The 56,276-nt window shown below is 68.4% G+C and carries 56 protein-coding genes and 1 pseudogene (2 of these 57 only partly in view); 33 read left to right on the forward strand and 24 right to left on the reverse strand.

All coding sequences use genetic code 11. The annotated features are described in order from the left end of the window. Both DYE23_RS03505 and DYE23_RS03510 read right to left on the reverse strand, forming a co-directional pair. Positions 1-491: the 5' end (the start) of a sensor histidine kinase gene (locus tag DYE23_RS03505; protein WP_115326503.1), read on the reverse strand. 709 nt of this gene lie to the left of the window's left edge; 491 of the gene's 1,200 nt are visible here — the first part of the coding sequence; its start codon is at positions 489-491; its stop codon lies beyond the left edge, outside the window. Beyond that, positions 488-1,228, reverse strand: coding sequence for a response regulator transcription factor (locus DYE23_RS03510; RefSeq protein ID WP_115326504.1), 741 nt, complete (start codon positions 1,226-1,228; stop codon positions 488-490). The genes DYE23_RS03505 and DYE23_RS03510 overlap by 4 nt, the downstream gene beginning before the upstream one ends. Before the next feature lie 388 nt (positions 1,229-1,616). On the opposite strand from DYE23_RS03510, the gene DYE23_RS03515 reads away from it, so the two are divergent. Continuing rightward, complete coding sequence (locus tag DYE23_RS03515; protein WP_115326505.1) at positions 1,617-2,726, forward strand: PLP-dependent cysteine synthase family protein; 1,110 nt, start codon at positions 1,617-1,619, stop codon at positions 2,724-2,726. Positions 2,727-3,489: 763 nt separating this feature from the next. Here DYE23_RS03515 and DYE23_RS03520 read toward each other — a convergent pair. Both DYE23_RS03520 and DYE23_RS03525 read right to left on the reverse strand, forming a co-directional pair. Continuing rightward, positions 3,490-4,725 carry an IS256 family transposase gene (locus DYE23_RS03520; RefSeq protein ID WP_115326326.1) on the reverse strand — a complete coding sequence of 412 codons (1,236 nt, stop codon included), beginning with the start codon at positions 4,723-4,725 and terminating at the stop codon, positions 3,490-3,492. Positions 4,726-5,493: 768 nt separating this feature from the next. After that, positions 5,494-5,796 carry a hypothetical protein gene (locus tag DYE23_RS03525; protein ID WP_115326506.1) on the reverse strand — a complete coding sequence of 101 codons (303 nt, stop codon included), beginning with the start codon at positions 5,794-5,796 and terminating at the stop codon, positions 5,494-5,496. 209 nt (positions 5,797-6,005) lie between these two features. Between DYE23_RS03525 and istA the strand changes: the two genes are divergently transcribed. Together istA and istB are read left to right on the forward strand one after the other, a co-directional pair. After that, entirely contained in the window at positions 6,006-7,628 is a 1,623-nt protein-coding gene (istA, locus tag DYE23_RS03530; protein WP_115326215.1) for an IS21 family transposase, read from the forward strand. Between the two features lies 1 nt (position 7,629). Then, the gene (gene istB, locus DYE23_RS03535; protein WP_067388237.1) at positions 7,630-8,427 is read left to right on the forward strand and encodes an IS21-like element helper ATPase IstB; all 798 of its coding nucleotides are present in this window, start codon (positions 7,630-7,632) and stop codon (positions 8,425-8,427) included. 424 nt (positions 8,428-8,851) lie between these two features. On the opposite strand, the pseudogene DYE23_RS03540 reads toward istB, so the two are convergent. From DYE23_RS03540 to DYE23_RS03560, 5 genes and pseudogenes are all read right to left on the reverse strand, one after another. Next, a pseudogene (locus tag DYE23_RS03540) lies at positions 8,852-9,145 on the reverse strand (AAA family ATPase); the annotation flags it as partial. A 1-nt stretch (position 9,146) separates the two neighbouring features. Beyond that, positions 9,147-10,013 (reverse strand): CDP-diacylglycerol--serine O-phosphatidyltransferase, encoded by an 867-nt coding sequence (pssA, locus tag DYE23_RS03545; RefSeq protein WP_115326507.1) that lies wholly within the window; start codon positions 10,011-10,013, stop codon positions 9,147-9,149. After that, positions 10,013-10,711 (reverse strand): phosphatidylserine decarboxylase, encoded by a 699-nt coding sequence (locus DYE23_RS03550; RefSeq protein ID WP_099962403.1) that lies wholly within the window; start codon positions 10,709-10,711, stop codon positions 10,013-10,015. The genes pssA and DYE23_RS03550 overlap by 1 nt, the downstream gene beginning before the upstream one ends. A 12-nt stretch (positions 10,712-10,723) precedes the next feature. Further along, complete coding sequence (moeA, locus tag DYE23_RS03555) at positions 10,724-11,926, reverse strand: molybdopterin molybdotransferase MoeA (protein WP_115326508.1); 1,203 nt, start codon at positions 11,924-11,926, stop codon at positions 10,724-10,726. 20 nt (positions 11,927-11,946) lie between these two features. Continuing rightward, complete coding sequence (locus tag DYE23_RS03560; protein ID WP_115326509.1) at positions 11,947-12,864, reverse strand: SDR family NAD(P)-dependent oxidoreductase; 918 nt, start codon at positions 12,862-12,864, stop codon at positions 11,947-11,949. 66 nt (positions 12,865-12,930) lie between these two features. Here DYE23_RS03560 and DYE23_RS03565 point away from each other — a divergent pair, with 66 nt between their 5' ends. Both DYE23_RS03565 and DYE23_RS03570 read left to right on the forward strand, forming a co-directional pair. Continuing rightward, a complete protein-coding gene (locus tag DYE23_RS03565) occupies positions 12,931-13,413 on the forward strand; it encodes a PH domain-containing protein (RefSeq protein ID WP_013470575.1) in 483 nt (160 codons plus the stop codon). Then, complete coding sequence (locus tag DYE23_RS03570; RefSeq protein WP_099962406.1) at positions 13,410-14,861, forward strand: PH domain-containing protein; 1,452 nt, start codon at positions 13,410-13,412, stop codon at positions 14,859-14,861. The genes DYE23_RS03565 and DYE23_RS03570 overlap by 4 nt, the downstream gene beginning before the upstream one ends. Here the strand turns inward: DYE23_RS03570 and DYE23_RS03575 are convergent. After that, entirely contained in the window at positions 14,858-15,613 is a 756-nt protein-coding gene (locus tag DYE23_RS03575) for a MerR family transcriptional regulator (RefSeq protein ID WP_013470576.1), read from the reverse strand. The two genes, DYE23_RS03570 and DYE23_RS03575, sit on opposite strands and share 4 nt — an antisense overlap. A gap of 107 nt (positions 15,614-15,720) precedes the next feature. Between DYE23_RS03575 and DYE23_RS03580 the strand changes: the two genes are divergently transcribed. Next, positions 15,721-16,536 carry an HAD-IIA family hydrolase gene (locus DYE23_RS03580; protein ID WP_115326510.1) on the forward strand — a complete coding sequence of 272 codons (816 nt, stop codon included), beginning with the start codon at positions 15,721-15,723 and terminating at the stop codon, positions 16,534-16,536. 37 nt (positions 16,537-16,573) lie between these two features. Beyond that, a complete protein-coding gene (locus DYE23_RS03585; RefSeq protein ID WP_235660321.1) occupies positions 16,574-17,044 on the forward strand; it encodes an SRPBCC family protein in 471 nt (156 codons plus the stop codon). A gap of 28 nt (positions 17,045-17,072) precedes the next feature. Here the strand turns inward: DYE23_RS03585 and DYE23_RS03590 are convergent, their stop codons facing one another. The 3 genes from DYE23_RS03590 to DYE23_RS03600 form a co-directional block, all read right to left on the reverse strand. Beyond that, complete coding sequence (locus DYE23_RS03590; protein ID WP_013470578.1) at positions 17,073-18,797, reverse strand: DEAD/DEAH box helicase; 1,725 nt, start codon at positions 18,795-18,797, stop codon at positions 17,073-17,075. Positions 18,798-18,913: 116 nt separating this feature from the next. After that, entirely contained in the window at positions 18,914-19,411 is a 498-nt protein-coding gene (locus tag DYE23_RS03595; RefSeq protein ID WP_115326511.1) for a cupin domain-containing protein, read from the reverse strand. Positions 19,412-19,429: 18 nt separating this feature from the next. Continuing rightward, positions 19,430-20,341: an SDR family NAD(P)-dependent oxidoreductase gene (locus DYE23_RS03600; RefSeq protein WP_115326512.1), complete on the reverse strand. Its 912-nt coding sequence runs from the start codon at positions 20,339-20,341 to the stop codon at positions 19,430-19,432. Positions 20,342-20,441: 100 nt separating this feature from the next. Between DYE23_RS03600 and DYE23_RS03605 the strand changes: the two genes are divergently transcribed. Then, a complete protein-coding gene (locus DYE23_RS03605) occupies positions 20,442-20,996 on the forward strand; it encodes a TetR/AcrR family transcriptional regulator (RefSeq protein ID WP_011891144.1) in 555 nt (184 codons plus the stop codon). Positions 20,997-21,181: 185 nt separating this feature from the next. Beyond that, positions 21,182-22,807: a chaperonin GroEL gene (gene groL / locus DYE23_RS03610; protein WP_011891143.1), complete on the forward strand. Its 1,626-nt coding sequence runs from the start codon at positions 21,182-21,184 to the stop codon at positions 22,805-22,807. A 128-nt stretch (positions 22,808-22,935) separates the two neighbouring features. On the opposite strand, the gene DYE23_RS03615 is transcribed toward groL, so the two are convergent. Together DYE23_RS03615 and DYE23_RS03620 are read right to left on the reverse strand one after the other, a co-directional pair. Further along, positions 22,936-24,255: an MFS transporter gene (locus DYE23_RS03615; RefSeq protein WP_011891142.1), complete on the reverse strand. Its 1,320-nt coding sequence runs from the start codon at positions 24,253-24,255 to the stop codon at positions 22,936-22,938. An 82-nt stretch (positions 24,256-24,337) separates the two neighbouring features. Continuing rightward, positions 24,338-24,703 (reverse strand): pyridoxamine 5'-phosphate oxidase family protein, encoded by a 366-nt coding sequence (locus tag DYE23_RS03620; RefSeq protein ID WP_011891141.1) that lies wholly within the window; start codon positions 24,701-24,703, stop codon positions 24,338-24,340. Between the two features lie 29 nt (positions 24,704-24,732). On the opposite strand from DYE23_RS03620, the gene DYE23_RS03625 reads away from it, so the two are divergent. Further along, on the forward strand, positions 24,733-25,554 hold the full coding sequence (locus DYE23_RS03625) for an SDR family NAD(P)-dependent oxidoreductase (RefSeq protein ID WP_115326513.1): 822 nt from the start codon (positions 24,733-24,735) through the stop codon (positions 25,552-25,554). Here DYE23_RS03625 and DYE23_RS03630 read toward each other — a convergent pair. After that, positions 25,543-26,100, reverse strand: a complete 558-nt coding sequence (locus DYE23_RS03630) for a carboxymuconolactone decarboxylase family protein (RefSeq protein WP_011891139.1) — start codon at positions 26,098-26,100, stop codon at positions 25,543-25,545. The two genes, DYE23_RS03625 and DYE23_RS03630, sit on opposite strands and share 12 nt — an antisense overlap. Next, entirely contained in the window at positions 26,097-27,821 is a 1,725-nt protein-coding gene (locus DYE23_RS03635) for an N-acyl-D-amino-acid deacylase family protein (protein WP_013470582.1), read from the reverse strand. Before DYE23_RS03635 ends, DYE23_RS03630 begins: the two co-directional genes overlap by 4 nt. A 22-nt stretch (positions 27,822-27,843) precedes the next feature. Here DYE23_RS03635 and DYE23_RS03640 point away from each other — a divergent pair, with 22 nt between their 5' ends. The 6 genes from DYE23_RS03640 to DYE23_RS03665 are packed head-to-tail and all read left to right on the forward strand — an operon-like array spanning position 27,844 to position 32,413. Then, complete coding sequence (locus tag DYE23_RS03640) at positions 27,844-28,233, forward strand: VOC family protein (protein WP_041788353.1); 390 nt, start codon at positions 27,844-27,846, stop codon at positions 28,231-28,233. A gap of 5 nt (positions 28,234-28,238) precedes the next feature. After that, positions 28,239-28,751 (forward strand): mycothiol transferase, encoded by a 513-nt coding sequence (locus DYE23_RS03645; protein WP_115326514.1) that lies wholly within the window; start codon positions 28,239-28,241, stop codon positions 28,749-28,751. An 8-nt stretch (positions 28,752-28,759) separates the two neighbouring features. Next, positions 28,760-29,323: a phosphatase PAP2 family protein gene (locus DYE23_RS03650; RefSeq protein ID WP_115326515.1), complete on the forward strand. Its 564-nt coding sequence runs from the start codon at positions 28,760-28,762 to the stop codon at positions 29,321-29,323. A 9-nt stretch (positions 29,324-29,332) separates the two neighbouring features. Then, on the forward strand, positions 29,333-30,862 hold the full coding sequence (locus DYE23_RS03655) for an aldehyde dehydrogenase family protein (RefSeq protein ID WP_115326516.1): 1,530 nt from the start codon (positions 29,333-29,335) through the stop codon (positions 30,860-30,862). Between the two features lie 14 nt (positions 30,863-30,876). Beyond that, positions 30,877-31,740 carry a hypothetical protein gene (locus tag DYE23_RS03660; RefSeq protein ID WP_115326517.1) on the forward strand — a complete coding sequence of 288 codons (864 nt, stop codon included), beginning with the start codon at positions 30,877-30,879 and terminating at the stop codon, positions 31,738-31,740. A 25-nt stretch (positions 31,741-31,765) separates the two neighbouring features. Further along, positions 31,766-32,413 (forward strand): DedA family protein, encoded by a 648-nt coding sequence (locus tag DYE23_RS03665; protein ID WP_115326518.1) that lies wholly within the window; start codon positions 31,766-31,768, stop codon positions 32,411-32,413. A gap of 10 nt (positions 32,414-32,423) precedes the next feature. Here DYE23_RS03665 and DYE23_RS03670 read toward each other — a convergent pair whose 3' ends face one another. From DYE23_RS03670 to DYE23_RS03685, 4 genes are all read right to left on the reverse strand, one after another. Continuing rightward, the gene (locus DYE23_RS03670) at positions 32,424-32,744 is read right to left on the reverse strand and encodes a hypothetical protein (protein ID WP_115326519.1); all 321 of its coding nucleotides are present in this window, start codon (positions 32,742-32,744) and stop codon (positions 32,424-32,426) included. Continuing rightward, entirely contained in the window at positions 32,741-33,397 is a 657-nt protein-coding gene (locus tag DYE23_RS03675) for an LpqN/LpqT family lipoprotein (RefSeq protein ID WP_115326520.1), read from the reverse strand. Before DYE23_RS03675 ends, DYE23_RS03670 begins: the two co-directional genes overlap by 4 nt. A gap of 19 nt (positions 33,398-33,416) precedes the next feature. Continuing rightward, positions 33,417-35,462, reverse strand: coding sequence for a prolyl oligopeptidase family serine peptidase (locus DYE23_RS03680; protein WP_115326521.1), 2,046 nt, complete (start codon positions 35,460-35,462; stop codon positions 33,417-33,419). An 80-nt stretch (positions 35,463-35,542) separates the two neighbouring features. Beyond that, positions 35,543-37,387 carry an NAD(P)-binding domain-containing protein gene (locus DYE23_RS03685; protein WP_013470586.1) on the reverse strand — a complete coding sequence of 615 codons (1,845 nt, stop codon included), beginning with the start codon at positions 37,385-37,387 and terminating at the stop codon, positions 35,543-35,545. Positions 37,388-37,516: 129 nt separating this feature from the next. On the opposite strand from DYE23_RS03685, the gene DYE23_RS03690 reads away from it, so the two are divergent. The 14 genes from DYE23_RS03690 (at position 37,517) to DYE23_RS03755 (ending at position 49,802) form a co-directional block, all read left to right on the forward strand. After that, positions 37,517-38,569, forward strand: a complete 1,053-nt coding sequence (locus DYE23_RS03690) for a 2,3-butanediol dehydrogenase (protein ID WP_013470587.1) — start codon at positions 37,517-37,519, stop codon at positions 38,567-38,569. A 2-nt stretch (positions 38,570-38,571) separates the two neighbouring features. Continuing rightward, the gene (locus DYE23_RS03695) at positions 38,572-39,366 is read left to right on the forward strand and encodes an acetoin reductase (RefSeq protein ID WP_013470588.1); all 795 of its coding nucleotides are present in this window, start codon (positions 38,572-38,574) and stop codon (positions 39,364-39,366) included. 23 nt (positions 39,367-39,389) lie between these two features. After that, the gene (locus DYE23_RS03700; protein WP_011891125.1) at positions 39,390-40,697 is read left to right on the forward strand and encodes a GAF domain-containing protein; all 1,308 of its coding nucleotides are present in this window, start codon (positions 39,390-39,392) and stop codon (positions 40,695-40,697) included. A gap of 1 nt (position 40,698) precedes the next feature. Continuing rightward, positions 40,699-41,175 carry a DUF779 domain-containing protein gene (locus DYE23_RS03705; protein WP_115328854.1) on the forward strand — a complete coding sequence of 159 codons (477 nt, stop codon included), beginning with the start codon at positions 40,699-40,701 and terminating at the stop codon, positions 41,173-41,175. A 311-nt stretch (positions 41,176-41,486) separates the two neighbouring features. After that, a complete protein-coding gene (locus tag DYE23_RS03710; RefSeq protein ID WP_013470589.1) occupies positions 41,487-41,765 on the forward strand; it encodes a putative holin in 279 nt (92 codons plus the stop codon). Beyond that, entirely contained in the window at positions 41,758-42,144 is a 387-nt protein-coding gene (locus DYE23_RS03715) for a hypothetical protein (RefSeq protein WP_011891122.1), read from the forward strand. Before DYE23_RS03710 ends, DYE23_RS03715 begins: the two co-directional genes overlap by 8 nt. Before the next feature lie 57 nt (positions 42,145-42,201). Continuing rightward, positions 42,202-43,809, forward strand: coding sequence for an ABC transporter substrate-binding protein (locus DYE23_RS03720; RefSeq protein WP_235660322.1), 1,608 nt, complete (start codon positions 42,202-42,204; stop codon positions 43,807-43,809). Beyond that, positions 43,797-44,786, forward strand: coding sequence for an ABC transporter permease (locus DYE23_RS03725; RefSeq protein ID WP_099962824.1), 990 nt, complete (start codon positions 43,797-43,799; stop codon positions 44,784-44,786). Before DYE23_RS03720 ends, DYE23_RS03725 begins: the two co-directional genes overlap by 13 nt. Continuing rightward, positions 44,783-45,628, forward strand: coding sequence for an ABC transporter permease (locus DYE23_RS03730; protein ID WP_013470592.1), 846 nt, complete (start codon positions 44,783-44,785; stop codon positions 45,626-45,628). The genes DYE23_RS03725 and DYE23_RS03730 overlap by 4 nt, the downstream gene beginning before the upstream one ends. Next, the gene (locus tag DYE23_RS03735) at positions 45,622-46,389 is read left to right on the forward strand and encodes an ATP-binding cassette domain-containing protein (RefSeq protein ID WP_011891118.1); all 768 of its coding nucleotides are present in this window, start codon (positions 45,622-45,624) and stop codon (positions 46,387-46,389) included. The genes DYE23_RS03730 and DYE23_RS03735 overlap by 7 nt, the downstream gene beginning before the upstream one ends. Then, positions 46,386-47,012, forward strand: coding sequence for an ABC transporter ATP-binding protein (locus DYE23_RS03740; protein WP_011891117.1), 627 nt, complete (start codon positions 46,386-46,388; stop codon positions 47,010-47,012). Before DYE23_RS03735 ends, DYE23_RS03740 begins: the two co-directional genes overlap by 4 nt. A 6-nt stretch (positions 47,013-47,018) precedes the next feature. After that, entirely contained in the window at positions 47,019-48,422 is a 1,404-nt protein-coding gene (gene lpdA / locus DYE23_RS03745; RefSeq protein ID WP_011891116.1) for a dihydrolipoyl dehydrogenase, read from the forward strand. Further along, entirely contained in the window at positions 48,423-48,701 is a 279-nt protein-coding gene (locus DYE23_RS03750) for a hypothetical protein (RefSeq protein ID WP_172527701.1), read from the forward strand. A 15-nt stretch (positions 48,702-48,716) separates the two neighbouring features. Beyond that, on the forward strand, positions 48,717-49,802 hold the full coding sequence (locus DYE23_RS03755; protein WP_115326523.1) for a GGDEF domain-containing protein: 1,086 nt from the start codon (positions 48,717-48,719) through the stop codon (positions 49,800-49,802). Between the two features lie 6 nt (positions 49,803-49,808). On the opposite strand, the gene DYE23_RS03760 is transcribed toward DYE23_RS03755, so the two are convergent. Genes DYE23_RS03760 through ramB form a run of 3 tightly spaced genes read right to left on the reverse strand, consistent with a single transcriptional unit; the run spans position 49,809 to position 52,814 of the window. After that, the gene (locus DYE23_RS03760; RefSeq protein ID WP_013470595.1) at positions 49,809-50,774 is read right to left on the reverse strand and encodes an alpha/beta fold hydrolase; all 966 of its coding nucleotides are present in this window, start codon (positions 50,772-50,774) and stop codon (positions 49,809-49,811) included. A 55-nt stretch (positions 50,775-50,829) separates the two neighbouring features. Further along, positions 50,830-51,369 carry a carboxymuconolactone decarboxylase family protein gene (locus DYE23_RS03765; RefSeq protein ID WP_115326524.1) on the reverse strand — a complete coding sequence of 180 codons (540 nt, stop codon included), beginning with the start codon at positions 51,367-51,369 and terminating at the stop codon, positions 50,830-50,832. Then, positions 51,366-52,814 carry an acetate metabolism transcriptional regulator RamB gene (gene ramB / locus DYE23_RS03770; protein WP_115326525.1) on the reverse strand — a complete coding sequence of 483 codons (1,449 nt, stop codon included), beginning with the start codon at positions 52,812-52,814 and terminating at the stop codon, positions 51,366-51,368. Before ramB ends, DYE23_RS03765 begins: the two co-directional genes overlap by 4 nt. Positions 52,815-52,946: 132 nt before the next feature. Between ramB and DYE23_RS03775 the strand changes: the two genes are divergently transcribed. The 3 genes from DYE23_RS03775 to DYE23_RS03790 all read left to right on the forward strand — a co-directional run. Further along, positions 52,947-53,720: an acyl-[acyl-carrier-protein] thioesterase gene (locus tag DYE23_RS03775; protein ID WP_235660545.1), complete on the forward strand. Its 774-nt coding sequence runs from the start codon at positions 52,947-52,949 to the stop codon at positions 53,718-53,720. A 280-nt stretch (positions 53,721-54,000) separates the two neighbouring features. Next, positions 54,001-55,287 (forward strand): isocitrate lyase, encoded by a 1,287-nt coding sequence (gene aceA / locus DYE23_RS03785; RefSeq protein WP_011891109.1) that lies wholly within the window; start codon positions 54,001-54,003, stop codon positions 55,285-55,287. A 147-nt stretch (positions 55,288-55,434) separates the two neighbouring features. Beyond that, positions 55,435-56,276 carry the 5' portion of a 3-hydroxybutyryl-CoA dehydrogenase gene (locus tag DYE23_RS03790; RefSeq protein WP_011891108.1) on the forward strand. The gene runs 13 nt beyond the window's last position, so the window shows 842 of its 855 coding nt (coding positions 1-842); it begins with the start codon at positions 55,435-55,437; the stop codon falls past the right edge of the window.

Here is a 56,276-nt window from a genome sequence, read left to right on the forward strand (position 1 = left end):
AGGTCAGCGAAGAGGTGGCGGCGGGTGGCGTCCACGGCCTGCAGGCGACCGGCCATCTGATTGAACGCAGCCGCCAGCGCGTCGAAGTCCTGCCCGAGGTGCGGTGGAGCTACCCGCACGGTGTAGCGGCCGTCGGCGACCGCGGTCGCTGCTGAGGCTACTTCTGTGACGGAGCGCTGCAGGCGCCGGCTGATGTACCAGCTGACCGCGAAGGCCGCCAGTGCCGAGACCGCCAATGCGCCGCCCACCGCGGCGACCATGGCGTACTGGTAGGCCTCCTCGGCATGATGTTGCTCGGCCGAATGTGGCGCGACGCCGGCCTGGCGCAGGTGGTCACGAAACAATGGTGGCCCTACGATGGCGGCGACGATCCAGGTGGTCAGCGCACCGGCCAGTAACACCATGGTTTGAGCGACCAGTAGTCGCATGCCGATCCCCGGGCGCCACCAGGCGCGCACCGGCGCTCGTTGGGCGTTCGCAGGCGTGCTCATTGTCCGCCTCCCATCCGGTATCCCACGCCGCGCACGGTCAGCACGTAGCGCGGGGTGCTCGCGTTCTCGCCCAGCTTGCGTCTCAAATGACCGATGTGCACGTCGACGACGTGCTCGTCGCCGACCCACGGTCCGTTCCGCACCGTTTCGAGTAGCTGGCGGCGGGTCAAGACCACGCCCGGGCGTGCAGACAACGCGCTCAGCAAGTCGAACTCGGTGCGCGTCAACCGGATCGGCTCACCATCGAGGTGCACCTCTCGGGCGGCGATGTCGACTTGCAGCTTCCCGAAGCGCCGCGGCGGCGCGGCCTGGTCGCCGCCGGTCACCGTGCGTGGCCGGCGCAGCAGAGCGCGGATACGGGCCACCAACTCGCGTGGACTGAACGGCTTGGTGATGTAGTCGTCGGCGCCGACGGTCAGCCCCACGATGGTGTCCATTTCCGTGTCACGGGCGGTGAGCATCACCACGTATGCATCAGAGAAGCTGCGCAGCTGCCGGCACACCTCCAGCCCGTCGGCACCGGGCAACCCCAGGTCGAGCACCACCACGTCGGGATCAAACTCACGCGCCAGAGCCACCGCTTCCGAACCGTCAACGGCGGTGCGGGTTTCGAACTGTTCGCGCTGCAGATAACTGGCCACCACTTCGGCGAGTGCCGCCTCGTCGTCGACGATCAATGCCCGGTAGCCCGGCGCGCCCAGACCTCCCTGAGCTGACGTGCCATCCATGCCGTCCATAGTGCCCGTGAACAGGCACCAACTACACCGATACTCCGCTCGCGGCGGCACACTGGCGCCAGCCGATCGGGTCTTGAGCAAATCTTCACAAAACCTCCACTGAATCAGCGGACGTGGGCGGGCACCTTGGAGATCGAAAGGAAGGCCGGGTCGATACATGGTGCCGTACTGGGGCTGGGAAAGCTGGCTGGTGGCTAGCGGCACGTTGGCCGCATCCTGGACGGCTGTGGTCGCGACGGCGGTCGCATGGTTTGGCGCCTTTTCCAGCGACCGGAATACCCGCAACTTGGGTGTGGCGACGCGCGACATGTCGATTGACTCGGTCGATAAGACCCGAGCGGACGGGCCCCCGAGGCTCGTCCCCGATCGATGGAGAAGCGACGATCACATGAGTCATCCCTTGTCTATCCATGCGCCCGAACTACATGCGGCGCAGTACCGCGGATTGGGCCGCTACGAACGACCGGACAACCTAGTCGGCCGCACACCGGTACTGCGGGTTTCTGAGCCGTTCAGCAGCGCGGACCGCGGATTCTGGGCCAAGCTCGAAGGCATCAATCCCGGTGGCTTGAAAGACCGCCCCGCAATGCACATGGTGGAGTGCGCCCGAGCACGCGGGAACCTGCGTCCGGGGGCGCGCATCGTCGAATCCACAAGTGGCACACTGGGCTTAGGGTTGGCGTTGGCCGGCATCGTGTATCACCATCCGGTGACCGTGGTGACCGATCCGGGTATGGAGCCCATCATCGTGTCGATGCTGCGGGCCTACGGCGCCGACGTCGACATGGTCACCGAGCCGCACCCGACGGGCGGATGGCAGCAGGCGCGCAAAGACCGCGTCGCTGAACTGCTGGCCGAAGACCTCGAGGCCTGGTGTCCCGACCAGTACAACAACCCCGACAACGTCGACGCATACCGGCCGCTGGCCCTGGAGCTCCAAGCTCAGCTGGGCACGGTCGACGTGCTGGTGTGCTCGGTCGGAACCGGAGGCCATTCCGCTGGCATCGCGCGGGTACTGCGTCAGTTCAATCCGCACTTACACCTGATCGGCGTGGACACCATCGGCTCAACGATTTTCGGTCAACCCGCCGCGAACCGGCTGATGCGAGGGCTGGGCTCGAGTATCTATCCACGCAACGTGGACTACGCCGCATTCGACGAGGTGCACTGGGTGGCGCCGGCGGAGGCGGTGTGGGCCTGCCGTACCTTGGCGGGCACCCATTACGCAACGGGCGGTTGGAGTGTAGGCGCGGTCGCGCTGGTCGCGGGTTGGGCGGCACGCACCTTCTCAAGTGACACGACGATCGCCGCGGTTTTCCCCGATGGGCCACAACGCTATTTCGACACTGTCTACAACGACGACTACTGCCGTCGCCATGACTTGCTGCTAACACAGCCGCCCGAGCAGCCGAACGTGATCGACGATCCCACCCAGGAGGTCGTCACGTCATGGACCCGCTGCGCCACGGTGATCGATCCGATGCCGACACGGGACTAATCGGCATGGTGGGAGACTACGCGAGGTTCGGTCGCGACTCTGACGCGCTGGTGTCGCGGCATCGTTGACGCTGATGACGCGGCACCTTTCTGCGAACCCCTGCTCCGCTTGATGCGCATTTCCCTTCTTGAGTAGGTGCCTTGCGAAAAGATCCCTGGACCCGCAGCCGGGCGCGGCTGCTGTCAGGTATGGCAACGCCGTGATGACGAGGCGAGTGAGTGGGCGGCCTATTACGGCAGTGTCCAAGCGGGTGAGGTTTCGCCGTTGAGACGATTGCGGAGTCGAACTGACCGACCGGCCGGCTCACCAACCCGAGAGCGCATGAAAGCCGCGGTCTTCATGGTCTCGTTGAACTCAGACATATTGGTACCTCCGGCAGCATTGGGGCGGTTAGCAGCCCTGTCGACAGCATTGACCAGCCATCGCGTCGCGTAGGGACTTTCGGCCCTAATTCGTCAGCCAGTGGGGCTACTGTCGATTCTGCTGGAGCGGCGACGATTCGTCGCTGGCCGCCGTCGTGCGACGAAGAACAAGTAGTTGAGTCGAGGCAGCATCGGAATTCCTTCCGCTCTTCGGAGTGCTAGTCCTTACGGCAGCGGTCACGCTCCGCCGGCTTTGGCTTCCCACGCACCAGTGCACTTCGCCCGAACATGCACACAGATTCACCTTCCCCCTCGTGCGCCAGGCGGCCCTAATGTTCAAACCGGGTCAAGTCCAGGGACGTGGTGTACGACGTCGTCGTGTGATTCTTCGAGGTGATGGTTCAGGCGGTCAGTGTCGCCGGGGTGGCCTCCTGTTCGGTCGGGGTGTCGTTGACTGTGCGTGATTTGCTCAGGACGTCGAGGCCGAGGTAGCGCCGGGATTCGGCCCATTCGTCGTGTTGTTCGGCCAGGACGGCTCCGACGAGGCGGATGAGGGCGTTGCGGTCGGGGAAGATACCGACGACGTCGGTGCGCCGGCGGATTTCCTTGTTGAGCCGTTCCTGGGGATTGTTGGACCAGATCTGGCGCCAGATCTGTTTGGGAAACGCCGTGAACGCCAGCAGATCCGGCCGTGCCGCTTCGAGGTGATCGGCGACCGTAGGTAGCTTGTCGTCCAGGGCGTCGATGATCCGGTCATATTGTGCAGCAACGGATTCAGCATCAGGCTGGTCGAACACAGAGTGCAGCAGGGTGCGCACCCAGGGCCACGACGACTTCGGGGTCACCGCCATCAGGTTGGTCGTGTAGTGGGTTCTGCAGCGCTGCCACGTCGCACCGGGCAGCGTGGCGCCGATCGCGGCGACAAGCCCGGCATGGGCGTCGCTGGTGACCAGTTTGACCCCCGACAGGCCGCGGGCGGTCAGAGCCCGCCAGAACGTTAGCCAGCCGGCGCCGTCCTCGGCGGTGGTGACATCGATGCCGAGGATTTCGCGGTAGCCCTCGGCGTTGACCCCGACCGCGATCAGCGCGTGCACGTTGACGACCCGGCCGCCCTCGCGGACCTTGAGCACCAGGGCGTCGGCAGCGACGAACGTATACGGGCCGGCATCGAGCGGTCGGGTGCGGAAGGCCTCGACGGCGGCGTCGAGCTCTTTGGCCATCACCGACACCTGCGACTTCGACAGGCTGGTGATGCCGAGGGTTTCGACGAGCTTGTCCATCCGCCGCGTCGAGACACCGAGTAGGTAGCAGGTGGCGACCACGGTGGTCAGGGCCCGCTCGGCGCGTTTGCGGCGTTCCAGCAGCCAGTCCGGGAAGTAGGAGCCCTGGCGCAGCTTCGGGATCGCGAGATCTAATGTGCCTGCGCGGGTGTCGAATTGGCGGTGCCGGTAGCCGTTGCGGGAGTTGGTCCGCTCGGTGCTGCGTTCGCCGTAGCTGGCGCCGCACAGGGCGTCGGCTTCGGCACCCATCAGGGTGTGGATGAACGTGGCGAGCAGCTCGCGCAGCACGTCGGGATGTGTGGTGGTGAGTCGTTCGGCCAGCACGGTGGGCAGGTCGATATTCTGGGCAACGGTCATCGCGTGGTTCCTTTGCTCGAGTGACTTTGACGGGTCCCTCGAAGAATCACGCGATGACCCTCAATCAGTCGGCTACGACACGCCGGTACCGCTAATCAGGTCCGACTCATACACCACTCTGCTGGACGCAACCTCAAACCGGTCCTGGGGGCGGGCCACCACATCTTCCCTGAATCGGCCAGTCGAGGGTTCGGCCCCCGAATCGCCACTGGTCGTAGTCCTCGCATGGATGGGCCGAAAAGTCGGGCATGCCAATGACATCATGAAGCGAGCTGCGCGCTGGTTGAGTGGCTGGCCGGCCTGCCTTCTCAGGGAGATTGCCGCGCCGGCCAGTGCGTCGGCGGGGCGCAGCTTGCGCCTGTGTCCTGCGCGGATTGCCGCTTCGCCCGCCGCAAGTCTGGGTCGTCCATTCCGGCGTGGCTTGGTGCCAAGGATTTTGAAGCAGGTGGACCTCATTCAATGTGAAGTGTCAGCGCGCGTCTGGTGATGCTGTTCGCCAACGTGGTCACCCGGGATACTGATGTCGCCGCGCCTCGGGACCGTGTATTAATTATCCGCCTGGCATCCGACGAGGGGAAACCATTCAGGGTGCTCTTTTTCTGCCTGCTTGCACCACTGCTGACCTTTGGCGGTACGTCTCCATTCCTGGACTTCCTGCTCTCTCTTGGCTTCCCGGCCCTCAGGGCTTGCCGCCGAGTTTCCCGGGGTGTTCGCGGTAGCAACGGCGGCATTGCAGTTCAAGCTGAGCCGGTATTCGTTGGTAACCATTCAGTAGCGGACTCCTTGACGTGCGTACCGCCCATCACGGCCAGGGACAGCCTGGACGAACGGAGGTCTCACGAATGTCGATTGAGAAACGCCAGTGACGATGCACTTGCTGAGGGGAAGCTTGGCGCCGACCCGTGACGCGATGATTGCCGTGCCACCCTGCTGCGCGATGGCGTTCGTGGCCTCGGCGTAGGTTTGGCCCACCAGGTCAGGCGCAGCCGATGCAATACCCGGCAACGAGAACAGGGCAATTGCCGCAACGGTAGCGGCGATGGCGCCTGCCGTGACGATGATCTTGGTCATGGTGGGCGGATCCTGTCGATGATCGTTGGCTAGCGTTCCAGCCATCTGGTGTCGCCTGCCATGAGGATGGGACCAGTGTGACCTGATTTTTGCCAGGGTGATGGGACCACCTGGATTGCCAGTTATGGGACCACCGGCGCGTCGCGTCGGTGGTCTTTTCATTTGTTCGTTCGATCGCCGTGACAGCTCAAGTCACGGAGGTCGCCGGCATGGCTTTTCGGGAGGTCAGTGTGAACGAGATCAGGGAAGTTCTGCGGGTGTGGCTGGGCGTGGCGGGGTTACCGGCGCCGGGGTACCGGACGATCGCCGCGCATTGCGGTGTGGATCGCAAAACGGTGCGCCGTTACGTCGAGGCCGCCCACGCGGCCGGTCTGCGCCGCGGCGACGACGCCGGCGCGATCGACGACGGTCTGATCGGGATGGTCGCCGAAGCGGTGCGCCCGGTTCGCCCCGATGGTCACGGCGCGGCGTGGGAGCAGTTATTGGGGTTCGAGGATCAGATCACCAAGTGGGTGGCCGGCTCTGGTGAGCAGCGGCCGTTGACAGTGACCAAGATCCACACTCTGCTGGGAAGGCAGGGCTGTGTGGTGCCGTATCGGACGTTGCACCGATTCGCCAGCCAGCGTTGCGGTTTCGGCCGCAAAGATCTCACGGTGCGGGTCGCTGATGGTGATCCCGGGGTGGAGTGCCAGGTCGACTTCGGCTATCTGGGGATGCTCACTGACGTCGATGATGGGCGCCGCCGCAAGGTGCATGCGCTGATCTTCACCGCGGTGTACTCCCGGCACATGTTTGTGTGGCTGTCCTACTCGCAGACTCTGGCCGCGGTGATCGCCGGCTGCGAGGCGGCCTGGGAGTTCTTCGGCGGCGTGTTCGCCGTGCTGATCCCCGACAACCTCAAACCGGTGATCGCCGCCGCCGATGCGGTCAACCCGCAGTTCAGCCAGGGCTGGCTGGACTACGCCGGGCATGTCGGGTTCCTGACCGACCCGGCGCGGGTGGCCTCGCCGAAGGACAAGCCGCGAGTGGAACGCGCCGTGCAGTACGTGCGCCGAAACTTCTGGGACGGTGAAACATTCACCAGCCTGGCCCATGCGCAGCAGGCGGCGACGGTGTGGTGTCGTGACACCGCGGGCACCCGCACACACGGCACCATCTGCGCTCGTCCGCTGGAGGTGTTCACCGCCGAGGAACAGTCCCGGCTGTTGCCGGTGCCAGGGGTTTATGACGTGCCGGTGTTCAAGACGGTCAAGGTGCACCGCGATTTCCACGCCGAGGTCGCCAAGGCGCTGTATTCGCTGCCCGAGTGCTGGATCGGTCAGTACCTGGACGTGCGGGCCGACACCGAGTTGGTGAAGTTCTATCGCCGCGGCGTGCTGGTCAAGGTCCATCCTCGCCAGCCGGCCGGTGGGCGCAGCACCGACCCCGCTGATCTGCCCGAACACAAGACCGGCTACGCGCTGCGCGATGTGACGACATTGATCGCCACCTGCGCCGCGCACGGCCCCAACGTCGGGATCTACGCCGAACGCATCCTCGATGACCGGCTGCCCTGGACGAAGATGCGCACCGTCTACCGGCTGCTGGGCCTGGTGCGCCGCTACGGCGCCGACCGGGTCGAACAGGCCTGCGCACTGTCGCTGGATCTTGATGTCGTCTCGGTGAACAAGATCGCCTCCATGCTCGAGCGTGCCACCGAGACCAGCACACCCGCGCTGCCGAAGGCCGTCCGCCACACCGCCACCCGCTTCGCCCGCGATCCATCCGAATTCAGCTCCACCCCAACACCATTGACCATCATCACGACCACCGTTGCCGAGGAGAACCGCTGACATGACCACCACCGCCCGTGGCGCCACCGACCCGATCGGCGCTGACCTGCTCCGACTGCTCAAGACCCTCAAACTCGGCGCGATGGCCGACACCCTGCCCGAACGCGCCGCTCTGGCCCGCCAACACAAACTCAGTCACATCGGGTTCCTGGAAACGCTGCTGGCCGACGAGGTCTCCCGACGCGAATCCCGCTCCGCCGCGTTGCGGGCGACCAAAGCCGGACTCGACCCCACCATGCGGTTTGATACCTGGACCGCACACGAGGACCTGCGCTATGACCGCACCCTGCTGGGGGATCTGACCTCACTGCGGTTCCTCGACGCCGGCCAGTCCGCGATCGTCCTCGGGCCCGTTGGTGTTGGCAAGACGCATCTGGCAACAGCATTGGGACACATGGCCATTCGACGCAGACACACCGTAGTCTTCGGCCGGGCCGACAAACTGTTCACCCGACTGCGCGCCGCAAGGCTCGACCACACCGTCGACGCCGAGATCCGCCGCCTGGCCGCCGTCGACGTCCTCATCATCGACGACTTCGCGCTACGCCCGCTCGACGCCACCGAAACCAGCGACTTCTACGAAATCGTCGTCGAGCGCCACCGCGCCAAGACCACCATCGTGACGTCGAACCGCGAGCCCGCTGAATGGCTGACCATGACCGCCGACACCCTGCTGGCTCAATCAGCCATCGACCGGCTGACCTCCGCCGCGCACACCCTGGTCATCGAAGGACCGTCCTACCGCCAACGGACCCGGCCCCAGCTTGACCCAGACCCCGCCGACGAGCATCCTCAGTAACGCGCCACGGTGGTCCCATCCCCCTGGCAATCAGGTGGTCCCATCACCCTGGCAAGCGACACATCTGGTGCAAGCGAGCCCCTTCCAGTACCCCCTCGATGTCGGGTTCGATTTCCTCTACCCGACTTCAACCGTGCGCCGCGATATGCACCGAATCGATTGAGATCCTGCGAAGATTGGTTGAAGACCTGATCGGTGGTGCAGGCTCAATCAGATAGTGGAGGTCGAGCGCCTCTGCGCCGGAGCCCGATATGTGCTTGGCGCGCAGCCGATCATCAACGGCTGGGTAGGCCGTGCCAGCGGCCTGGTGCGGGTGGTCGGGTGGGGCGTTCGACTCGGTGGTCGCCGGCAGCCTCCCAACGCTGCTACGAGTGTTCCCGACATTTTAGGATGCCGGTGAGTTGTGCACAGTGGCCTGCACGCTCGTCAGCGTCACCGACCGCGCGCCGTAGACCGTGACGTCGGAGACCAGCACCGAGGTGTCCTCGCGCAGCCCGGCGTTGGACAGCGTCACATCGTCGAGCAGCGCGGTGCCCGTGGGTGTCCCCGCGGGGGCGATCCCGACGACCGCGGCGGTGGTGCGCGCGCCGGTCAGCGAGACGGCGTCCCACTCCCGGATGCCGAGCGCGGCAATCGCTTCGGGGTGCAGGCGGACCACGCCACGGCGGGAGTCCAGCGCCGAGGTGTTGAGCCGCGCCGTGAGCGTGAGTTGCGCCATGTCAGCCTCGCGGCGGTCTGCGCAGTCCCAGGCGCAGCGTGGAACGCCGCGGCTGCGCGCGCTGGGTCCGGTGGGTGCGGCGGATCGCCCGTCGCGCTGCGCGCTGCTGACGCGGTTTGTCGTCCCACACTTCCGGGTGCGCGGCGAGGAATCGCTTGGTGCGCAGCGCGAACGGGATGTGCAGGAAGTACGCGACGATGATCACCAGGATCACGATGTAGCCGTACAGGATCGAGGTCGCCACGCCGATCGCGAGCAGCGCCAGCAACGGGGCCACCATGTTGGGCGGCACCGAGAACGTGTGGATCTTGCGCATCGGCAGCGTGCTGACCACCAGCAGTGAGACGGCGATCATCCAGATCACGACCGCGGGCTCCGAGGTCCACCAGCCGTCGCCGAACTGCATCTTGGCCGCCAGCGGACCGATGGCGCCGATCGCACCGGCCGGTGCGGGCATGCCGGTGAAGTACTTCTTCTCGTAGGCGGGCTGGTCGACGGCCAGCATCGCGTTGAAGCGGGCCAGGCGCAACACGATGCACACCGCGTAGAGCAGCACCACGATCCAGCCGATCCGCGACGTCGACAACAGGGTGCCGTAGACGATGAACGCCGGTGCCACACCGAAGTTGACCGCGTCGGCCAGCGAGTCGATCTCCTCGCCCATCTTCGACGTCGCGTTCAGCGCCCGGGCGAGACGGCCGTCGAGCGCGTCGAGGATCGCCGCGATCGCCAGGAACGCCATCGCCTCGGTGGGGCGCCCGTCGAGCGCGAACTTCACCGCGCTCAGACCCAGGCAGATGGCCGCGACGGTCATCGCGCTCGGCAGGATGCGGACGCTGACGACCGGGGTCTTGATGCGTGGTCTCATCAGGGCAGCTCGGCCAGCACGGTCTCGCCGGCGACCGCACGTTGCCCGACCTCGACGAGGACGTCGGAGCCCGCGGGCAGGTAGGTGTCGAGCCGGGAGCCGTAGCGGATCAGGCCGTAGGTGTCGCCGAGCCCCACCTTGTCGCCGGGTTTGACGTTGCACACGATGCGGCGGGCGAGCAGACCCGCGATCTGGACGGCGATCACCTCGGCGCCCTCGGGGCTGCGGATCACCACGCTGTTGCGCTCGTTGTCGGCGCTGGCCGCGGCGAGTTCGGCGGAGCCGAACAGCCCGGGCCTGTGCTCGACCGCCACCACCTCACCGGCCAGCGGGGCGCGCTGTACGTGGGCGTCGAACAGCGACAGGAAGATGCTGATGCGCGGCAGCGGTACGGCGGGCAGCCCCAGTTCGGCGGGCGGGAGCTCGTCCTCGATCAGGCAGATCAGCCCGTCGGCCGGCGCGACGACGACGCCCGGCCGCGTCGGCGGCGTCCGGGGCGGATGCCGGAAGAACGCGGCGTTCGCGGCCGCCGAGGCGACCCCGGCGTTTCGCAGCCACCGGGACTTACGCCCGGCCAGCGCCACCGCGAGGCTGGCGCCGACGAACGGCAGACCGGCCGGGTGCATCGGGGGGACGGTGGTGCGAACCAGGGCCGCCAGGCGCTCTGGTCCTGTCTTGAGGTCGGGGCGTCTGGCCATCGTCCCGCCAGGCTATCTCAGGTCCCAGACCTGTACACGTGACCCCGCGGCCACCTCGGCGGTGTCCTCGTCGAGTTCCAGCAGGCAGTTGGCCGATGCGAGCCATCTCAGATGATGTGATGCCGGCGGCCCGTACCCGGTGACGGTGTCGGTGACGGGATCGAACACACCGCGCCGGAACTGCCGCTTGCCGCGCGGCGAGGTCAGGTCCTCGGTGAGCATCGCGGTGCGCCGCGGCCGCTGGGTGTCGGACAGCCCCATCGCGGCGCGCAGCGCCGGCCGCAGGAACACCTCGAACGACACCAGCGCGGAGACGGGATTGCCGGGCAGCGTGACGATGGGCGTGCCGCCGTCGATGGTTCCGCAGCCCTGGGGCGTGCCGGGCTGCATCGCGACCTTGACGAACTCGACCCGTTCGCCGGGTCCGAGCGCATCCTTGACCACCTCGTAAGCCCCGGCGCTGACGCCGCCGGTGGTGACGATCAGATCGGCGTCGCCCGCGTGGGCGCGCAGCGTCGCGGTGAACGCCTCGACGTCGTCGCCGGTCATCGGGGACGCCACCACCTCACCGCCCGCATCGCGGACCGCGGCGGCCAGCATCGCGCCGTTGGACTCGTAGATCTGGCCCGGCTGCAGCGGTGTGCCCGCGGTGACGAGCTCGGTACCCGTGGACACGACGAGGACCCGCTGACGTGGGATCACGGACAACTCACCCAGGCCGAGCGCCGCCGCGAGCCCGAGCGCGGCCGGGGTGACGACCTGGCCGGCGTGCAGCACGGTCGTGCCCTCGGTGACGTCCTCACCGGCGCGGCGGATGTGGCGGCCGACGGGCTTGGACTCCCGGATCGTCACGGTGTGCACACCGGCATCGGTGCTCTCCACGGGGACGACGGTGTCAGCGCCGAAAGGTAGCGGCGCGCCGGTCATGATGCGGTGCGCGGTCCCCGGGGTCAGCGTCGGGATGTCGGTGCGGCCGGCGGGGATGTCCTCGGCGACGGGCAGCTGTACCGGGGCGCTGTCGGTGGCCGCCGCGATGTCCCCGGCCAGCACCGCATAACCGTCCATCGCGGAGTTGTCGAAGCCGGGCAACGACAGCGGCGCCACCACGTCGGCGGCCAGCGCCAGCCCGAGCGCGTCGGCGAGCGGAACCGTCAGCGCCGGGCGCGGGGTGATCAGATCGGCGACAACGCGCCGGTGTTCGTCGACGGTACGCATCGCAGAGAGGGGGCTCATCGTCAGACCCCGTACTTCACGCCGGTGAGCTCCTCGGACACCGTCCACAGCCGTTGCTGGACCGCGACGTCGTGCGACTTGCGGTTCGACGTCACCAGGACGGGATGGCCGACCATCTCGTTGAAACCGGACGGTCCGTAGTACTGCCCGCCGGTGACCCCGGGATCGGTCGCGGCGCGCACCGTCGGGAGGGCGCCGACGGCAGGGGTGTTGGTGACCAGCCCGGCCAGCTTCATCACCCCGGGCAGGCTGGTGCCCGGGACGTGGCGCATCAGCTCGGTGTTCGAGATGCCAGGGTGCGCGGCGACCGCGATCGTCGGTGCGCCGCGGGCGGCGAGACGGCGCTGCAGCTCGTAGGTGAACATCAGGTTGGCGAGTTTGGACTGGCCGTAGGCCGCGACCCGGTTGTACTTGCGCTCCCACTGCAGGTCGTCGAAGTGGATGTCGGCGAGGTTCTTGTGCGCGAGGCTCGCCACCGTGACCACCCGCGAACCCGGCACGTCGAGCAGGTTGTCCAGCAGCAGACCGGTGAACGCGAAGTGACCGAGGTGATTGGTGCCGAACTGCAGCTCGAACCCGTCGCGGGTGACCTGCTTGGGCGGGTACATGACGCCGGCGTTGTTGATCAGCAGGTCGATCCGGGGGTGCGCCGAGCGCAGCGCATCGGTGGCTCTGCGGACGCTGCCCAGCGACGACAGGTCGAGTTCCTGCAGCGACACGGCGGCGCCGGGATGCTTGCGGGTGATCGCGTCCAGCGCCTTCTGCCCCTTGCCGGCGTCGCGCACCGCGATGACGACCCGAGCGCCCTTACCGGCGAGCACCTCAGCCGTCTCGTAACCGATTCCGGTGTTGGCGCCGGTCACGACGGCCACCCGGCCGGACTGGTCGGGGACGTCGGCGGCGGTCCATTTCGATGTCATGACCTTCAACCTAACTTCCGACTGCCTTCCGCTGTGCGCTGCCGCCGCAGAGTTAGGCTCGACCCCGTGCACCTGGCCGATCCGGCGCATCCCCCGAGCCGGAAAGCGCCGCTCGTATGGGCTCTCGGCGCCGCCGTTCCGTGGTCGATCGCGATCGTGGCCCAGGTGCTGTGGTTCCTGTTCGACGGCCGGTTGCCGTGGCTGCACATCCTCGCCGCGCTCGGCACGGTCGTCGGTGTCACGGTCTCCGTCGTCGTCGCGCCGCTGTGGCGGTACCGGGTGCACCGGTGGGAGGTCGACCCCACGGCGGTGTACACCCGCTCGGGGTGGCTGGTGCAGGAACGCCGGATCGCGCCGATCTCCCGCGTGCAGACCGTCGACACCTACCGCGGACCGCTCGACCGGCTGTTCGGGCTGGCCAACGTGACCGTGACGACGGCGTCGTCGGCCGGTGCGGTGCGCATCGTCGCGCTGGACCTCGACGTCGCCGACCGCGTCGTCGCGCAGCTGACCGACATCGCGGCGCTCGGGCAGGAGGATGCGACGTGACGCCGCAGGCGGACTGGCTGCGGCTCAGCCCCCGCATGCTCGTGGTGCATCCCGTCCACGAGGTGGTGCGCCAGATCCCGGTGCTGATCGGATCCCTGGTGGTGGGGTCGGCCACCGGGAATCCACTCTGGGCGGTCGTCGGTGTCGTCCTGATCGTCGGTTACGGCCTGGCGCGCTGGTTCACCACCACCTACCGCATCGGCGCCGACGAAGTGCAGCTGCGCACCGGGGTGTTGCAGCGCACCGTGTTGTCGGTGCCGCGCAACCGGATTCGTTCGGTGTCCACCGACGCCCGGTTGCTGCACCGGCTCCTCGGGCTGACCGTGCTCAAGGTCAGCACCGGTCAGGAGGCAACGGGTGACGGCGTTTTCGAGCTCGACGCGGTGCCGGCCGCCGAGGTGGGGCGCCTGCGGGCCGTGCTGCTGGCGGAGTCGCTGGCCGCTCCTGACGTGGCGCGCGCCGGCGGGCGCGAACTGGCGCGCTGGCAACCGTCCTGGCTGCGCTACAGCCCGTTGACGTTCACCGGACTGATCACCATCGTCGCCGCCCTCGGGGTGATCTCGCAGACCGGAGTGCTTGGCGCGCTGCAGGATTCGCAGATCGTACGCGCCGGCGAGCAGGCGACCGACAGGGTCGGGGTGGCCGTGGCGGTGGCGCTCGGCGCAGGTGCGGTGCTGGTGGCGTCGGTGGTGCTGTCGGTGACGCAGTCGCTGATCTCGTACGGCAACTTGGTGCTGCGCCGCGACGCCGAGGTCCTCCATCTGTCCCACGGCCTGCTGCGGGTGCGGGAACGCACCTTCGACATGCGGCGCCTGCGGGGCGGCACGTTGCGGGAGCCGCTGCTGGTGCGGCTGTTCGGCGGCGCCCGCCTCGACGCCGTGATGACCGGCGTCACCGGAGCGGGCGAGGCCTCGCAGCTGCTACCGCCGTGCCCGCGCGCGACCGCCGAGTCCGTGTTGATCGACCTCATCGAACAGCCCGCCGCGGTGACCGGTCCGCTGACCGGGCACGGCCGGGCGGCGATGCGGCGTCGCTGGACCCGGGCGATGACGGTGCCTGTGCTGCTGGCCGCGGCGCTGCTGGTCTGGGCCGTGTTCGACGCGGTCCCACCCTGGGCGTGGGCGCTGCCGGCCGCGGCGGCGGTGGCGGGGGCCTTGCTGGCCGCAGACCGGGTACGGGCGCTGGGGCACCGGATCGGAGACGGGTGGCTGGTGGCCCGTGCCGGGAGCCTGCAGCGCCGCCGCGACTGCATCGCCGCGGCCGGCATCGTGGGATGGACGGTGCGTCAGACGCTGTTTCAGCGCCGCGCGGGGGTCGCGACGCTGATCGCGGCCACCGCCGCCGGGGTCAAGCGCTACGAGCTCATCGACGTGCCGGCCGACGCGGCGTGGGCGATCGCGGGCGCCACCTCGCCGTGGCTGGCCGCGACCGGCTGGGCACGCCGCTAGCTCCGGTCGGCGTTCGCGTGGATCGCGTCGCGGCAATAGCGCGCGAGACCGGGCAGCCCGAACGATTCGTCGTAGGTCGCGACGTACCTCGGGTCACTGACGTACATGTCGCCCAGCGTGCGGTGGAAGGCCGGCGGGCAGTCGTAGAACCACCGATTCACGTGGTGGCGGTGTTGCTCGGCCGCGTTCATCGCTTCCTCGGAGTCGGCAGGCAGACCGGCACGGAAGGCGTCGGCCAAAGCCTTCTCCACGGCTTGCCCCTCGGCTTTGATCCGGACCCAGTCGTCCTTGCCGTACGACGTGGCCCGACGCTGCGATTCCTTCCATTCGGCGGTCTCACCCCACTTCTGCTCGGCCTCCGCCTGGTAATCGTCGAAGCTGTCACCGAACAGTTCGCGCATGTCGTCATCGGTCATGGGGGTGTTCGTCATCGCGTTCTCCAATGCTTGATCGATGGCCCCGACGAGCTCGGTCAACTCGTCGAGCCGGGACATGACGCGTTCGCGCTGACGGCGCAGATGGCTGATCTCGTCGCCCTCGTCCAGGACCGAGGCGATCTCGTCGAGGGACATCTCGAGCCGGCGGTAGACGATGATCTGGGACAGGCGAGTCAGGTCGGCCGACGTGTACACCCGGTAACCCGAGGCGTTCCGCTGCTCCGGCGTCAGCAACCCGATGTGGTCGTAGTGGTGCAGCGTTCGGATGGTGATCCCGAAGCGCTTCGCCACCTCGCCCACGGTGAGCTCTTCCATCCGCGTCTCCTGCGTCATATCGATCACCCTGGTGGCTCACGCTGCGTGAGGGTCAAGTCCTCAGGGTCCCGAGTTGCGCGAGCCCGCCTGCCGTTTACTGTCGCACCATGGTTGTCGGTGGGGTGCTGTTCGACATCGATGGCGTGTTGGTGACGTCGTGGAAGCCCATTCCGGGTGCCGCCGAGACCCTGCGGACATTGGCGGACAATCAGATCGCGTGCACGTACCTGACGAACACCACCACCCGGACCCGTTCGCAGATCGCGGACCTGCTCACCGAGGCCGGGATGGCAGTGCGCGCCGACGAGGTGATCACAGCGGCGGTGCTGACCGCCGACTACGTCCGTGACCGCTATCCCGACGCGCGGTGCTTCCTGGTCAACAGCGGTCAGATCGCCGAGGACATGCCGGGCATCGACATCGTCTACTCCTCGGAGTTCACCGGCCCCCGAGCGCCCGAACGGCCCGATGTCGTGCTGTTGGGCGGAGCCGGCCCCGAGTACAGCCACCTGACGTTGTCCTGGGTGTACGACTGGATGGCCCAGGGTGTGCCGGTGGTCGCGATGCACCGCAGCACGGCGTGGACCACCGTCGACGGGCTGCGGGTGGACACCGGAATGTATCTGATCGGGATGGAGCAGACCTCGGGGCGCAAGGCCGCCGCCGTCGGCAAGCCGGCACCGGAGGGATTCCTGTCGGCAGCCAACCGCCTCGGGGTGGATCCCGAAGAGATGTTCATCGTCGGTGACGACCTGAACAACGACGTGCTCGCCGGACAGGTGGTGGGAATGACCGGCGTGCTGGTGCGCACCGGCAAGTTTCGCCAGGACACCCTCGACCGTTGGGCCGCAGACGAATTCGCGATGCAACCGAACCACGTCATCGACTCGATCGCCGACCTGCCCGCCCTGCTCGGGCTGTGAGGCGATGAGTTCGGCAGCGATGCGCGGTCCAACTGCCATGACCGAAAACATGATTGTGAGCACGACCGTCGATGCGCCTGTATCCGCCGTCTTCTCCGTGTTGGCCGACCCGGCGCAGCACGCCGCGATCGACGGCACCGGCTGGGTGCGTGAAGGGCTCGACGGCGAATTCCTCTCGCGGGCGGGCCAGCTGTTCCGTATGGCGATGTACCACGACAACGTCCCCAACGGGCACTACGAGATGGTCAACAAGGTGATCGCGTTCGAGCGCGACCGCGAGATCGGCTGGGAGCCAGGGCAGGCCGGACCCGACGGGGTGGTGGGCTACGGCGGTTGGACATGGCACTACACGCTTGAGCCGATCGGCCCGGCGCAGACCCGAGTCACGCTGACCTATGACTGGTCGGGCGTACCCGCCGAACTGCGCGAGCACATCGAGTTCCCGCCGTTCCCCGACACGCATCTGAAGAACTCTCTGGACAACCTCGCCACGCTCGTTGTGAGCTGAAATCTCAGCCGTTCGGCCGATTGCCGAGTCAGGCGGTTAACTCGCGCTGCAACACCCGGACCGCTTCGATGCGTTCCTGGAGTTGTTCGCGGGTGGCCGCGGCCACCGGCGGTCCGCCACATCGGCGGCGCAGTTCGTTGTGGATCCAGCCGTGCGGCCGGCCGGTCCGGTGATGCGCCAGCGACACCAGGGTGTTGAGTTCGCTGCGCAGATCCCGCAGCTGGCCGTGGGTCGTTTTCGGCGCGGTCACACCGGACTCGGTGCGCTTCTGCATCTGCTCATCTTGCCTGCGGCGCAACAGGTCTCGCATGGACGCGGCATCCAGTAGGCCGGGGATCCCGAGGTAGTCGGCCTCTTCGTCGCTGCCCGCGGGCGTTGCGGTGCCGAAGGACGATCCGTCGAAGATCACCTGGTCGAGTTCGGCGTCGGCGCCGAGATACTCGACCTTGTTCTCTTCCTCGCCGGGCTCGTCACGGTTCTGCTCGGCCAGCTCCGCGTCAAGCGGATCCTCCAGCGTCTCGCGGTGCGGCTTGCCCAGGACGTGGTTGCGCTGGGCCTCCATCTCGCTGGCCAGCAGCAGCAGGTTCGGCACCGACGGCAGGAAGATGCTGGCCGTCTCACCCGCCCGGCGGGACCGCACGAAGCGTCCGATCGCCTGCGCGAAGAACAGCGGGGTCGACGCGCTCGTCGCGTAGACCCCGACCGACAGCCGGGGCACGTCGACGCCCTCGGACACCATGCGCACCGCCACCAGCCAGCGCGACGTCCCGGCCGAGAACTGCGAGATGCGGTCCGAGGCGCCCTTGTCGTCGGACAACACGACCGTCGGCGCCTCGCCGGTGATCTTGAGCAGAAGTTCGGCATAGGCGCGGGCGGCGGTCTGGTCGGTGGCGATGATCATGCCGCCGGCATCGGGGACGTGCTGACGCTTGCCCTGCAGCCGTTTGTCGGCGGCCGCGATCACCGCGGGCATCCACTCACCCTTGGGGTCGAGCGCCGCCTTCCACGCGCGCGCGGTCTGCTCGGCGGTCAGCGGTTCCCCGAGTCGGGCGGCATGTTCCTCGCCCGCGCTGTCGCGCCAGCGCGCCTCGCCGGAGTACGCCATGAACATGACCGGCCGCACGACGCCGTCGGCGAGTGCGTCGGCGTAGCCGTAGGTGTGGTCGGCCTGGGAGCGTTGGAACCCGTCGGGTCCGGTTTCGTAGGTGACGAACGGGATCGCGCTGTCGTCGCTGCGGAACGGTGTCCCGGTCAGCGCGAGGCGCCGGGTCGCGTCGTCGAACGCCTCCCGGATCGCGTCACCCCAGCTCTTCGCGTCGCCGCCGTGGTGGATCTCGTCGAACACGACCAGTGTCTTGCGGTTCTCCGTGCGGACCCGGTGCCGGCTCGGGTGGCTGGCGACCTGGGCGTAGGTCACGACGACGCCGTGGTACTCCGACGACGTCTGCGAGTTGGAGTTCGAGAACTTCGGGTCCAGCGCGATGCCGTGGCGGGCCGCGGCCTGCGCCCACTGGATCTTGAGGTGCTCGGTCGGGACCACGATCGTCACCGCGTCGACCGTGCCCTCGGCGAGCAGCTCGGAGACGATGCGCAGCGCGAAGGTGGTCTTACCCGCGCCCGGTGTGGCCACGGCGAGAAAATCGCGGGGCCTGGCCGTCAGGTACTTGACCAGCGCCCTCCGCTGCCAGCTGCGCAGCGCCTGGACGGCCGGCACCCCGGCGTCGTCGGAGATGGGTGCCGTGTCAGCCCGCACCCACGACTCCCCTCAGACACCTTGACCGCTTACGCGACGAGAACGAGATGCAGTCTAGGGCAACCCCTTCCGCGATCGCATATCCGCGGCGTGTTGGTGGCGGCGTGTCTGTGGGACTAGTCGACGAAGTGGTTGTCGTTCTTGTCGAACCACTCACGCCGTTCGTCGTCGGACAGTTCACCCAGCTGCGCCAATCCCTCGAAGTAGTGTTCGCGCGGCGCGCCGGGAGCGAACAGGATCAGGATCGACGCGGGCTCGTCGGCGGTGTTGCCGAAGCCGTGGATGCCGCCGGGCGGGACGTAGAGGAAGTCGCCCGCGTTGCCGTCGACCCACTCGGTGCCGTTGTAGAGCGACAACGTGCCCGACAGCACGTAGAACGCCTCCGACATCCCGCGGTGGAAGTGCGGGCCGGGACCCCCGCCGCGCGGCGCGATCTGTACCCGGTACAGGCCATAGTCGCCGTCGGTGTCCTGCTGGCCGGCGAGGTAGTGGTACTGGACGTGGCCGAACGCGTCGTAGTCCGGCGGCTCGTCGGCACGCTTGAGCCACGCACTGACCTCGGGCTGCTCGGCGGTGTAGCGAGGCGGGGGATAGGGCGGCACGACCAGCGACATGGCGTCAGTGTGCTCCGGTCACAAATCCGGGAAGGTCACCTTCGTCAATTCCTCCGAGATCTCCCAGAGGCGGCGCTGCTGGTCGACGTCGTAGGACTGTGCGCTGGATGCGACGACGACGGGCGCGCCGCGCTGCTGGCCGAGGCCGTCCGGTCCGTAGTACTGCCCACCCAGGACGCCCGGATCGGCCGCGGCGCGCAGCGTCGGCAGGGCCCCCCGGTCGGCGGTCTGGGCGAACAACACCGGAGCGGCGGCCAGGAACGCGCGCTCGACGGGCCGCGGAAGGTTGCGCGCGAGTTCGGTGGTCGAGGTGCCGGGGTGGGCGGCGACGGCGATCGTCTTGCCGCGCGGGGCCAGCCGCCGCTGCAGTTCGTAGGTGAACAGCAGATTGGCCAGCTTGGACTGCGTGTAGGCGCCCATCCGGTTGTAGCTGCGCTCCCACTGCAGGTCGTCCCAGTGGATGGCGCCGCCCATCTTGTGTCCGTTGCTGCTGACGGTGACGATGCGTGAACCGGGGACGTCGAGGATGTTGTCGAACAGGAGCCCGGTCAGCGCGAAGTGGCCGAGGTGGTTGGTGCCGAACTGCAGCTCGAAGCCGTCGGCGGTGGTGCCCTTCGGTGTCGTCATCACGCCGGCGTTGTTGATCAGCAGGTCGATCTTGTCGAAGCGCGCCTTCAGGGCTTCTGCAGCGGTACGGATGGAGGACAGCGATGTCAGGTCGAGCTCCTGGACGTCGACGTCGCCGCGGATCCTGGCAGCGGCCTGCGCACCCTTGTCGGTGTTGCGGACCGCGATCACGACGCGTGCGCCTTTCTCCGCGAGCGCCTTGGCGGTCTCGAACCCCAAACCGGTGTTGGCGCCCGTGATGACGGCGGTGCGGCCGGTCTGGTCGGGGATGTCGGCGACGTTCCAGTTGGTCCAGTCGGTCATCTCAGGTCTCCTCGTATAGTGGACAAACGGGGCGCTGGCCCCGGTTGTTTCCGACTATACGGAACCGCCGCCCCGCTTAGTGTTCGCCAGGAGGGAAATCGTGACGCGACCGTTGAGGGCCGACGCGGCGCGCAACCGGGCGCGGGTGCTCGAGGTCGCCTACGACACGTTCGCCGCCGAAGGCCTCACGGTCCCGATCGACGAGATCGCGCGCCGGGCCGGGGTCGGCGCCGGCACGGTCTACCGGCACTTCCCGACGAAAGAGGCGCTCGTCGTCGCCGTCGCCGAAGACCGGGTGCGCCGCATCGCCGAGCGTGCACGCACGCTGCTGGCCGTTGAAGGCCCTGGTCAGGCCCTCTTCGTGTTCTTCAGGGACATGGTGCGCAGCGCAGCGGTCGATCACGGCCTGGTCGATGCGCTGATGAACCAGGGTCTGGACCTCGAGGCTGTCGCCCCGGGGGTCGAGGCGGCGTTTCTGTCGACGCTCGGCGACCTGCTCTCCGCCGCCCAGGGGGCCGGTACGGTGCGTCCGGACGTCGACGTCGCGGTCGTCAAGGCGCTGCTGGTCGTCTGCAAGGTCCCCCAGGTCTTCGACAGCGAGGTCACCGAGCGCGTGACGCGGGTGATCGAGGACGGGCTCCGGCCTCTTCGGTAGGCCGGTCCGACCTTGCACTCGCCCTGGTCGAGTGCTAAGAATGCTGTTGGCACTCGCGACCAGTGAGTGCTAGGTCGGACGGTGAGACCGGGGCCGCATCTGCGAGCACAGCCCCAGTCGTCCGTCGCGGGCACTGACTCCGACCAACAAGACGTGCATCCCCAATCCCGGAGGAACACTTCGCAATGGCCAAGACAATTGCGTATGACGAAGAGGCCCGTCGCGGCCTCGAGCGGGGCCTCAACAGCCTCGCCGACGCGGTAAAGGTGACGCTGGGCCCCAAGGGCCGCAACGTCGTCCTGGAGAAGAAGTGGGGCGCCCCCACGATCACCAACGATGGTGTGTCCATCGCCAAGGAGATCGAGCTCGAGGACCCGTACGAGAAGATCGGCGCTGAGCTGGTCAAAGAGGTCGCCAAGAAGACCGACGACGTCGCAGGCGACGGCACCACCACCGCCACTGTGCTCGCCCAGGCGCTTGTTCGCGAAGGCCTGCGCAACGTGGCCGCCGGCGCCAACCCGCTCGGCCTCAAGCGCGGCATCGAGAAGGCCGTCGAGGCTGTCACCCAGGGTCTGCTGAAGTCGGCCAAGGAGGTCGAGACCAAGGAGCAGATCGCTGCCACCGCCGCGATCTCCGCGGGCGACGTCCAGATCGGCGAGCTCATCGCCGAGGCCATGGACAAGGTCGGCAACGAGGGTGTCATCACCGTCGAGGAGTCGAACACCTTCGGCCTGCAGCTGGAGCTCACCGAGGGCATGCGCTTCGACAAGGGCTACATCTCGGGCTACTTCGTGACCGACGCCGAGCGTCAGGAAGCCGTCCTGGAGGATCCCTACATCCTTCTGGTCAGCTCGAAGGTCTCGACCGTCAAGGACCTGCTGCCGCTGCTGGAGAAGGTCATCCAGGCCGGCAAGCCGCTGCTGATCATCGCCGAGGACGTCGAGGGCGAAGCCCTGTCGACCCTGGTGGTCAACAAGATCCGCGGCACCTTCAAGTCCGTCGCCGTCAAGGCCCCGGGCTTCGGTGACCGCCGCAAGGCGATGCTGCAGGACATGGCGATCCTCACCGGTGGCCAGGTCGTCAGCGAAGAGGTCGGCCTGTCCCTGGAGACCGCCGACGTCGCGCTGCTGGGCACCGCCCGCAAGGTCGTCGTGACCAAGGACGAGACCACCATCGTCGAGGGCGCCGGTGACTCCGACGCCATCGCCGGTCGCGTGGCCCAGATCCGGGCCGAGATCGAGAACAGCGACTCCGACTACGACCGCGAGAAGCTGCAGGAGCGCCTGGCCAAGCTGGCCGGCGGTGTTGCGGTGATCAAGGCCGGAGCTGCCACCGAGGTGGAGCTCAAGGAGCGCAAGCACCGCATCGAGGACGCCGTCCGCAACGCGAAGGCCGCCGTCGAAGAGGGCATCGTCGCCGGTGGCGGCGTGGCCCTGCTGCAGTCGGCTCCGGTCCTCGAGGACCTCGGCCTCTCGGGTGACGAGGCCACCGGCGCCAACATCGTCCGCGTGGCGCTGTCGGCTCCGCTCAAGCAGATCGCCTTCAACGGTGGTCTGGAGCCCGGTGTCGTCGCCGAGAAGGTGTCCAACCTGCCCGCGGGTCACGGCCTCAACGCCGCGACCGGTGAGTACGAGGACCTGCTCAAGGCCGGCGTCGCCGACCCGGTGAAGGTGACCCGTTCGGCGCTGCAGAACGCAGCCTCGATCGCGGCGCTGTTCCTCACCACCGAGGCCGTCGTCGCCGACAAGCCGGAGAAGGCCGCCGCACCTGCGGGCGACCCGACCGGTGGCATGGGCGGTATGGACTTCTAAGTCCCCCTACGAAGAGGCCCCGGCTCGCTTGGCGAGCCGGGGCTTTTCGTTTGTCCCCGGCGCCGAACGCACGCATTCTGACGGGAATTCGCGAAAATTCCGCCAGAAACCGTGCAGTCGACGACCCGTCAGAGCGTGTGCAGCGGTGCGGGTTTGAGCGCCAGGGTGGCGACGACGCTGATCACCGCGGTCGCGACGAGGTAGCCGCACGCGATCCAGGGTGAACCGCCGGCAGCCCCGATCAACGCGGTCAGGATCAACGGCGTCAGGCCCGAGGCGTAGACGCCCGAGAGTTGGTAGACCGTCGACAGTCCGGTGTAGCGGATCCGCGCCGGGAACAGCGACGCGTACAGCGTCCCCTGCGCCCCGTAGAACAACGCGTGCACGATGCCGAACACCAGGATCATCCCGAGCGCGTAGAGTGCGATGTCCTCGGTGCCGAACAACGCGAACACCGGGAAGACGGCCGCGGCGTAGAGGGCGATACCGGTGGCGTAGATCCGCTTGGGACCGTACCGGTCGGCCAGCAGCCCCGAGACCGGCAGCAGTGCCGCCATCAGCAGGGCGGCCGCGGTGACGACCAGCAGCACCGGAACCTTCGCCAGGCCGAGAGTGCCCGTCGCATAGGCGATCGCGAACACTCCCCAGGTGTTGAACGCCGCACCCTCGCCCCATCGCGACAGCATGCCGAGCACAGTTGACTTCAGGACCGGCGGCCGGAACACCTCGCGCAGGGGCACTGCCGCGCGGTCGTCGCTGTCGCGGACCTTCTCGAACGACGGTGTCTCACTGGCCTTCAGTCGCACCACCACACCGAAGACGACCAGCACGATCGAGAACAGGAACGCGATGCGCCAGCCGTAGGTCAGGAACGCCTCATCGGGTAATGCAATCTGCAGCAGCGCGAAAACCCCTGTGCCCAAGGCCAGCCCGAGTGCGAGCCCGACCTGCGGGATACTGCCGAACAGTCCGCGCCGGCGTGCCGGCCCGTGCTCGACGGCCAGCAGCACCGCCCCCGCCCATTCCCCGCCGAGCGCGAAGCCCTGCACGATCCGCAACAGCAGCAACAGGATCGGGGCCAGGATGCCGATCTGGGCCGCCGTGGGCAGCACGCCCATCAGCGCCGTCGCGCCACCCATCAGCAGCATCGTCAGCGCCAAGGTCTTCTTGCGGCCGATGCGGTCGCCGACATGCCCGAACACGAAGCCGCCGATCGGGCGGACCACGAAGCCGACCGCGAACGTCGCGAACGACAGCATGGTGCCGACGAACGTCGACTGGTCCGGGAAGAACGCCTGGTTGAACACCAGGCTCGCCGCGGTGGCGTAGAGGAAGAAGTCGTACCACTCAATGGTGGTGCCGACCAGGCTCGCCCACAGCGCGGTGCGGGCCTGCGGCGTCACCGTCTCCCGGGTACTCGCATCGTCGGGCGCGTTCGTCAGTGTCACGGTGATCTATCAGTCCACGTTCCGCCGCGCGACGACAAGGGTTGCGATCGGCCTGACGGAAAATCCCGCCCCGGGGTCGAGGTCAGAGCGGTAGACAGTCGTCCCCGCACCCGGACGCGGTGGGGACGCCCGGGGTCGCGGGACGGTGCAGCACCGCGCCGGTCGGCCGGACCGACACACCGTCGTCGTTCACGGCGGCGCCGCCGTCGACGATCAACGTGTACCCGCCGGGCTCCCGCGGCGGCCAGAGCAGGGTGACGGTGGGGTGGGCGGCCGCGTTGCGCCGGGTGCTGTTCCCGACGGACCCGATGTGCAGCTCCCTCCCGGACAGCACCGGGGTGACGGCGACGGTGTGCGCGCGGTAGTCGTCGCCGACGGTGACGAGGTAGGCGTACGCGAAGTCGGCGAGGGTTTCGGCCAGCTTGTCGAGATCCACCGTGATGCTCATGGGTCCATCCTGCGCGTAGTTTGCAAGGTATGGGCCTACCGACTCCGTCTCCGACCACCACAGCCGTCGTCACGGGAGCCTCCTCGGGGATCGGCGCGGACCTGGCGCGGGAGCTGGCTGCGCGCGGCCACGGGGTGACCCTCGTCGCGCGGCGTGAGGACCGGTTGCGTGCGCTCGCCGACGAACTGTCGTCGTCGAACGTCCGCGTCGAGGTCGTCGCGTGCGACGTCGCCGACGCGGACGCACGCGCGGGCCTGTTCCCCGAGATCGAGCGACGCGGCCTGACGGTCGACGTTCTGGTGAACAACGCCGGCATCGGCACGATCGGTCCGGTCGTGGACTCCACGCCGGAGGCCGAGATCGGGCAGGTCCGGGTCAACGTCGAGGCGGTGATCGACCTGACGACCCGCGCGGTGCAGCAGATGGTGCCGCGGGGGCGCGGCGCGATCCTCAACGTCGGTTCGACGGCGGGATTCCAGCCGTTTCCCGGCCAGTCGGGGTATGCGGCGACCAAGGCGTTCGTGCGGACCTACACCGACGGGCTGCGCGGTGAACTGGCCGGCACCGGCGTCACCGTCACCGCGCTGCATCCCGGGCCGGTGCGCACCGAGTTCCTCGACACCGCGGGGATGGACGAGCGCACGTTCGCCTCGGCGTTCCCAAAGTTCCTGTGGATCGAATCGCGCGAGGTCGCGAAGAAGGGCATCGACGGACTGGCCGCCGACCGCGGCAGCGTGATCCCGGGCCTGCAGAACGAGATCCCGGCACGGGTCTTCGAGTTCCTGCCGCGCCGGATCCTGTTGCCGCTGATCAGGAATCAGCACCCGGCGCTGCGCCGGTCACGCAGCTGAGGCCGGCCAGGGCCGCATCCAGCCCTCGACGGGCAGATCCAGCCCGTTGCACAGCGTGCAGATCGTGCGGTACCAGCCGACCGCGATCAGAAGCTCCATCCGTTGTTCGTCGGACAGGCTGCGGCCCAACGACATCCAGGTCTCCTCGGACCACGATCCGGACCGCTCCAGCTCGTCGACCGCGTCGATCAGGATCAGCTCGTCGGCCGACCAGTCGGCGCGCGCACCGGTGACCAGCGCGTCGCACTCCTCGTCGGAGACCCCGGCGAGCGGACCCCAGAACGCGGCCTGCCCGCCCCACTCGTACGCGCAGCGCAGCAGCGCGCAGATCCGCAGGATCGCGATCGTGCGGACACGCGGCGGCAGCAGCGTGTCGACGTAGAGTGCCTCGCCGAGCTTGCGCAGCTTCGCGGCCAGTGCCGGGTGACGCTGCAGGCAGCGGACCAGCAGCAGCGGTTCGTAGGTGCGGTCGGGGTGGCCCCAGCTGCCGATCCCGTCCGCATCCTCCTCACTCCACGGGGGAGCAAGCGGCGCAACGCGACTCATGCAACAGGCGCCGGTCGCCGGCCCCGGATCAACGCCCCGGGGCGGGCATCGGTCGGCTCGCCGTTCTCGGCGATGACCTCGCCGGACACGATCGTGGCGACGTAGCCGTCGGCGGTCTGATCGAGGCGTCGTCCCCCGCCGGGCAGGTCCTTCACGATGACGGGTCGGTGCAGGCGCAGTGTGTCGGCGTCGATGACGTTGAGATCTGCCTTGTATCCGACGGCGATGCGGCCCCGGTCGCCGAGGCCAGCGACGCGCGCCGGAACCGAGGTGAGCTCGCGTACCGCCTCGGGGACGGTCAACCGGCCCGAGGGCCGGTCGCGCACCCAGTGGGTCAGCATGTAGGTGGGAAAGCTTGCGTCGCAGATCATTCCGTAGTGGGCGCCGCCGTCGCCGAGGCCGAGCACCACGTCGTCGCGACGGATGAGCTCGGCGACGGTGTCGAGGGTGCCGTCGCGGAAGTTGGCGAGCGTGACGAGCAGCATCGCATGCCCGTCGTCGTCGAGCAGGCGGTCGTAGGCCTCCTCCAGCGGGCTGACGCCGCGGGCCCGGGCGCGGGCGCCGATCGAATCCGACGGTGACGGTTCGTAGTTCGGGGGATCGGTGAGCGGGAACATGTAGTTCCACGCCTGTGCGGCGAACATCAGCGGGTGACCGTCCGAGGCGGGCGTGTCGTTCAGGATACGTTCCCGCACTTCGGGTTTACGCATCTCGGCGACGCGCTCGGCCAGGGGGAGCGCGGCGATCTCCCGATAGGACGGATACATCACGAACGGATTGCCCGACAGCTCGAGGCCGAGCACCAGCCCGATGGGGCGGGGGAAGATCTGTGCGGTGATGTCCCCACCATTGGCGTTGGCCTTCTCGACCATCGTCAGCGCGTCGAGGAAGAACGGATCGCCTGCGTTACCCACCGCGAGCGTGAACGTCACCGGCAGGCCGACGTCGGCGGCGGCGTCGAACACCGTCTGCAGCACCGGTTCGTAGTCACCGGCGACGAGATCGGGAACGAACTGGATCAGGCCGCCGCCCCCGTCCTGCACGCCGCGTGCGATCGCCTCGATCTCGGCGTAGTCCGCGTTGTAACTCGGAATCGGTTGTCCGCTCTCGGTTTTGTGCAGCGTGAAGCGTGACGATGCGAACCCGAGCGCGCCGGCGTGCACGGCCTCGGCGGCCAGTTTGCGCATCATCGCGAGGTCTTCGTCGGTGGCGGGCTCGCGGTCCACGCCGCGACGGCCCATCACGTACACCCGCAGTGGTGAGTGCGGCAGGAACGCGGCCACATCAATATCGCGTTGTCGCGACGCGACGGCGTCGAGGAACTCCGGGAACGTCTCCCACTGCCACGGCAGTCCGTCGACCATCACCACGCCAGGGATGTCCTCGACGCCGGCCATCACGTCGACGAGTACGTCGTGATCCGCCGGCCGGCACGGCGCGAATCCGACGCCGCAGTTGCCCATCACGGCCGTGGTGACCCCGTGCGCGGACGACGGCGTGAGACGGTCCGACCAGATCGCCTGACCGTCGTAATGGGTGTGCAGGTCCACGAACCCGGGTGTGACGAGCAGGCCCGTCGCGTCGATCTCGCGGGCGCCGGCGGACCCGACGGCCCCCACTTCTCGGATGATGCCGTCCGTCACGGCCACGTCGGCGGTGAACGGTTCGCCACCGAGGCCGTCGACGACAGTTCCTCCGCGAATCACGAGGTCGTATGTCATACCCCGAATGTACGGTGGGACCGTGATCGACCACTTCGGAATCAACTGTGCGGACTGGGAGAGATCGAAGGCGTTCTACGACAAGGTCCTCGGCGTCCTCGGCTACACCCGGCAGATGGACTTCGGCGTCGCCATCGGCTACGGGACCGATGGTCATCCGGACTTCTGGATCGCCGACATGTCCACCGGCGCGGCGGCCGGCCCCAACCGGGAGGTGCACATCGCATTCGCCGCCAAGGACGCCGAGTCGGTTCAGGCGTTCTTCCGGACCGCGCTGGCCCTCGGTGTCGAGCCGCTGCACGAACCGCGACTGTGGCCGGAGTACCACGAGAACTACTACGGCGCGTTCGTCCGGGACCCGGACGGCAACAACGTCGAGGCGGTGTTCCACGGCGGGCTCGGCGTAGCTTGAGACGCATGGCCGATATCGAAGCTGCGCGCGAACTGCTCCGCGATTCGTTCACCCGTCTGGCCGAGCACGTCGACGCGCTCACCGAGGATCTGACCGAGGACGTCGCGTACTTCCGGCCGGCGCCGGAGGCCAACACCATCACCTGGCTGATCTGGCACACCGGGCGCATGCAGGATGCGCAGGTGGCCGACATCGCCGGCGTCGAGCAGGTGTGGTTCCGCGACGGCTGGGTGGACCGTTTCGGGCTGGATCTTCCGCGCGACGCCCACGGCTACGGGCAGACGCCCGAGGAGGTCGCCAAGGTGCGCGCACCGGCGGAGCTGCTGGCCGGCTACTACCGCGCCGTCCACAAACTGTCGCTGGAGTACGTCGCGTCGGTGTCCGCCGACGAACTCGCGCGCGTCGTCGACGAGAACTGGACGCCGCCGGTGACCGCGAGTGCCCGGCTGGTCAGCATCGTCGACGACGCCGCGCAGCACCTCGGGCAGGCGGCCTACATCCGAGGGCTGGTGCGCTGAACCTATTCGTGCGGTGGTGGCCTTTCGCCGGCCTCGCCGCACTGGTGCTGCTCGGGCTCGCCGTCGGCATGGGCTCGACACCGGTGGACGACTGGTTCCAGGAACTGGGCGCCACCCATCCGGAGCTCGGTCGGCTGCTGATCTTCACCGACGGCGTGGTGACGCTGACGCTGTGCGCGGTCGCGTGCGGGGTCGCGGCGGTCCAGCGCCGGTGGCGGCTGGCGGTGGCGACGGTCGCGACACCTTTTCTGGCCGTGATGGCCGCTCGGCTCGGCAAGCGGTCCTTCGGGCGGCTCAAGGACGGCGAGATCTGCTATCCGAGCGGGCACACCACGCTCGCGGTCGTGGTGGTGGCGATGGCCGTGATCGTGGCGGGAGTGACGGTGTGGGCGGTGGCCGCGGCCGTTACGGCGATGCTGCTCGGCGTCGTGGGTCAGGCGGTGTCCTACCACTACTTCACCGATGCGATCGGTGCGCTGTTCCTCGGAAGCGCGTTCGTGTGCCTCGCGGTCTGGCTCGGGAAACTTGACAGGTGTCAACCCCAGGGCGATTCAGATCACAACCCTCGCTAGCATGGGTGCATGACAGCGACGTCCGACGCGCACACCGCCAACCCGTTCACCGGCACCGGGACCATCACCAACCCGGCGACCGGCGCCGTCGCGGGCACGGTTCACTGGACCGATCCGGCCGACGTCGCCCAGGTGGCGGCCGGCCTGCGCACCGCCCAGCGGGAATGGGAGGCCCGCGGCCCCAAGGGGCGGGCGAAGGTGCTCGCCCGTTATGCGCTCTGGCTCGGTGAGCACCGCGCCGAGATCGAGAGACTGCTGATCGCCGAAACCGGCAAATCCGCGGTCGACGCCGCCCAGGAGGTGCCGCTGATCCTGATGATCACCTCCTATTACGTGCGCACCATGGAGAAGGCGCTGGCCCCCGAGTCGCGGCCCGCCGCGCTGCCGTTCCTGTCGATCAAGAAGATCACCGTGCACTACCGGCCCCGCCCGGTCGTCGGCATCATCGCGCCGTGGAACTACCCGGTCGCCAATGCGCTGATGGATGCGATCGGCGCGCTCGCCGCCGGGTGCGCGGTGCTGCTCAAGCCGTCCGAGCGGACCCCGCTGACCGCGGAACTGCTGCTGCGCGGCTGGCTGGAAGCCGGTGGTCCCGACGTGCTCGCCCTGGCCCAGGGCGCCCGGGCGGTCTCGGAGGCCGTCATCGACAACTCCGACTTCATCCAGTTCACCGGCTCCAGCGCGACCGGGGCCAAGGTGATGGAGCGGGCCGCGCGCCGGCTCACCCCGGTCAGCCTCGAGCTCGGCGGCAAGGACCCGATGATCGTGCTCGAAGACGCCGACGTCGACCTCGCCGCGCACGCCGCGGTGTGGGGTGCGATGTTCAACGCGGGGCAGACGTGCGTGTCGGTGGAACGCGTATACGTCCTCGATCAGGTCTATGACCAGTTCGTCGACGCGGTCGTACGCGACGTCGCCAAGCTGCAGGTCGGCGCCGGAGAGGGCAACGCGTTCGGTGCGCTGATCGACGACGATCAGGTCGCCGTCACCGAGCGCCACGTCGCCGACGCGCTGGCCAAGGGTGCGCGGGCGCTGACCGGCGGCAAGCGCAGCGCGGGCTCGGGCAGCTTCTACGAGCCCACCGTGCTGGTCGACGTCGACCACACCATGTTGTGCATGACCGAGGAGACGTTCGGCCCGACCCTGCCGATCATGCGGGTCTCGACGGTCGACGAGGCGGTGCGGCTGGCCAACGACAGCCCGTACGGATTGTCTGCCGCCGTCTTCTCGAAGGATCTCGAACGCGCGGAAGCCGTTGCGGTGCAACTGGATTGCGGCGGCGTGAACATCAACGACGTGATCTCGAACCTGATGTGCACCACCGCGCCGATGGGCGGGTGGAAGACCTCGGGGATCGGCGCCCGGTTCGGCGGACCCGAGGGCCTGCGCAAGTACTGCCGGATCGAGACGGTCGTCGCCCCGCGCACCAACGTCGGCGCCGGCGGGAACTACTACAACAACTCCCACCGAGCGCTCAAGCGGATGAACACCATGATGACCAAGCTCGCGCTGATCCGGCCCCGCCGCGTCGCCAAGTAGTCCGGGGCGCTCCGGTGCGTTTTCTCGCCGCGCTGCTGCTGTGGCTGTTGACGACGATGGCGCTGGCGGTCGCGATACCCGCGGTGTGGACCCAGTGGAACGTCATCGGTGAGGACGGCTACGCCGGACTGGCCGCCTCGGCCGCCCGGGACAGCCGTCTGCAGGACGCGATGGCGGGCGAGCTCACCACCCAGGTGCTGGCGCTTGCCACCGACAACGGCTACTCGCTCAACCCCGGCCTGGCCCGTGAGGTCGCCGACGCCTACACGCGCAACGACGGTTTCCCGGGGCAGTTCGCGCAGGCGAACCGCATCGCACACCGGTGGATGTTCACCGGTGCCGTGCCGAGCGGCAACTCCACCGACGAGTGGCTGATCGACGTCGCCCCGATGCTGTCGGATCCGTCCTTCGCCGCGACGCTGGGCACCCTCGATCTCCAGGTGCCCCCGACGCTGACGGTGCCCATCACCGTGGACACCCCCGAACTGCAGCCCGGCAAGCTCCGCTGGCTCGCGACGTGGGGTCCGTGGGCCGCCGTAGGAGCCGCCGCGATCACCGGCGTCTTCGCGCTGCTGACCCTCGCGGCAGCGCGGTCGCGGGGCAAAGCCCTTACCGCCCTGGGGGTTTCGGCGCTGCTCGTCGGCGCGGCAGGCTGGGCCGGCATCGAGATGGGCCGACGCTTCGTCGAGGCGGGTCTGAACCGCACCACCGGTGACATCCGCACGGTTGCGGAGGTCATGGTCGCCCACGCCGAGAGCAGCATGCACCTGTGGCTGAACTACACGCTGCTGGCCGGGGTGGGTCTGGTGGTGATCGGCGCGCTCGGCGCCGTGCTCGGCAGTGTGCTGCGCCGGCCGTCGCCGTCGGTAGGCTCGTAGCGACGTCTCCCGGGAAGGTTCCTTTTTGTCGACACAGGGCACAGCCGACATCGGCGGTCTCGCCGGCTGGACGGTGGACCTCATGGAACGGCTCGGGGGACCGGGCGCAGGACTGGCCATTCTCCTGGAGAACGTGTTCCCGCCGCTTCCCAGCGAGGTGATCCTGCCGATGGCGGGCTTCGCCGCCAAACTGGGCCGCCTGTCGGTGGTCGAGGCGATCGTGTGGACCACGGTGGGCTCGGTCGTCGGAGCGTGGATCATCTACTTCCTGGGCGCGTGGCTCGGCCACACCCGGATGCGCACGCTCATGACGAAGATGCCGCTGATCGACGACGAGGACATCGACAGGTCGGCGCAGTGGTTCGCCCGGCACGGGACGAAGGGGGTGTTCTTCGGCCGGATGCTCCCGTTCTTCCGCAGCTTCATCTCCGTTCCGGCAGGTACAGAACGGATGAATTTCGTCGTCTTCACGGTGCTGACCACGTTGGGCAGCCTGATCTGGAACTGCGTGTTCATCGGCGCCGGCTACGGGCTCGGCGCCAACTGGCACCTCGTCGAGCCCTACGCCTCGACGTTCCAGACCGTGGTCATGATCGGGGTGATCGTGCTCGTCGGCTGGTTCATCGCGGGCCGGGTGCGCCGCCGCAAGGCGCGTGCCGGTCAGGAGTCCTGAGCGCGTCGCCTCACGCGGCCGGCGGCGGGTCGGGTCTGCGGTGCGGCGCATAGGCCGAGTAGATGCGGTCGCCGATCTTGATGTGCGGGGTGCGGAAGTAGGCGGACCCGGTCATCAGGATCGCCGCCGCCGCGGCCGACGCCACGGCGCTCTGCACGTCCGGCAGTCCCGAGCAGAACAGCAGGAGAACTCCGGCGACCGTGCCCGTCCAGTAGATCCGGCGTTTGACGGCGCGTTTGGGCGCCGTCGCGGTGTCCCGGCCGGGAACCGCGGCGCCGAGGATCAACGCGAGCACTCCAGCGCCGAACAGCACCCACGACAACGTGCTCATGAATCGGGTAGCACCATCTGGAAGCCGTCCACGATCTCCTGCGCGTCGTCGAGGTACTGCGGATCGTCCGGTTCGGTGGTCTGGATCGTCAGCGTCGCGAGGAACGTGTACCCGCCGTCCTCGGCGACCACGGCGTGCATCACCACCGGACGCTCGGGAGCTGATCCCATCTGCGGAGCGATGTAATACGTGGTCTCCGCGGGCAGCCCACACGTGGTGGTGTCGATGGTTTCGAGGTCGAAAGCGCCCAGTCCGGTCTCCAGGTTGGCCCGGTTCTGGTCGAACACCTCCGCGGGATCCTGACTGCCCCGCACGGATTCCAGAATGACGACGGCGTTCGTGGCGAACCCGTTGGCGACCAGATCGTCGGACACGATGCTGTACCGGATGACGTCGTTGTCCATCATCGTGTTGCGTTCCCAGCCGTCGGGCACCGGGATGCGCAGGAGCGGTTCGCTGTCGTCCTCGGTGGGGATGTCGTCGAGCGGGGCCGACACCGACACGCAGGCGTTCTGATCACCACCCGTCGCGTCCGGTCCGGCACCGGTGGCGCGTACCGCGGTGCCCGTCACGTCCTGCGTGCACGCGGTCAGCAGGACCGCCGCGGCGGCGACGATCAGATGCTGCGGCCGGAGGCGCGGCGACGTCTGCATGGGTCCAGTCTGCCTGACCTCATCCGCCCAGGGTGCGCAGCAGGTATTCGTAGACCAGCGCGGAGCGGAAAGCGACCTGCCGATTGTCCGACGCACCGGCGTGTCCGCCTTCGATGTTCTCGTAATAGCTCACGGGGTGCCCGGCGGCCTCCAGTGCCGCGGTCATCTTCCTGGCATGCCCCGGATGTACCCGGTCGTCCCGGGTGGAGGTCGTGATCAGCACCGGCGGGTAGCGCCTGTCTGCCGAGATGTTCTGATACGGCGAGTATTCGGAGATGAACGCCCAGTCGTCGGGATCGTCGGGGTCTCCGTACTCGGCCATCCATGACGCGCCGGCGAGCAACAGGTGGAACCGCTTCATGTCGAGCAGCGGCACGCTGCAGACCAGCGCGCCGAACAGGTCGGGGTATCGCGTCAGCATGACCCCCATCAGCAGGCCGCCGTTGCTTCCGCCCTGCGCTCCGAGCTGCTCGACGGTCGTGATGCCGCGTGCCACCAGATCCTTTGCCACGGCGGCGAAGTCCTCATAGACCAGGTGCCGGCCCTCACGCATGGCCTGGGTGTGCCATGTCGGGCCGTACTCGCCTCCGCCGCGGATGTTGGCCAGCACGTAGGTGCCGCCGCGCGACAGCCACAGCCGGCCCATGACCCCGTCGTACCCCGGGGTGCGGGAGACCTCGAACCCGCCGTAACCGCCGAGCAGCGTCGGGCCGGGCCCCTGCCGGTGACGGTGCCCGACGACGAAGTACGGGATCTCGGTTCCGTCGTCGGAGGTCGCGAAGAACTGCGAAACCTCCAGGTCGGCGGCGTCGAAGAACGACGGTGCCCGTTTGATTTCGGCGAGCTCGCCGCCCGCGGTGCCGTAGAGCAGACGCGAGGGGGTGTCGAAGCCGGAGGAGTCCAGGAAGATCTCGTCGCCGAGGTCGTCGGCCGCCACGATCACGGTGTTGGTGTTCTCCGGCAGGCCGTGCACCGGTTCGGAGGTCCACTCGCCGGGGGTGTACACCTCGACCCGGCTCGCGACGTCGGCCAGCGTGACGACGATGAGCCGGTCGCGGGTCCACGCGTAATGGTGCAGGCAGGTGTGCGCGTCGGGGGTGAAGACCACCTGCAGCTCGGCGGCGCCGGCGAGGAACTCGTCGTAGTCCGCGGCCAGCAGTGAACCGGCGGGGTAGGCGTGCCCGAGGTGCTGCCATTCGGTACGCAGCTCGATCAGCAGCCATTCGCGGTGCAGGGAGATGCTGGCGTCGGTGGGGGTGTCGATCCGGATGAGTTCGCCGCCGCGCAGCTCGTAGACCTGTTCGTTGAAGAAGTCGAAGGCCCGTGCAATCAGCGTGCGCTCGTAACCCGGTGTGTGGTCGCGTGACCCGGCGACGAGCACGTCGGACTCCGCGCCGCTGAACAGTGTTTCGGCGTCGGTGAGCGCCTGGCCGCGCCGCCACCGCTTCACCAGGCGCGGGTAGCCGGACTCGGTGAGCGAACCGGCGCCGAAGTCGGTGCCGATCAGCAGCGTGTTCTCGTCCTCCCAGGACACCTGCGACTTGGCCTCGGTCAGCTCGAAGCCACCGTCGACGAAAGCCCTTGTCTGCATGTCGAATTCACGGACCACGGCGGCGTCCGCCCCGCCGCGAGACAGGCTGATCAACGCGAGCGAGTGGGTGGGCTCCAGAACGTCCGCGCCGGCCCACACCCAGTTCTCCCCGTCGGTGCGGGCCAGCTCGTCGACGTCGATGATGACGTCCCAGTCGGTGTTCTCGGCGCGGTAGCTCTCCAGTGTCGTGCGCCGCCACAGGCCCTTCGGGTTGGCGGCGTCGCGCCAGAAGTTGTACAGGTATTCGCCGCGGCGCCGCACGTACGGGATCCGCGCGTCGGTGTCGAGCACCTCGAGCGCCTCGGCGCGCATCTGCTCGAAGCGCTCGCCGCCGAGTTCGGTCACCGTCGGGTCGTTGTGCGCGCGCACCCAGGCCAGGGCGTCGTCGCCGGTGACGTCCTCCAGCCACAGGTAGGGGTCGGTCTCGGGGGGGTGCGCGGTCGGCTCGGGGCGGGTGTCGGTCACCTCACCCATTGTTCACACCCGCCGAAATTGCATTCCAGCAGGTCCGCACTCGTACTTTCCCTGCTGGAATGCAATTTCGGCGGAGACGGTCAGGACAGGTGGTGGACCTCCTGCAGCCCGTAGACCGGGGTCGGCATCCCGACGTGGCGGGCTTTGAGCTGCAGCGCCAGATACAGCGAGTAGTGCCGCGACTGGTGCAGGTTGCCGCCGTGGAACCACAGGTTCGGCTGCTGGGTGGGCTTCCACATGTTGCGCTGCTCGCCCTCCCACGGGCCGGGATCCTTCGGGGTGTCGCTGCCCAGGCCCCACACCTTGCCGACCTTGTCCGCGACGTCCTGTCCGATCAGGTCGGCGGCCCACCCGTTCATCGAGCCGTAGCCGGTCGCGTACACGACGACGTCGGCGGGCAGCACGGTGCCGTCGGCGAGCACCACGGAGTCCTCGGTCAGCCGGGCGACCTGGCCGTGGGCGAGCTTGATCCGTCCGTCGGCGACCATGTCACAGGCGCCGACGTCGATGTAATAGCCCGAGCCACGTCGCAGGTACTTCATGAACAGTCCGGAACCGTCAGCGCCCCAGTCCAATTCGAAGCCGGCGGCTTCGAGCCGGTCGTAGAACTCCTTGTCGCGTTCGCGCATCTGGTCGTACAGCGGGATCTGGAACTCGTGCATGATCCGGTACGGCAGCGAGGCGAACGTCAGGTCCGCCTTCTCCGTGGTCATCCCCGAAGCCAGTGCCCGTTCGGAGTACAGATCGCCGAGCCCGATGTCCATCAGGGTGTCGGACTTGACGATGTGGGTGGAGCTGCGCTGCACCATCGTGACGTCGACGCCGTTCTCGCAGAGCGCCTTGCAGATGTCGTGCGCCGAATTGTTCGACCCGATGACGACCGCCTTCTTCCCGGCGTACGCGTCGGGACCGGGATGTGCGCTGGAATGGTGCTGGTCGCCGCGGAAGACGTCCTGGCCGGGCAGCGTCGGGACTCTCGGTTTGCCGGACATGCCGGTGGCCAGCACCAGCTGCGTCGGATGCAGCGTGAGCCGCTCACCGTCGCGGTCGACCTCGACGGTCCACTGGTCCGCGGCCTCGTCGAACGTGGCCGACAGGCAGGTCGTCTTCGACCAGTAGGGCACCTCCATGACGCGGGTGTAGAACTCCAGCCAGTCGCCGATCTTGTCCTTCGGGGCGAACACCGGCCAGTTCGGCGGGAACGGGAGATACGGCAGGTGGTCGTACCAGACCGGGTCGTGCAGGCACAGCGACTTGTACCGCTTGCGCCACTGATCGCCGGGACGCTCGTGCTTGTCGACGACGATCGCCGGCACCCCGAGCTGGCGCAGCCGGGCACCCAGCGCGATGCCGCCCTGCCCGCCGCCGATCACCAGGACGTAGGGCTGGATGGTCCGGCCCAGCTCGGCATCCTCGGCCGCCTTCTTCTCGGCCCACGACCGTGGATCGGGATCGTCGCCGTGCACGGCGCCGAGCACCCGGCTGGGCCCTCTGCGTTCCTCGTGACCCTTGAGCTCCTGCAGCGCGGTGAGCAGGGTCCACGCCCGATCTGTCCCGTCGTCGGCACGCAACCGCAGATGCCCGGTTCCGCGGCCGGCGGCCGTCTGGAACTCGATGAACGCCGAGACCACCGCGTCCTCGCCGGTGCCGTCCAGGACGGCGGGTTCGCGGGTGCGGAACGCTGACGGCTCGGTCTCGGCGAGGCGGGCCTCCAGCATGTCGGCGATCTGGTCGCGGCCTTCCACGGTCTTGATGTTCCAGGTGAACGACACGAGGTCGCGCCAGAAGCTGTCGACGGCGAACATGCCGGTGATGCGCTCGATGTCACGGACGGCGAGCGCCGATTCGAACGCGGCGAGCCACCCGTCGACCCGCTGCTGCGGCGTCAGCTCGGTGGTGGTCTGAGGGTCAAGAGTCGAAGTCATGTGAGCCAGGACACACCGGGGGCGTTACCGGCGGCAAGAGTTGCGAAGAGTTGCAACGGCCCGAGCGCCGGGGGCTGCAACCCCCTGCAACTCTTTCGCGCTGTGTCGGCCGTCACATAGGAATGCGGCATGAGAGCAGCTGTCTACTACGGACCGAACAAACTCGAGGTCGACGACGTGCCAGAACCCGAGGCTCGACCCGGGACGGTCAAGCTGAAGGTCGGCTTCAACGGCATCTGCGGAACCGACCTGCACGAGTACTACGCGGGCCCGATCTTCGTGCCGACGGCGCCGCATCCCCTGACCGGCGCGCAGCTGCCGCTGACGATGGGCCACGAGTTCTCCGGCACGATCACCGCGGTCGGCGACGGCGTCACCGGGTGGCGGGAGGGCGATCGTGTGGCGGTCGAGCCGATCTACAAGTGCGATCAGTGCGGCCCGTGCCGGGCCGGCAACTACAACGTCTGCCAGCAGATCGGCTTTCACGGCCTGATGTCCGACGGCGGCATGGCCGAATACACCGTGGTGCCGACGGGCATGCTGCACCGGCTGCCCGACACCGTGTCGCTGGAGCTCGGCGCGCTGGTCGAGCCGATGTCGGTGGCCTATCACGCCGCCACCCTCGGCGAGGTCAGCGCCGGTGACACGGCCATGGTGTTCGGCGCCGGCCCCATCGGGATCGGCCTGTGGTTCGCGTTGCGCGGCAAAGGGCTTGACGACGTGTTCGTGGTGGAGCCGTCACCGACCCGCCGCACCGCGATCGAAGCGCTCGGGGCCAGGACCCTCGACCCGACAGCCGACGACGTGCCGGCCTTCATCGCCGACCATACGGGCGGCGATGGCGCCGACGCGGTGTTCGACGCCGCCGGCGTGACACCGGCGGTCGCCACCGCGCTGGGCTGCGTCGGGTCCCGAAAGCCGATGATCAGCGTCGCCATCTACGAAAAACCCTTGGAGACACCGCTTCTGAATCTCGTGATGAACGAGTCGAGGATCCAGGGCTCGCTGTGTTACACCGGCGCCGACTTCGAGTCGGTGATCGCGCTGATGGCCGACGGCCGATACGACACCACCGGCTGGGTCACCCGGATCCCGATCGACGACGTGGTCGACGAGGGCTTCGAAGCGTTGCACGCCGGCACGAAGATGAAGGTTCTCGTCGATCCGAACGGAGCGCAATAGTCATGGCAATCAACGGAAAAGTCGCGCTCGTCACCGGAGCGGCCCGCGGTATCGGCCGGGGCATCGCCCTGCGCCTGGCCCGGGACGGCGCCGATGTGGCTCTGGTGGACGTCCATCAGGACGGTCTCGATGACGTCGCCGCGGAGATCGCCGAAATCGGCAGCAAAACAACGACGTTCGTGGCTGACGTCAGCGACCGCGACCAGGTCTTCGCCGCGGTGCGCCACGCCTCTTCGGCCCTCGGCGGTTTCGACATCATGGTGAACAACGCAGGCATCGCGCTCGTCGGTCCGATCAGCGAGGTGACACCGGCCGAGATTCAGAAACTCTGGTCGATCAACGTCGACGGGGTGCTGTGGGGTATCCAGGCGGCGGTCGCGCAGTTCACGGCGTTGCACAACAAGGAGCAGGGAAAGATCAGCAAGATCATCAACGCCTCGTCGATCGCGGGCCACGACGGGTTCGCGATGCTCGGTCCGTACAGCGCGACGAAGTTCGCGGTCAGGGCTCTCACCCAGGCCGCCGCCAAGGAGCACGCCGCCGACGGCATCACCGTCAACGCGTACTGTCCCGGCGTCGTCGGCACCGACATGTGGGTGGAGATCGACAAACGGTTCGCCGAGCTGACCGGTGCCGCCGAGGGCGAGACGTACGACAAGTTCGTCGGGGGCATCGCGCTGGGCCGGGCCGAGACCCCGGACGACGTCGCCGGTTTCGTGTCGTATCTGGCCGGGCCGGATTCGGACTACATGACGGGGCAGGCGGGGCTGATCGACGGCGGTCTGGTCTACCGCTGAGATGGGGAGCACAATCGGAGTCGATGCCCAGCAATGTCGGCAGCCCGCTCGTGCCTGAACCCGCGGTCGCAGTCGGTGAGGATCCGCGCAGTTATGCGCGGCTGATGTCGGCTGTCTACGACGCGACGATGGCCGGTGATCGTGCGCCGGCGCGTCCGCGGGAGGTCATCGGGGACTCGTGGCGCCGGATCATGGCCAGCGGTATCGAACCCGACGAACACGCCGAGCCGGTGGTCGAGACGGGTGCGCTGGAGATGCTCCGTCGGTCCTCCGGGCTGATGGAGGTCCTCGACGACATCTCCCACGGTCTGGGGCCGCTGGTCGCCGACGGCGAGAACATCCTCGTGGTGGCCGACGCGAAGGGCCGGGTGCTGTGGCGCTCGGGGTCGCCGTCGGTGCTGATGAACGCCGACCGGCTGGGCTTCGTCGAAGGGGCGAACTGGGGTGAGCGCGCGGTCGGCACGAACGCGATCGGGACGGCGTTGGTGTCCCAGCGGGCCGTCCAGGTGTTCTCGGCCGAGCACTTCCTGCGCAGCCACCACTCGTGGACGTGCGCCGGAGCGCCCATCCGGGATCCGCGCACGGGGCAGGTCATCGGCGTGGTCGACGTGTCCGGTCCGGCCGCGACCGTGCACCCGACGACCGTGGCCCTCGTCGACGCCGTCGCCCGGCTCGCCGAATCCCATCTGCGGGTGGAGCACGACCGCACGCTGAACAGGCTGCGGGCGCTGACCGCGCCGATCCTGGCGCGGATGGGCAGCCCCGCACTGGTCGTCGACACGGACGGGTGGGTGGCCGCGGTCGACGCGATGCCGCTGCACCACCGCATCCTGTTACCCGAGCGGCTCGGCCCTGGGCGGGTGCGGTTGGCGACGTTGGGGATGTGCGCCGTCGAGCCTCTGCCCGGCGGCTGGTTGGTGCGTCCGGCCGGGGGAGAGGACGGCGAGGACGCCGACGAGGCGCAACCGTCGCGGGCGACGCTCGACGTCAGTGACCCGGACCGGCCGTCGCTGGTCATGGTCGGACGGTCCGGCAGCTGGCGCCACGACCTGTCATTGCGGCACGCGGAAATCCTTGTCGCTCTCGCGCTCTCGCCGCAAGGACGATCGGCGCCCCAGCTCGCGGAGGACCTCTACGGAGACCGGTCGAAAGTGGTGACCGTGCGCGCGGAGATGTCGCGGCTGCGCAAGCAGTTCGCCGGGATCCTCGCCACGCAGCCCTACCGGTTCGCGGGGGCGATCGAGTTGTCCGTCCGGTATCCCGCCGACCGGCGCATGGTTCTCCCGCCGTCGAACGCCCCGGTGATCCGCGCCGCGAGGGAGAATGGCTGACATGGCCGTACCGCACCGGGCGCTGATCACCGCCGCCGCCGCGGAACTACTACTGACTCTTCAGGAACGTCACGGCCCGTTGATGTTTCACCAGTCCGGTGGCTGCTGCGACGGATCGTCGCCGATGTGTTATCCCGCCGGGGATTTCATCGTCGGAGACCGTGACGTGCTGCTCGCGGTGCTCGACGTGGGAACCGGCGTTCCGGTCTGGATCTCCGGTCCCCAGTTCGACACGTGGAAACACACCCAGCTGGTGATCGACGTGGTGCCGGGTAGGGGCGGTGGCTTCAGTCTCGAATCGCCGGAGGGCAAGCGGTTTCTGTCCCGCGGCCGGGCGTTCACCGAGGACGAGAACCGGGCGCTCGACGACGCCCCGCCGGTGACAGGGGCGGCGTATGAGTGCGGGGAGCGGCCGTCGCCCACCGGGTCGCACCTCGTTGCGGATGCGGTTGACGCGTGCGCGATTCCGCAGAAGTAGGCCTGCTCGCCGAGCGTGCGCCCAGGGCGGGTTCTCGCGTGTTTCTGCGACCTGACTGCACTCTCGCTTCGCCCGTGATGTTCTCACCCGCATCTGCCCCATTGATCAGGCTGGCATTGTCATCAGAGTCATTCCGGCGGCGGATCGAGCCCTGGCCGCGCACTGGACACGCCGTGGCTGAGAACTCGAGGGACAACCGGCTGTTGGCCGAATTCCCGCATCCCCTTCGTGACCGAGTTGTGACGGCCCCGTGGCCGCAAGCACGGCGCGCCGTCCCAAAAGTGGCCCGTAGCAGCGTTATCGTCGAACCCGTGATCCCGTTGCCACGAGCATCGGTCCTCGCCGGAGTGATGATCATCGGTGTCGCTCTGGGAATGATGGCCGCGCTCCTCGCCGCCGTCGAAGTCACCGCGACGGTCCGTCCGGACGTCGTGATCGGTCTCGTGATCGGCGTCCCCGGTGTCCTGGGGATGCTGATGATCCTGATGTCGAGCCGCCGATGGGTGACTGCCGTCGGGGCAATGATCCTGGCCATCGGACCGGGCTGGTTCGGTGCCCTCACCGCGATCCAGGTGGCCTCCGGTGTCTGAGCAGACGATCCTGGAGGATCCCTCCCCCTCGAACGAGCTTCCGCCACCGCACGCGCAGCCGATCGTCGTCCCGTCGGCCGAGCAGTCCGTCAGCCGGTGGCGGTTCGTTCTCGTCACCGCCGGAATGTGGATCGCGGCCGCTGCGGCCGGCGCAGGCCTCTACTACTGGTGGTTCCACGGGGCCGACAAGTCCCTGCCGGTCTTCGCCGTTCTGGTGTTCGTCGTCGCGTGCACCGTGGGCAGTCTGCTGACGGCGATGGTGCAGGAGCGACCCGGTCTGGCGGCGATGTCGCTGGCTCTGATGTCGGCGCCCCTGGCCGCTGCCCTCGGAGCCGGCGGGTTGTACGCGAGCTACGTGTTCGGGTGGATCTCGACGTAGGTGTGCCTCGGGTGAGGTAGTTGAGCCATGAATTAGTTCATGTGTTCAGATAGACACATGAACTTCCGCGTTGCGTCGGTCCTCGCGGCTGTCCTGGTCGCCGTGACGGCGTGCTCGTCCTCCTCCCCGGCCGAGCCCCGCGACCAGATCGTGCTCGCGGAAGGATATGAGCTCGGCGGCTTCAACCCGGTCAACGGCTACGCGGAATCCGGGGTCTCACCGATCTACGACGGTCTCTACCGGCCGAGCGCGACCACCGATGCCGTCATTCCGGAATTGGTCCCTGCGCTCGCCGCGCAGGAACCGCAGCCGGCCGGACCGAACCGCTGGCGTGTACCCCTGCGCCCCGGCGTCGTGTTCTCCGATGGAACCACCTTCGACCCCGTCGATGTGGTGGCGACCTACGACGCGGTCCGGGATCCCCGGGTGGCGTCGGAGATCTCGACCTCGGTGGCACCCATCGTGTCGATCGAGGCCGACGGCCCCGACGCCGTCGTCGTCGAGCTCGACACCGCGGCCGACCCGAAACCCTATCTGCTGCTGGGCATCCTGCCCTCGGAGAGGGTCGAGGCGACACCGGCCGCGGATTGGGCCGTAAACACCGCCCCCGTCGGCACCGGCCCCTACCGACTCGACAGTCTGCGTCCCGATCAGGCCGTCCTGGTCGCGCGCGACGACTACTGGGGTGACGCCCCGCAGGTCCGACGGCTCGTCTACACCTATGCGCCCGACGACAACGCGCGGGCGCAGAGCATGGTCTCCGGGGCCGTCGACGGGACGAATCTTCCACCGCGGCTCATCGATTCGGTCAAAGGCTCGAACGATGACGTGCAGACCGTCGCCGTGCGCTCCGCGGACTGGCGCGGCATCGCGCTGCCCGCGGACAATCCGTTCACCGCCGACGTGACCGCCCGGCTGGCGATGAACGTCGGCATCGACCGCGACGCGCTGGTCCGCGATGTCCTCGTCGGTTACGGCAGCCCGGCAGCCACACCGGTGGCCGACGCGTACGGCGACGCTTACGACCCCGGGGCGCAGTACGTGTTCGACCTCGACCGGGCCCGGAACCTGCTCGACCTCGACCGGGCCCGGAACCTGCTCGACGATGCAGGATGGCGCCCCGGCGCCGGACAGATCCGCGAAAAAGACGGTGCACGAGCATCATTCGAGCTGCTGTACAACGCGCAGGACACGCTGCGACGCGATCTGGCGGTCGCCTACGCCGCGGCGATGAAGCCGCTCGGCGTCGACGTCCGCCCCCGCGGCACCAGCTGGGACGAGATCGACACCCGGTTCGCCGATTCCGCGGTGGTGCTCGGCGGCGGCGCGACGCCCTACAGCATCGACTCCCAGGTCTATGACACCCTGCACACGCGGGTGCCCGACTCGTCGCCGTACTCCAACCCGGGAAACTTCACCGCGCCGGGACTGGACGCGCTGCTCGAACAGGCCGCACAGTCTCCGTCCGGCCCCGCCAAGGACGCGCTGTACCGCGAGATCCAGGCCAGGTACGCGGCCGCGCCGTCGCATGTGTTCCTGGTGTTCCTGCACCACACCTACAGCTACCGGGATCTCGGCTGGCAGCAGAGCGCGCCGATCATGGAGCCCCACTCGCACGGGGTCTCGTGGGGACCCTGGTGGAATCTCGCGGCGTGGACACGCTGACACCGGCGCGTGCCGCGGCCCGCTTGCTCGCGATCCGGACCGCCGTCGCTGCGCCGTTGACGGTGGGGATCTCGGCGGCGATCTTCGCCGTCGCGTCGCTGTCGCCGTTCGACCCGCTGGCCGCCTACCTCGGCGGCAACTACCAGTTCGCGACGCAGTCCCAGCGTGACGCGATGCGCGAGGCCTACCACACCGACATGCCGTGGTATCAGGCCTGGTGGCAATGGATCGGTGGCGTCGCGCGGGGTGAGCTCGGCTGGTCGTCGACGCAGTCGCAGCCGGTCACCACCGTCCTGGTTGAGCGGATGCCGTTCACCCTGGCCCTGTCCGGGGCCGCGCTGCTGACCGCGACGCTGGTGGCGATCCTGCTGGGGTGCCTGGCGGGCATGCACCGCGGCGGCCTCATCGACCGGCTGTGTACCGGCTTCTCGGTGACGTTCGCCGCGGTGCCGCCGTTCGTGGTGTCGCTGGCTCTGGTGGTGGTCGTCGCGGTCGGCCTGCGGTGGCTTCCCGCGTCCGGCGCCGCTGCGCCGGGCGCCGACTACACCATCGAAGGTGTTCTGCGCCATGGCATCCTGCCGTGGATCGCGCTGACGGTGTCGATGATCCCCTGGCTGTTGCTGACCACCCGTGCCGCCGTGGTGGAAAGCGTCGACTCCGACGCGGTGCGCGCCGCGCGGTCGCGCGGGGTGCACGGCTGGGCGCTGCTGCGCGGCCATATCGCACCCGTCTCGGTACTGCCCACGCTGGCGCTGCTGGGAACCCGCCTACCCGAGCTGATCGCCGGTGCCGCGATCGTCGAGACCGTCTTCGGCTGGCCAGGCATGGCCGCTGTGCTGGTGGATTCCGCTGCAGCGCTGGACTTTCCGCTGCTCGCAGCGCTCACGGTGGCCGCGGCCGCCGCGGTGCTGGCCGGTTCGGCACTGTCGGACGCGGCCGCGGTGGCGATCGATCCGCGGGTCAGGATGAGCGCATGAGCGAGCTTGCGAGCGAATCATCGGCCATGAGCGTTCTGGCGCGCACCTCCCGGTGGCCGTGGCTCGTGCTGGGCGCGATCGCCGTGGCCGCTGTCGGCATCCCGCTGATCGCCGGTGAGCAGGTGGCTGATTTCTCCGCCGCGTTGCGCCCGCCGAGCGTCGAACACCTTGTCGGAACCGATCATTCGGGCTACGACCTGCTGGTCCGCACTGCGGAGGGTCTGCGGGTCTCACTCGTGATCGCCGTGGTGTGCGCGGTGGCGGCCACGTGTCTGGGCCTTGCCGTCGGGGTGGCCGCGGCACTGGTCGGCGGGTGGTTCGACGCGGTCGTGATGCGTCTGGTCGACGGCTTCAACGCGCTGCCCCACCTGGTGGTCGGCATCGTGATCGCCGCGATGTGGCGCGGCGCCCCGCTGGCGATCATCGCGTCCATCGCGTTGACCCACTGGCCGGCGGTCGCGCGGGTGGTGCGCGCCGAGCTGCTCGCGGTCGCCGACGCGGGGTGGGTGGAATCGGCACGGCTGGCGGGGGCGTCGCGGTGGTTCGTCGCACGCACCCATCTGGTGCCCGCGGTGACCGGCCAGGCGCTCGTCGCGATGATCGTGCTGCTGCCGCACGCGGTATGGCACGAGTCGACGCTGTCGTTCCTCGGCGTCGGCCTCTCCCCGGACCGCGCCAGCCTCGGCACGCTGCTCAGCGAGGCCCGCGGTGACGTGCTCACCGGCGCCTGGTGGACGCTGGCCGTCCCCGCCGCGGCGCTGATCGCCACCGCGCTCGCCTTCGCCGCGGCAGGCACCCTCATGCGCAACAGGCACCGACCACCGACGGGACAGGTGTGGTGAGCGCCGCACGCCTGACCGGGCTGACCGTGGGCATCGATCTTCGCCGGGGACGCGCCTCGGCCGTCGTCGACGTTCTCGACGACGTCCACCTCGACATCCCCGCCGGCCGCGTCACCGCCCTGGTCGGCGAGTCGGGGTGCGGCAAGTCGCTGGTGGCCGCCGCGCTGAGCGGGCTGCTGCCGCCGGGTTCCCGGGTCCACGGCACGGTGCACGTCGGCGGCCGGCAGGTGCGCTGTGACGACGAGCGCGCCTGGCGCGCCCTGCGCGGCCGTCACGTCGGTTCCGTGCCGCAGTCGGCGGCGACGTCGTTCACGCCCGTACGCACGGTCGGCTCCCAGCTGGCCGAGATCTGCGCCCGGCTGAGATCCGACCGAACCCCGGAACACCTGTGTGCCGCCATGGCGCTGCCCGCCGGTGTCGTCGACCGCTACCCGCACGAACTGTCGGGCGGCATGGCCCAGCGCGTCGCGATCGCCGCGGCACTCGCCGGGCGCCCCGGTCTGCTGATCGCCGACGAACCCACCTCGGCGCTGGACCCGGACAACGCCGCCGTGATCTGGCGGCTGCTCGGCGACGCTGCCTCCGACGGCGCCGGCGTGCTGGTGATCACCCACGACATGCCATCGCTGCTGCGCGCGCAGGTGTGCGACGAGGTCGCGGTGATGGCACGAGGCACGGTGTTGTCCCAGGCGCCGTTGTCCGACGCTCTCGGCAGTCCCGATCCGTACACGCAGGCCCTGCTCGGGACGGTTCTGGTGTGACCGGACTGCAGGCCACCGGCGTCGGGCTGGCCCTCGGCGGGAGGACCGTCCTGCACGCGGTCGACCTGAGCGCGCCCGCCGGGGACGTCACCGGGGTGACCGGCACGTCGGGCAGCGGCAAGACCACGCTGCTGCGGGTGCTGGCCGGGCTGCACCAGCCCGACACCGGCGAGATCCGCTACGACGGGGAGCCGGTGGCGCCCAAGGGGTCGATCGCGCTGCTCGCCCAGCATCCGCGTCTGGTGTGCAACCCGCGCTGGACCCTGGGCCAGATCATCGCCGAGCCCGCACTGATCCGCGGTGATCGGTTCGGCCCCGACGACCTGCACAGCACCGCCGGCGACGTGGGGCTGGACCCGGCGCTGCTCGACCGCTATCCGGGGCAGGTCAGCGACGGACAACTGCAGCGCGCCTGCATCGCGCGGGTGCTCATCCAGCGGGCACGGTTCGTGCTGTGCGACGAGCCGACCGCGATGCTCGACCCCATTTCCACCGCGTCGGTCGTGACGCTGCTGCGCGGGCTCGCCTCCGGCGGCGCGGCCGTGGTCCTCGTCAGCCACGACGCCGTCTTGGTCGAGACGCTCACAGCGGCCACGCTCGCCTTGCCGAGCCCATTAGGGTAGGTAGGCGTGACCCACTATGACGTCGTCGTCCTCGGAGCCGGCCCCGGCGGATACGTCGCGGCCATCCGCGCGGCCCAGCTCGGACTGAGCACCGCCATCGTCGAACCCAAGTACTGGGGCGGCGTCTGCCTCAACGTCGGGTGTATCCCGTCGAAGGCACTGCTGCGCAACGCCGAACTCGCGCACGTGTTCCACAAGGACGCCAAGACGTTCGGCATCAGCGGGGACGTCAGCTTCGACTACGGCGCGGCGTTCGACCGCAGCCGCAAGGTCGCCGACGGCCGTGTGGCCGGTGTGCACTTCCTGATGAAGAAGAACAAGATCACCGAGGTCCACGGGTACGGCAGGTTCACCGGGCCCAACAGCATCGAGGTCGAACCGACCGGGGACGGCGAAGAAGGCCCTGTGAAGCTCGAGTTCGACAACGCGATCATCGCGACCGGATCGAGCACCCGGCTGGTCCCGGGCACCTCGCTGAGCGAGAACGTCGTCACCTACGAGAAGCAGATCCTGACCCGCGAGCTGCCGGGGTCGATCATCATCGCCGGCGCCGGTGCCATCGGCATGGAGTTCGCGTACGTGCTGAAGAACTACGGCGTCGACGTCACGATCGTCGAATTCCTGCCGCGCGCGCTGCCCAACGAGGATGCCGAGGTCTCCAAGGAGATCGAGAAGCAGTACAAGAAGCTCGGTGTGAAGATCCTGACGGGCACCAAGGTCGAGAAAATAGAAGACGACGGTAAGCAGGTCACCGTCACGGTCTCCAAGAACGACAAGACCGAGGAACTCAAGGCCGACAAGGTCATGCAGGCGATCGGATTCGCGCCCAACGTCGAGGGCTTCGGGCTGGACAAGGCCGGCGTCGAGCTGACCGACCGCAAGGCCATCGGCATCGACGACTACATGCGCACCAACGTGCCGCACATCTACGCGATCGGCGACGTCACCGCGAAGCTGCAGCTCGCCCACGTCGCCGAGGCGATGGGCGTCGTCGCCGCCGAGACCATCGCCGGAGCCGACACGCTCCCGTTCGAGGACTACCGGATGATGCCGCGCGCGACGTTCTGCCAGCCGCAGGTCGCGAGCTTCGGCCTGACCGAGCAGCAGGCCAAGGACGAGGGCTACGACGTCGTGGTCGCCAAGTTCCCGTTCACCGCCAACGGCAAGGCGCACGGTCTGGGGGACCCGACCGGCTTCGTGAAGCTGATCGCCGACAAGAAGCACCTCGAGTTGCTCGGCGGCCACCTGATCGGACCCGACGTCGCCGAGCTGCTGCCCGAGTTGACCCTGGCCCAGAAGTGGGATCTGACGGCCAACGAGCTGGCCCGCAACGTGCACACCCACCCGACCCTGTCCGAGGCGATGCAGGAGTGCTTCCACGGGCTGGTCGGCCACATGATCAACTTCTAGTTGAGAGCGATCTGGGTCGCCGGTGTCGGCGGATTGGTGGTCGGCCATGTGCTGTGGCTGGCCGGAATCTCGTTTGCCATCTCCTCGACCGACATCTCCACCTGGGTGCTGGTCGTGGCGGCGGTGTCGTTCGTCGTCGGCGTGAGCGCGGCGTTGCTCGGGCGTCGGCTGTGGCAGCGCAAGGACGAGAAATCGGAGGCGCGTGCCGCCTTCCTGTGGGGATTGTCGATCTCGCCGGTGCTGTTGTCGCTGATCGTGCTCGGGGTCACCTACCTGTAAGCCACAATTGGCCAGGTGGTGGACGGAACTGTCAGGACCCTGCTGCGGCAGTGGTGGAATCAGCGTGACGACTACCAGTGGCGGATCGACTTCCTGCGCACCCGCGGTCTGTTACCGGTGCTGCGCTACATCATCGCCGGCATCGGCGGTTCGCTGGGCGTGCTGTCGGTGTACAACGCGTTCGTGCCGCCGGGCGCCGACGGTGTGCTGATCCGCACCGGGTGGGCGATCCTGGCCGTGGGTTCGCTGGGGTGGGCGGCGCGCTGGGCGCTGGGGTCGTGGCCGACGGTGCGCGAGTCGGCGGCGCTGGTGGTGTTCGTCGACGTGATGATGACCGTCTCCGCGCTGCTGTTCGGCGACCCGACCCTGGCGATGTCGGGTATCCCGATCCTGCTGTGCGCGGGCGGATACGTGGTGTTCTTTCACGGCCCGCGACTGCATCTCGTGCACATCGCTTGGTGCACCGCGTCCGTGGTGGGCATCGCGATCTGGCTCGCGGTGTCGGATCCGGTGTTCGGTCCGCAACTCGCGGTGTCGCGGGCGATCATCGCGCTCGCGGTCACGGTGTGCGTGCTGCCGGCGTTGCAGTTCGGGTTCTGGCTGCTGCAGGACAGCTCGATGCAGTCGCTGACCGACCCCCTGACCGAGCTGACCAACCGCCGCGGTCTGGCGGTGTCGGTGAAGCGGCTCAACACCGATGCGCGGGCGGACGCGACGTTGTGTGCGCTGCTGATCGACGTCGACAGGTTCAAGAGCGTCAACGACACGTTCGGCCACGCCGTCGGCGACGACGTGCTGATCCGGACGGCGAGACGGATCCGCGCCAGCGTGCCCGAGGACGCGGTCGTGGTCCGTTGGGGCGGTGAGGAATTCCTGGTGGTGGACCGGATCCCCGGCAATCAGGCGGAGACGGTCGCCGAACGGATCCGTGCCGCCGTCGCCGAACCCGCCGAGCCGACGGTCACCGTCAGCATCGGGTTGGCGACGTGCGAGCGGGCCGACATCGATCTGATCGACGTGATCTCCGCCGCCGACGCGGCGATGTATAAGGCCAAGGCCGACGGCGGCAACAAAGTCGTCATCACCGCCGACGCGGCCTGAACCCGCTCAGACCTTCCTGCGGTGCTGCTCGTCGTCGGGCCGCAGGTGCGGCGCCAGGAACGCGAGCACGTCGTCGGCCTTCGCGAACCCGCCGAGGTGGCTCTCGTCGGGCATCAGCAGCAGGTCGACGTCGGGAAGGTGCTCGGCGGCGGCCTGCGCATCGGCCAGCGAGATGATCGAGTCCGCGTCGCCGTGCCACCAGCGGACCGGGACCGCCACGTCGGCGAGCCGGAACCCCCAGTCCACCCCGAAGAGCCGGGCGTCGTCGAGCAACGCCTGGAACCTGCCGTTGGCGACCTGGACGATGTCGTCGATGAACATCGCCTCGATCTCCGGGTTGGCGAAGACGCGCTTGTCGCCGTCGGGCATCACGGCCGCGAGCCCGGAATAGGCGAGGTGCGCGAGCGGGATCACCGGGGTCAGGAGGCCGGCGGTGACGGCGGCGAACGGCCGGCGCAGCGCCGACGTCACCGCGGACAGCTGCCGGGCCAGCGTGATCGCGCCGCTGGCGGTCGCGTCGGGACCCACGGACGGGGTGACCCCGCCCAGGACGGCGACGGCGGCCACCCGGTCGCGCAGCGCGGGCATCCCGGCGCAGGCCAGCGCGTACGGGCCGCCGCCGGACAACCCGGCCACACCGAGCTTGTCCGCGCCGAGGGCGTCGGCGACGTGCGCCATGTCGTCGGCCCAGTCGCCGATCCTGTCGTAGCGGTGCGCGGAGCTCAGACCCGCACCGGCGCGCTCGACCAGCACGACCCGCAGACCGAGGCGCTCGGCGGCGCGGCGCCCGACGATCGGCAGCTGACGGCGGCCACCCGGGGTGCCGTGGAACCACAGCACGACATCGCCGGTCGGATCACCGAATTCGGCGTAGCCCAGCCGGCGGCCGTCGGGGAGGAAGAACGTGCCCTCGGCGCGCGGCGCCTCGCAGCGGGGGACACCGGGTGGATGCCGCCACGGGTTGGAGATCATGGACGAATGGTAACCGCGGCGTTACAACCGCGGTCACGCATGTCAACCCGTGCTGTCAGTCGGGGAAGTCCAGGGGCACCTGCAGCGTCGAGATCGTCGCGGCCAATCCGTCGTATTGCGCTGCGAGCAGACAGAATTCGATCAGCTGCGGTTTCGTGAAGTGCGCTGCGAGCATCTGCCACGTCTCCGGCGAGATCCCGCGCGTGACGACGAACTCGTCGGTCGCGGTGATGAGCACCCGTTCGCGATCGGTCAGGCCCTCGGCGTCGGGCCCGGCGAAGATCCGGGCCTGCGTCTCCTTGTCCAGCCCTCGCGACCTGGCGAGCCTGCGGTGCTGCTGCAGCTCGTACTCGCTGCCCCGCAGATGCCCGACCCGCAGGATGACGACCTCGGCGTCGTGGCGGGACAGCTTGCCCGCGTAGAGCAGATATCCCGACAGCGGCAGCCACGCCAGGAACAGCAGCCGGTGCTGACCGAGCACGTTCATCAGGCTGAAGCGCGGCCTGCGGATGCCGCGGGCGCCGGCCTTGGCGATGACCCAGTTGAGCGGGCCGAGCTCCTTGAAACCGCCGGGAGGGATACGGGCTGTACTCATGTCTGCCTCACCAAATACGGCGACACCGTGGAGCGGTGCTCATCGATGTCGAGTGCGCGGCCGAGCGCCGGGAAAGCGCGCTGCGGACAGTTGTCCCGTTCGCACACCCGGCAGCCGGCTCCGATCGGTGTCGCCCGCACACTCGGGTCACCCGACAGATCCAGCCCTTCCGAATAGACCAGCCGCTGCGCGTGTCGCAGTTCGCAGCCCAGCCCGATCGCGAACGTCTTACCCGGCTGACCATAGCGCGCGGCGCGGCGTTCCACGGTGCGCGCCACCCACATGTAGGCGCGGCCGTCGGGCATCTCGGCGATCTGCACCCCGATCTTGCCAGGGTTGGCGAACGTCTCGTAGACGTTCCACAGTGGGCAGGTGCCGCCGCTGGAGGAGAAGTGAAAACCCGTGGCGGACTGGCGTTTCGACATGTTGCCGGCCCGGTCGACCCGGACGAACGAGAACGGCACCCCGCGCATGGACGGGCGCTGCAGCGTCGAGAGCCGGTGGCAGATCGTCTCGTAACTCACCGAGTAGTAGGCCGAGAGCCGCTCGACGTCGTAGCGGAACTTCTCGGCCACCTCGTGGAACTGCCCGTAGGGCAGCACCGTCGCGGCGGCGAAGTAGTTGGCCAACCCCATCCGCGCGAGCTTCCTGGACTCCTCGCTGGTGAAATGTCCTTCGGCGACCAGCTTCTCGATCAGGTCGCCGCACTCCAGGTAAGCCAGCTCGGCGGCCATCCGGAACACCCGCTGACCCGCCGAGAGCTGCGCGCTCATCTCGAGTCGGCGGGTGTCGGGGTCGTAGCGGTGCATCACGACCTCGCCGAGATCGATGCGGCGGATGATCGTCACGCCGTGGACGAAGCGCAGCCGGTCGGCCAGGTCGCCGGCGAGTTCGCCGCGGTGCACGCGCATGTCGGCGGTGAGGTTCTCGGCGGCGAGGTCGAGTTCGTGCAGATAGTTCTGGCGTTGGTAGAAGTAGTCGCGCACCTCTTCGTGCGGCATCGAGATCGCCCCGGAACCCGAGCCGCCGCCCGCCGAGCTGAGCCCGGCGGTGTTGAAACGGTCCTCGGTGGCGGCCGCCAGCTGCGTCGTCGTCAACTGGTAGCGGCGGTGGAGGTTGACCATCGCGCGGGCCAGGCTGGGATGGGACGCGACCACCTCGGCGATCTCGGCGGGGTCGACCTCGACGTCGAGATCGCGGTCCATCGTGACCTCGCGCAGCTCGGCGATCAGGCGGGTGTCGTCCTGGGATGCGAAGAAGGTCGCGTCGACGCCGAACACCTCGGTGATGCGCAGCAGCACCGCGACCGTCAGCGGACGGACGTCGTGTTCGATCTGGTTCAGATAGCTCGGGGAGATCTCCAGCATCTGCGCCAGCGCTGCCTGACTGAAGCCGCGCTCGCTGCGCAGCTGACGGACGCGGGCGCCGACGAAGGTTTTCGCCACGAGCGCAGGATAGTCCGGCCTAGCACGCCTGCGAAGACCAGGTTTGCAGAGATGGGAACGTCGCAGCGTGTGGCAGGATCGGGATCCGTGAGTACCGCGGGCGATGGGAAGCAGGGCCTGGCCAAGACGTTGATGCCGGTGCCGGATCCGCATCCCGACGTGTTCGACACCCAGTGGCCGCTGCGTGTCGCCGACGTCGACCGCGAGGGCCGGCTGAAGTTCGACGCCGCGACCCGCCACATCCAGGACATCGGCACCGATCAGCTGCGGGAGATGGGCTACGAAGAGACCCACCCGCTCTGGATCGTGCGCCGGACCATGATCGACATGGTCGAGCCGATCGTGTTCAAGGACATCCTGCGGCTGCGGCGCTGGTGCTCGGGGACGTCCAACCGCTGGTGCGAGATGCGGGTGCGCATCGAGGGACGACGGGGCGGTCTGGTCGAGTCCGAGGCGTTCTGGATCAACATCAACCGGGAGACCCAGGGCCCGGCACGCATCAGCGACGACTTCATCGAGGGCCTGCGCCGCACCACCGACGAGAACCGGTTGCGGTGGAAGCCGTATCTGAAGGGCGGCTCGAGGGAGGACGCCGCGTCGGTGCACAGATATCCGGTCCGCGTCAGCGACATCGACATCTTCGACCACATGAACAACTCCGTGTACTGGGGCGTGATCGAGGAGTATCTGAACACCCGGCCCGACCTGATGACGGCTCCGCTGCGGGTCACCATCGAGCACGATCTGCCCGTCGCTCTCGGCGACGATCTGGAGATCATCCGGCACGAGTATCCCGCCGGATCGACCGACAAGTTCGGCGCCGAACTCGCCGACCGCGGTGTTACAACGCTCACATATGTCGTCGGCGACGAGACCAAAGCGGTCGCCGCGATCTTCCCGCTCTGACACGCAGAGTTAAACAGTACGGGCGTACTGACCTGCGACGATTCGCTACCCGCCGGTAGCTTCTGAACCGTTTCAGCTGCAACATGGCTTCGCAAGGTTCGCAACTTCTGCGGGCTGCTTGGCGAAAATTGGCAAGCGAAACGGGTGGACCTGGGGTTATCGGGTGGTGCATCCTCGTCTTAGCAATCCGGCCAAGGAGCTGGAAGCGTTAACAGAAGCTGCGATTCCTGGACAACACAGAGATTCGCAGCGGTTTGCAACTCAACGAAGGAGCAGCCCAATGTCGACCGTTGGCATGCCGAAGAGCCCGGAACAGATCCAGCACGACTGGGACCACAACCCCCGCTGGAAGGGCATCACCCGCACCTACACCCCGGCCGATGTCGTCGCCCTGCAGGGCCACGTCGTCGAGGAGCACACCCTGGCCCGCCGCGGCGCCGAGGTGCTGTGGGAGCAGCTGCACGACATGGACTTCGTCAACTCCCTCGGTGCCCTGACCGGCAACATGGCCGTCCAGCAGGTCCGCGCCGGCCTGAAGGCCATCTACCTGTCGGGTTGGCAGGTCGCCGGCGACGCGAACCTCTCCGGCCACACCTACCCGGATCAGAGCCTCTACCCGGCCAACTCGGTGCCCCAGGTCATCCGTCGCATCAACAACGCGCTGCTGCGCGCCGATGAGATCGCCAAGGTGGAGGGTGACACCTCCGTCGAGAACTGGCTGGCCCCGATCGTCGCCGACGGCGAGGCCGGTTTCGGTGGCGCGCTGAACGTCTACGAGCTGCAGAAGGCGATGATCGCCGCCGGTGTCGCCGGCTCGCACTGGGAGGACCAGCTGGCCTCGGAGAAGAAGTGCGGCCACCTCGGTGGCAAGGTGCTGATCCCGACCCAGCAGCACATCCGCACCCTGACCTCGGCCCGCCTGGCCGCCGACGTCGCCGGCGTGCCGACCGTCGTCATCGCCCGCACCGACGCCGAGGCCGCCACGCTCATCACCTCCGACGTCGACGAGCGCGATCAGCCGTTCATCACCGGTGACCGCACCGCCGAGGGCTTCTACCGCGTGAAGAACGGCCTCGAGCCCTGCATCGCGCGCGCCAAGGCGTACGCGCCGTACTCCGATCTGATCTGGATGGAGACCGGCACCCCGGATCTGGAGCTGGCGAAGAAGTTCGCCGAGGGCGTCAAGAGTGAGTTCCCGGACCAGATGCTGGCCTATAACTGCTCGCCGTCGTTCAACTGGAAGCAGCATCTCGACGACGCGACGATCGCGAAGTTCCAGAAGGAGCTCGGCGCGATGGGCTTCAAGTTCCAGTTCATCACCCTCGCCGGCTTCCACGCCCTGAACTACTCGATGTTCGATCTGGCCTACGGTTACGCCCGCAACCAGATGAGCGCCTACGTCGAGCTGCAGGAGCGCGAGTTCGCCGCCGAGGAGCGCGGCTACACCGCGACCAAGCACCAGCGTGAGGTCGGCGCCGGCTACTTCGACCGGATCGCCACCACCGTGGATCCGACCAGCTCGACCACCGCGCTCGCGGGCTCGACCGAAGAGGGCCAGTTCCACTGACAGTCGCGTCGGCACCGCGAGCGCGCGCGTCTGCACGGCAACACGCCGCCGTAGGCGTACATCGCGCGCACGCTCGCCTAGCTTGACAGCGCAGACCCCGCCCACAACTCTTGGGCGGGGTCTGTCGCATGTAACAGGAGAAAAGACTTGAGCATTGAACGTGTGGGTGTGGTCGGCGCCGGGCAGATGGGCTCGGGCATCGCGGAGGTCGCTGCCAAGGCCGGCGCGAACGTCGTCGTCTACGAGCCGTCGGACGCGCTCGTCAACGCGGGACGCGAGCGCATCACCGCGTCGCTGGAGCGCGCCAAAGCCAAGGGCAAGCTCGCCGCCGACGACTTCGAGATCACACTCGCGCGGCTGACGTTCACCACCGACCTCGCCGACCTGGCCGACCGCCAGCTGGTGATCGAGGCGATCATCGAAGACGAGGCCGTCAAGGCCAAGGTCTTCGCGCAGCTCGACGAGGTCGTCACCGACCCCGACGCGGTGCTGGCGTCCAACACCTCCAGCATCCCGATCATGAAAATCGCTGCGGCGACCAAGAATCCGAGCCGGGTGCTGGGCCTGCACTTCTTCAACCCGGTGCCGGTGCTGCCGCTCGTCGAGGTCATCAACACGCTGGTCACCTCCGAGGAGGCGGTCGCCCGCGTCGAGCAGTTCGCGAGCGAGGTGCTCGGCAAGAAGGTGGTCCGCTGCGGCGACCGCTCGGGCTTCATCGTCAACGCGCTGCTGGTGCCGTATCTGCTCTCGGCGATCCGGATGGCCGAAGCGGGTGTCGCGACGGTCGAGGACATCGACACCGCGGTCGTCGCCGGCCTGTCGCACCCGATGGGCCCGCTGAGGCTGAGCGACCTGATCGGTCTGGACACCATGAAGCTCATCGCCGACTCGATGTACGACGAGTACAAGGACCCCAACTTCGCGCCCCCGCCGCTGCTGCAGCGCATGGTCGAGGCCGGTCAGCTGGGCAAGAAGTCGGGTAAGGGCTT

The organism is Mycolicibacterium gilvum (genome assembly GCF_900454025.1).
In the GTDB taxonomy this organism is placed as follows: Bacteria; Actinomycetota; Actinomycetes; order Mycobacteriales; family Mycobacteriaceae; genus Mycobacterium; species Mycobacterium gilvum.

Excerpts from the sequence above, each read along its gene's own strand:
- DYE23_RS03720 (WP_235660322.1), top strand. The coding sequence starts at position 42,202 with ATGAACTTCCGCGTTGCGTCGGTCCTCGCGGCTGTCCTGGTCGCCGTG.
- moeA (WP_115326508.1), bottom strand. The coding sequence starts at position 11,926 with ATGCGTACCGTCGACGAACACCGGCGCGTTGTCGCCGATCTGATCACC.
- aceA (WP_011891109.1), top strand. The coding sequence starts at position 54,001 with ATGTCGACCGTTGGCATGCCGAAGAGCCCGGAACAGATCCAGCACGAC.
- DYE23_RS03760 (WP_013470595.1), bottom strand. The coding sequence starts at position 50,774 with ATGATCTCCAACCCGTGGCGGCATCCACCCGGTGTCCCCCGCTGCGAG.
- DYE23_RS03620 (WP_011891141.1), bottom strand. The coding sequence starts at position 24,703 with ATGAGCATCACGGTGGATCTCGACAAGCTGGCCGAAACCCTCGCCGAC.
- DYE23_RS03510 (WP_115326504.1), bottom strand. The coding sequence starts at position 1,228 with ATGGACGGCATGGATGGCACGTCAGCTCAGGGAGGTCTGGGCGCGCCG.
- DYE23_RS03635 (WP_013470582.1), bottom strand. The coding sequence starts at position 27,821 with ATGACATACGACCTCGTGATTCGCGGAGGAACTGTCGTCGACGGCCTC.
- DYE23_RS03600 (WP_115326512.1), bottom strand. The coding sequence starts at position 20,341 with ATGACCGACTGGACCAACTGGAACGTCGCCGACATCCCCGACCAGACC.
- DYE23_RS03515 (WP_115326505.1), top strand. The coding sequence starts at position 1,617 with ATGAGTCATCCCTTGTCTATCCATGCGCCCGAACTACATGCGGCGCAG.
- DYE23_RS03690 (WP_013470587.1), top strand. The coding sequence starts at position 37,517 with ATGAGAGCAGCTGTCTACTACGGACCGAACAAACTCGAGGTCGACGAC.
- istA (WP_115326215.1), top strand. The coding sequence starts at position 6,006 with ATGGCTTTTCGGGAGGTCAGTGTGAACGAGATCAGGGAAGTTCTGCGG.
- DYE23_RS03775 (WP_235660545.1), top strand. The coding sequence starts at position 52,947 with ATGCCGGTGCCGGATCCGCATCCCGACGTGTTCGACACCCAGTGGCCG.
- istB (WP_067388237.1), top strand. The coding sequence starts at position 7,630 with ATGACCACCACCGCCCGTGGCGCCACCGACCCGATCGGCGCTGACCTG.
- DYE23_RS03670 (WP_115326519.1), bottom strand. The coding sequence starts at position 32,744 with ATGAGCACGTTGTCGTGGGTGCTGTTCGGCGCTGGAGTGCTCGCGTTG.
- DYE23_RS03560 (WP_115326509.1), bottom strand. The coding sequence starts at position 12,864 with ATGACATCGAAATGGACCGCCGCCGACGTCCCCGACCAGTCCGGCCGG.
- DYE23_RS03550 (WP_099962403.1), bottom strand. The coding sequence starts at position 10,711 with ATGGCCAGACGCCCCGACCTCAAGACAGGACCAGAGCGCCTGGCGGCC.
- pssA (WP_115326507.1), bottom strand. The coding sequence starts at position 10,013 with ATGAGACCACGCATCAAGACCCCGGTCGTCAGCGTCCGCATCCTGCCG.
- DYE23_RS03705 (WP_115328854.1), top strand. The coding sequence starts at position 40,699 with ATGGCCGTACCGCACCGGGCGCTGATCACCGCCGCCGCCGCGGAACTA.
- DYE23_RS03765 (WP_115326524.1), bottom strand. The coding sequence starts at position 51,369 with ATGAGTACAGCCCGTATCCCTCCCGGCGGTTTCAAGGAGCTCGGCCCG.
- DYE23_RS03525 (WP_115326506.1), bottom strand. The coding sequence starts at position 5,796 with ATGACCAAGATCATCGTCACGGCAGGCGCCATCGCCGCTACCGTTGCG.
- DYE23_RS03585 (WP_235660321.1), top strand. The coding sequence starts at position 16,574 with ATGACCGAAAACATGATTGTGAGCACGACCGTCGATGCGCCTGTATCC.
- DYE23_RS03625 (WP_115326513.1), top strand. The coding sequence starts at position 24,733 with ATGGGCCTACCGACTCCGTCTCCGACCACCACAGCCGTCGTCACGGGA.
- groL (WP_011891143.1), top strand. The coding sequence starts at position 21,182 with ATGGCCAAGACAATTGCGTATGACGAAGAGGCCCGTCGCGGCCTCGAG.
- DYE23_RS03575 (WP_013470576.1), bottom strand. The coding sequence starts at position 15,613 with ATGGAAGAGCTCACCGTGGGCGAGGTGGCGAAGCGCTTCGGGATCACC.
- DYE23_RS03580 (WP_115326510.1), top strand. The coding sequence starts at position 15,721 with ATGGTTGTCGGTGGGGTGCTGTTCGACATCGATGGCGTGTTGGTGACG.
- DYE23_RS03730 (WP_013470592.1), top strand. The coding sequence starts at position 44,783 with ATGAGCGAGCTTGCGAGCGAATCATCGGCCATGAGCGTTCTGGCGCGC.
- DYE23_RS03595 (WP_115326511.1), bottom strand. The coding sequence starts at position 19,411 with ATGTCGCTGGTCGTGCCGCCCTATCCCCCGCCTCGCTACACCGCCGAG.
- DYE23_RS03645 (WP_115326514.1), top strand. The coding sequence starts at position 28,239 with ATGGCCGATATCGAAGCTGCGCGCGAACTGCTCCGCGATTCGTTCACC.
- DYE23_RS03700 (WP_011891125.1), top strand. The coding sequence starts at position 39,390 with ATGCCCAGCAATGTCGGCAGCCCGCTCGTGCCTGAACCCGCGGTCGCA.
- DYE23_RS03675 (WP_115326520.1), bottom strand. The coding sequence starts at position 33,397 with ATGCAGACGTCGCCGCGCCTCCGGCCGCAGCATCTGATCGTCGCCGCC.
- DYE23_RS03680 (WP_115326521.1), bottom strand. The coding sequence starts at position 35,462 with ATGGGTGAGGTGACCGACACCCGCCCCGAGCCGACCGCGCACCCCCCC.
- DYE23_RS03520 (WP_115326326.1), bottom strand. The coding sequence starts at position 4,725 with ATGACCGTTGCCCAGAATATCGACCTGCCCACCGTGCTGGCCGAACGA.
- DYE23_RS03655 (WP_115326516.1), top strand. The coding sequence starts at position 29,333 with ATGACAGCGACGTCCGACGCGCACACCGCCAACCCGTTCACCGGCACC.
- DYE23_RS03685 (WP_013470586.1), bottom strand. The coding sequence starts at position 37,387 with ATGACTTCGACTCTTGACCCTCAGACCACCACCGAGCTGACGCCGCAG.
- DYE23_RS03695 (WP_013470588.1), top strand. The coding sequence starts at position 38,572 with ATGGCAATCAACGGAAAAGTCGCGCTCGTCACCGGAGCGGCCCGCGGT.
- DYE23_RS03630 (WP_011891139.1), bottom strand. The coding sequence starts at position 26,100 with ATGAGTCGCGTTGCGCCGCTTGCTCCCCCGTGGAGTGAGGAGGATGCG.